This is a genomic window from Mesorhizobium sp. WSM4837 (assembly GCF_055811435.1).
The window spans coordinates 57,672-113,489 of the sequence record NZ_JBVVQE010000008.1 but is presented as its reverse complement, the minus strand read 5'-3'; the positions used below and the strand labels follow the sequence as shown (position 1 = coordinate 113,489).

Here is a 55,818-nt window from a genome sequence, read left to right as displayed (position 1 = left end):
CCTTCGGGTTGCCCTTCTTGACCAGCATTGCCTCGGCGTCGCACAGCACCGGCTCCGAATAAGCGACCGCCGCGCAGCGCTCCGGTTTCATGAACAGGCCGGCGGTGACGACGTCGAAACGGCCGGCCTGCAGGCCAGGGATCATCGCGCCATATTCCGAAATCGAGGCGACGATGTCGTTGACACCAAGACGCTTGAAGATTTCACGGGCCACATCGGGTGCCGCACCCGAAACCTTGCCGTCGGCCGCAACCGCCGTATAGGGCGGCTCGTTGGCGATGGCGACACGGGCGAAGCCCTGTGCCTTGAGTTCTTCGAGCTTGCTGTCGTCGGCCGATCCCGCGGTCGAAGCGGCCAGGATTGCGGTCAGCGCAACACCGGCGACGCCGGCCAGAATGCCAAGTTTCTTCATTGTTCCCAACTCCTTGTTTCTCTTTTGGTTTGGTCGTTCCACGGGACGGCTTCGCCGCCCTGGGAGGACGGCGCTGCCGCCCGGGGCATGGCAGTCAGACGCGATGTCCGGCCGCGATGATCTTCTTCAGGAAAGCTTGCGTACGCTCCTGCTTGGGGTTGCGGAAAATCTCGTCCGGCTTGCCTTCCTCGACGATCTTGCCGCGGTCGAAGAACAGAACCCGGTCGGCGAAATCATGGGCAAAACCCATTTCGTGGGTGACCAGCAGCATGGTCATGTCGGTCTCCGAGCACAGCCGCCACAACACGTTCAGCACCTCCTCGACCAGTTCCGGATCGAGCGCCGATGTCACCTCGTCGAACAGCATGATCCTGGGCTGCAGCGCCAAGGCGCGAGCGATGGCAACGCGCTGCTTCTGCCCGCCGGAAAGCTGCGCCGGCATCGCTTTGGCCTTGTCGGCCATGCCGACCATGTCGAGCAGTTCCATCGCCCGTTTTTCGGCGGCGGCGCGCGGCATGCCCTTGGTCAGGATCGGCGCCAGCGTGACGTTGTCGATGACGCTCTTGTGCGGAAACAGGTTGAACAGTTGGAAGACCATGCCGATCTTCTGGCGCATTCTTGCCAGATGCCGTTCGTCGGCGGGCAGCAACTGGCCGTTGCGCTCCATGTGGTAAAGCTGCTCGCCGTCGATCTGGATGTGGCCGCTGTCGATCCTCTCCAGCGTCATCAGGATGCGCAGGATCGTCGTCTTGCCGGAGCCGGATGGGCCGATCAGCGCCAGCTTCTCGCGCGGCATGACCTGCATCGACAGTCCGTCCAGCACCTTGAAGGTACCGAAGCTTTTCGAAATGGCGTCGATCTTGATGATGGGCGCGGACAAAGAATTCCCCCGTGCTGGAGAAGCTGTGCCTTAACGATGCTGAACGCGCCAAATCATGTCAATCAGGAAAATAAACTCATGACAATGTTTCTGACTCCGCAGAATTTCGCGGCAATGTCTGCCTAGATCGCCAGCAGCAGATGCTCCGGGTCGCCGAGCAGAAGCTTGGTGACAACACTGAGGCCGGCGCGCAGTTCCCCCTCGGTGGTCGAGCCCAGCGAGATGCGCACTGCCGGCTGCCAGGGCGCCGCCGAAATGCGAAACGATGTGCCTGGTGCGATCGCCACGCCCTGCAGGCGGGCCTGTGAGACGAAGCCCTCCTCGGCGCGGTCGCCGGGCAGTTCCAGCCACAGATGCAGCCCGTCACGATGGACGCGGTAGTCGACCCCGGCAAGCACCTGGGCGGCAATCTCCTGCCGCCGCCGCAGCGCCGACCGTTGCCAGCGGACGAGTTCCATCGCCGTGCCGTCGGTCACCCATTTTGTCGCGATCTCCGCCACCATCGGCGTCGCCATCCAGTTGGAGACGAGATGCCGGTTGGCGACGGCAGCGACATAGCGGTCGGGCGCCGCGAGATAACCGATGCGCAGGCCTGGCAGCACGATCTTGGTGAAGGAGGTGACGTAGAGCGTGCGCTCGGGCGCGAAGGCGGCGACCGGCGGCGGACGCCCCTCGACCAGCGGCCCGAGCACGTCGTTCTCGATGATGGCGATGTCGTGCCGGCGCGCCACCGCAGCGATCTGCTCGCGCCGCGCGGCATTCATCAATGTTGCAGTCGGATTGATCACCGAGGGCTGCACGAACACGGCGCGGATGTCGGAAAGCCGGCACGCCTCGTCGAGCGCCTCCGGGATCAGGCCGTTGTCGTCGATCGGCAGGCCCTCGAGGTTGAAGCCGAGATAGCGCGCCAGCGGGATCAGCGTGTGATGGCCGATCGCCTCGGTGGCGACGGTCGAACCCGGCGGCGCCACGCTCATCAGCGCCACCGTCATGCCGGCCGTGGCGCCGTTGGTCAGGCTGACATTCTGCGCCGACACGTCGAGACCGCACAGCCGCAGCCATTCGACCGCCACTGCACGGTGGCGCGGAAACACCATGTTCGGCCGGAACGACAGCGCCGAGGTCGACGGCAGGTTCTCGGCGAGCCAGCCCAGCGCCTGCTTCAGCCTCTCCAGATGCATCGGCTCGCAGACCGGCTTCAGGATCGACAGATCGATGACCTCGCCAAGGCGCTCCGGCAGATAGGGCGGCTCCGGCTCGCGTCGCTGCGTCTGCACGAAGCTGCCGCGGCCGATCTCGCCGGAGACCAGGCCCCGGCGGATCAGTTCCTCATAGGCGCGGCTGACTGTCTGCACCGAAAGCTTCAAATCGTCGGCCAGCCGGCGATGCGTCGGCAACCGCGCGCCGTTGGCCAGCCGTCCGTCATGAATGGCGCGCGCGAACTGGTCGGCGAGCGATTGATAGGCCGGCCGCCGGATAAGCGCGGGATCTGGACGCCACAATGTCATGACATATTAGAGATCGAAATCAGTGCAATTGACAATCGAAATAATGCGCCGTCATGGTGTAGCGGAAAAAAGTGGACGCTTATGGCCGCATTGAAACTGGATCAGATCGACCTGAAAATCCTCGACGCGGTTCAGCGCGACGGGCGCATCACCAAGCTGGCGCTCGCCGACAAGGTCGGCCTGTCGCCGACGCCGTGCTGGATGCGGTTGCGCAAGCTGGAAAAGGCCGGCATCGTCTCCGGCTATCACGCCAGGGTTGCAATGCGCGCCGTCGCGCCGGTCGCCACCGTCCTGATGGAGGTGACGCTGGCCAGCCACCGCCAGGCCGATTTCGACCGTTTCGAGCGCGTCATACGCGACGTCCCCGAAATCGTCGCCTGCTGGTCGGTGGGCGGCGGCGTCGACTATCTGCTGAAAGTGATGGCGCGCGACATCGACGCCTACCAGCGGCTGGTCGACGCCCTGCTCGAACGCGAGATCGGCATCGACCGCTACTTCACCTACATCGTCACCAAGACGGTGAAGGAGGAGGTCGCCTTGCCGGTGGCGGATCTGTTGCCGACGCCGTCGTGAGGTCTGAGCAAATCGCAAAGAGTCCCCTCATCCGGCCGCTTCGCGGCCACCTTCTCCCCGGCGGGGAGAAGAGAAAGGTGCCGGCGCTGCGATCTCCTCTCCCCTCGGGGGGAGAGGTCGGATTGCCCCGAATTGCCCTTTGCAATTCTTTTGGCAATCCGGGTGAGGGGGCACTTCCTCGATGAGATAGCCCAGCCTATAAGCTGAACAGATTGTCTGCCCGAGCAGCCCAATAGAGACAATCTCTCTACGCGTGCGCTCCGAAACAGCCTCTCTGTCTGCGCCGCGCGCATAGTCTCTCCGCATCACTCCGAAACCGGGAGACCTCGAACATGTCCGCGCATTTTGCCCGCCCACAACGCCACGAAGCGCTTGACCGGCTCGCCGACCGCCGGCTGCTGCGCCAACTCGCCTATGTCGACGGCCACTGGACGGCGAGTGAAGCCGCCGAGAGTTTTGGGGTGGCCGACCCTGCTACAGGCGCCACCGTTGCCTGGGTTGCCGCGCTCGATGCCAGGCAGACGAGCAAGGCGATCGACGCGGCGTCGCGCGCCTTTCCCGCCTGGCGGGCGGCTCTCCCACAGGAACGCGCAAGAATCCTGCGAAAATGGTTCGATCTGATCATCGCCGCCAAGGACGATCTGGCGCTGTTGATGACGCTCGAACAGGGCAAGCCTCTCAAGGAATCGCTTGGCGAGATCGACTACGCCGCCTCCTTCGTCGAATGGTACGCCGAGGAGGCAAAGCGCCTCAACGCCGAAAGCGTCACCAGCCATTTGCCAAACGCCGAGATGATGGTGCGGCGCGAACCGCTCGGCGTCGTCGGCGTCGTCACGCCGTGGAATTTTCCGGCGGCCATGCTGACCCGCAAGGCTGCGGCCGCGCTTGCCGCCGGCTGCACCATCGTCGCGCATCCTTCGTCGGAAACGCCGTTGTCGGCACTGGCGCTGGCCGAACTCGGCGAACGCGCCGGCCTGCCGGCTGGCGTCTTTAACGTACTCACCGGCAAGGCTTCGACCATCGTTGGGCTGATGTGTGAAGATCCGCGCGTCCGCGCCATGAGCTTCACCGGCTCGACCGAGATCGGCAGGCTGATCGCCGCGCAAAGTGCGCCGACGATGAAGCGGCTGGTCATGGAGCTTGGCGGCCATGCGCCGCTGATCGTGTTTGCCGACGCCGATTTCGACAAGGCGGTGACCATCGCCGTCGACGCCAAATTCGCCACTTCCGGCCAGGATTGCCTCGCCGCCAACCGCATCTATGTCCAGCGTCCGATCTACGATCGTTTCTGCGCCGCTTTCGCCAGGCGCATCGAGGCGCTGCGGATCGGCAATGGCCTGGCCGGAGACACCGACATCGGGCCGTTGATGCATGAGCGCGGTGTCAAGAAGGTCGAGGAGCAAGTCGCCGATGCGCTCGCCCATGGCGCGCGCTGCCTCACCGGCGGCGGCAGACATCCGGCCGGGCCGCTGTTCTACCGGCCGACCCTGCTCGCCGATGTCACCGACGATGCGCTGATCATGCGCGAGGAAACTTTTGGTCCGGTCGCCGCGGTGACGACCTTCGACAGCGAAGACGAGGTCATCGCCCGCGCCAACGCCACCGAATTCGGGCTCGTCGCCTATGTCGTCACCGAGAACGGCGGCCGCCAATTGCGCATGGGCCGCGCGCTCGACTACGGTATGGTCGCCATCAACCGCGTCAAGATCACCGGCGCGCCGATCCCGTTCGGCGGCGTCAAACAGTCCGGCATCGGTCGCGAGGGCTCGCGCCACGGGCTCGAAGCCTTTACCGATCTTAAATATCTCTGCCTGGACGTGGCGTAAGGTGTATCGACATTCAGGTGATGCCGGTCTGCAAATGGCGGCGTCCTGCGCTTCCGGTGCTCCGTATGAAAAGTACGCTCCGCTCCGGTTCTCGGAAGCCACTTCGACTCGGCCTAGCCTGAATCTCGACACACCTTAGGCCGCGTCGGGACCATCTTTCACCAAGGAATTAAAAAAATGCTCGACCAGTCCAACGAACTCGCCGCCTGGGACCGCGACCACTTCTTCCACCCCTCGACCCATATGGGCACGCATGCACGGGGTGAATCGCCGACCCGCGTCATCGCCGGCGGCGAAGGCGTCACCATCTGGGACAATAACGGCCGCAAGAGCATCGATGCCTTCGCCGGGCTCTATTGCGTCAATGTCGGCTATGGCCGCCAGAAGATATCAGACGCCATCGCCGCCCAGGCCAGGAACCTTGCCTATTACCACGCCTATGTCGGCCACGGCACCGAGGCGTCGATCACCCTTTCCAAGATGATCATCGACCGCGCCCCGCAAGGCATGTCGAGGGTCTATTTCGGCCTCTCCGGTTCCGACGCCAACGAAACCAACATCAAGCTGATCTGGTACTGCAACAACGTGCTCGGCCGTCCCGAGAAGAAGAAGATCATCTCACGCTGGCGCGGCTATCACGGCTCCGGAGTCATGACCGGATCGCTGACCGGGCTCGACCTGTTCCACAACGCCTTCGACCTGCCGCGCGCGCCGATCCTGCACACCGAAGCGCCCTACTATTTCCGCCGCGCCGACCGCTCGATGAACGAGGAACAGTTTTCCCAACACTGTGCCGACAAGCTCGAAGAGATGATCCTGGCCGAGGGCCCGGACACGGTCGCCGCCTTCATCGGCGAGCCGATCCTCGGCACCGGCGGCATCGTGCCGCCGCCCGCTCTGTACTGGGAAAAGATCCAGGCGGTTCTGAACAAATATGATGTGCTGCTGGTCGCCGACGAAGTGGTCACCGGCTTCGGCCGGCTGGGCACCATGTTCGGCTCCGACCATTACGGCATCAAACCCGACCTGATCACCATCGCCAAGGGCCTGACCTCGGCCTATGCGCCGCTGTCGGGCGTCATCGTCTCGGATAAGGTCTGGCAGGTGCTGGTCCAGGGCTCCGACAAACTCGGCAGCTTGGGCCATGGCTGGACCTATTCGGCGCATCCGATCTGCGTTGCCGCCGGTGTCGCCAACCTGGAACTGATCGACGAGATGGACCTGGTGACCAACGCCGGTGAGACCGGCGCCTATTTCCGCGCCGAACTGGCGAAAGCCGTCGGCGGCCACAAGAATGTCGGCGAGGTGCGCGGCGACGGCATGCTGGCGGCAATCGAATTCGTCGCCGACCGGGACGACCGCGTGTTCTTCGATGCCGCGCAAAAAATCGGGCCTCAGGTCGCGACCGCGCTTGCCGAGCTTGGCGTCATCGGCCGCGCCATGCCGCAAGGCGACATTCTCGGCTTTGCGCCGCCGCTATGCCTCACCCGCGAAGAGGCCGACATCGTCGTGTCGAAGACGGCCGATGCGGTGAATGGCGTGTTTGCCAGCATCTAATTATCGACCTTGGTGCCGCCGCTCATCCGCCTGCCGGCACCTTCTCCCCGTGAACGACGGGGAGAAGGGACAAGCTCCAGCGCTGGCGACCCCCCTCTCCCCGTTGTTCACGGGGAGAGGGTAAGGGTGAGGGGCAGCGCCAACCTGGAATATCTGGAAGCAACATCAATGACCTCCAAAGCGCTCCCCGCCACCATGGCCGCCGTGCTTCTGACCGGTCACGGCGGGCCGGAAAAGCTTGTCTATCGCACCGATGTGAAAGTGCCCTCTCCCGCCCCCGGCGAGGTTCTGGTCAAGGTCACGGCGTGCGGCATGAACAACACCGATGTCTGGGTGCGCCAGGGCGCCTACGGCACGGAAGAAGATGCTGCCGCCGTGTCGACCTGGCGGCGTCAGGGCAATACGCTGACCTTCCCGCGAATCCAGGGCACCGACACCGTCGGCAACATCGTTGCCGTCGGCGAGGGTGTTTCTTCGGCCCGCATCGGCGAGCGGGTGATGGTCGATTTCTCCATCTACAACCGCGACGATGATTCACTCGCCGACATCGACTATATGGGCCATGGCCGCGACGGCGGCTATGCCGAGTTCCAGACCGTGCCGGCCGAGAATGCCCATGTCGTCGCCACCGACCTGACCGACGTCGAGCTCGCCACCTTCTGCTGCGCTTACCTTACCGGCGAACAGATGCTCGAACGCGTCGCATTGAAGGCCGGCGAGCGCGTGCTGGTCACCGGCGCCTCGGGCGGCGTCGGCTCCGGTATCGTGCAGTTGGCGCGGGCGCGCGGCGCCATCCCCTATGCCGTCGTCGGCAAGGGCAAGGAACAGGCGGTGCTCGCCATCGGCGCCGAGGCGGTGATCACCCGTGGCGTCGCCGATCTGCCCGCCGCCGTCAACGACGCAACCGGCGGCCAGCCGATCGACGTGGTTGCCGACCTCGTCGGCGGTGCGATCTTCAACGACCTGTTGCGCATCCTTCGGCCCGAGGGTCGCTACACCACCGCCGGCGCGATTGCCGGCCCGGTCGTGCAACTCGATCTGCGCACCATGTACCTCAAGCAATTGCAGCTGCACGGCTCCAGCCAGGGTACGCGACACGATTTCCGTCGTATCGTCCGCTACATCGAGGAGAAGAAGATCCGGCCGCTGGTCGGCGGTGTCTACAAGCTGTCCGATTTCCACCGTGCCCAGGCGGATTTCATTGCCAAGGATTTTGTCGGCAAACTGGTGGTCGTTCCGGATGCCGTTGCGGATCGCCGATAAGATGAAGCACGTAGTCTCTGCATAGAGAATTTGGTTGTTTGACTGAGCCTGAAAAGGCCGTGGGTGGTCGCTGCCCGACCAGACTGCAGCCGATCTCCAACGCTGGCGATTGGCATAAGCCTTCGCATTCCAGCTAGTTTCCGTCCATAATGCTGCGGCTCAGAATAAAAGCGCTCTGTAGCGATCCTTCGCGCCCCCTCTGTCCTGCCGGACATCTCCCCCACTTGGGGGCAGATTGGCAGTTTCGCGGACAGCGTCCCTATTGCAAGGTTGATGGTTGGCGAAATCAGTGATCAAGGCCAATCTCCCTCCTTGTGGGGGAGATGTCCCGGCAGGACAGAGGGGGGCGCTGTCCCTCCACGATCAAAGCGTTCTGCACCGCAGCAGCGCTCCGAGGTAACGGAATGGGTCCCAGGGTCTGCGCGCAAAACCATTCTGATTTGGCCGCACGACGGCAACAAGGATTCCTGAACCTCTCCTGCGGCGTTATAAGTTTTTCGCAATTTTCTTATAACGCCGCTTGCGGTCGACCGTCTTCATGTCAGGCGGCTCCAGTTAGCGGCTCCAGTTATAAGAAAAATTCGGTTCTCTTATAACGGCATGATCTCGAGCGACGGGCGCCACTACAGGACCTGCTTGACCGCGGCTTCAAGCGATCTTTCAAACGCGTCGATCACCTCATCGACCTGGGGCTCGGTGATAATCAGCGGCGGGCAGAAGGCCAGTGCATCGCCCATGTTGCGCGAGATGACGCCGTTCTGCTGCATGAAACCGTTGACGAGCCCGCCCAGTGCGCCGGCCGTCTCCCACGGCGTCTTGTTCGCCTTGTCGCCGACCAGTTCGACCGCCGCGATCAGGCCGACGCCGCGCACCTCGCCGACAAGCGGGTGCGAAGCGAGCTTGCGCAGCCGCTTCTGCATATGCGCGCCGACCGTGCGCGCATTGCCGACGAGATCACGCTCCTCGATCAGCTTCAGGTTCTCCAGCGCGACCGCCGCCGCAACGGGATGGCCGCCGCCGGTGAAGCCGTGGCCGAAGGTGCCGATGCGATTGCTTTCGTCGGCAATCGGCTCGAAAACCTTCTCATTGATCAGCAAGGCCGAGATCGGCAGGTAGGACGAAGAGATCTGCTTCGACAGCACCATGATGTCGGGCCTGATGCCGAAGGTCTGCGAGCCGAACATTTCGCCGGTTCGGCCAAAGCCGCAGATCACCTCGTCGGCGACGAGCAGGATGTCGTATTTCGACAGCACCGCCTGGATCTTCTCCCAGTAGCCTGCCGGCGGCACGATGACGCCGCCGGCGCCCATGATCGGCTCGCCGAAGAAGGCAGCGACGGTTTCCGGTCCTTCGGCCAGGATCAGCTTTTCCAGATCGTCGGCAAGCCGGCTCGAAAACTCTCCTTCGCTCTCATTTGGCAGCGCCTCGCGCCAGTGGTGCGGCGTCGAGGTGTGCAGCACATTGGCGATCGGCAGGTCGAAGGAATTGTGGTTGTTGGGCAGCCCGGTCAGGCTCGCCGAGGCAATGGTGACGCCGTGATAGCCGCGAATGCGGCTGATGATCTTCTTGCGCGCCGGCTGGCCGAGCGCATTCGACCGGTACCAGATCATCTTCATGGCCGTATCGTTGGCCTCGGAGCCGGAATTGGTGAAATACGCCTTGCTCATCGGCACCGGCGCCATCTGCACCAGCTTCTCGGCGAGATCGATCAGCGGCGAATGCGATTTGGAGCCGAAGTCGTGATAGTAAGGCAACTTGGACATCTGGCGCACCGCAGCGTCGACCAGCCGCTTCTCGGAGAAGCCGACCGCGACGCTCCAAAGCCCGGCCATCGCCTCGATATAGCGGTTGCCGGCGAGATCCTCGACATAGATGCCGTCGCCCTTCTCGATGACCAGTGGCCCTGCTTCCTCGTGCTTGCGGGCATTGGTATAGCCGTGCATGTGGTAGCTGATGTCGCGGGCTTCGGGAGAATTCGGTCGAGCGTCCATGATGGCTCCTGTCCTGCATGCCGGGACGTGCGTCCTGCCGCCGTTCGGCGCGCGCATCGGCCTCTGGATTAATGCTGTTTGCTGCATCCGTTTCTTGTAAGGGTGTCAAGCCCTTTTGGAAGGGCAGGCGGATGGACGGAAGACATGCAGAATTTCAGCTTCGAGGCTGCTGAACGCGAGAACCTGCGCCAAGCCGGCGGTGCGCGTGGCCAAGACTTGATTCCCGAACAGGTCACCAGCAGGCACAACAACAAGGCTGAGGTGGCCTGATCGTGGACCATGTCGACTGCATCGTCGCCGGCGCCGGCGTCATCGGCCTCGCGATCGCGCGAGAGACGGCGCGGCGCGGCATGGACACCCTGATCCTCGAGGCCGAGAACGCGATCGGCACCGGGACCAGTTCGCGCAATTCCGAGGTCATCCATGCCGGCATCTACTATCCGGCCGGATCGCTGAAGGCCCGGCTCTGCGTGGCAGGCCGCGAAAGGCTCTACCGTTATTGCGAGGAGCGGGCGGTGCCGCATGCGCGCTGCGGCAAGCTCATCGTCGCCACAAATGCCGAACAGGAGCCGGTGCTCGCTTCGATCCTGGCCAACGCCGCTGCTTGCGGCGCGGGCGATTTGACGTCCTTGACCGCAGCAGAGGCGCGCAGGCTGGAACCCAAGCTGCGCGGCACGGCCGCGCTGCTGTCACCCGCCACCGGCATCATCGACAGCCATGCGCTGATGCTTGCACTGCTGGGCGACGCCGAGGAGCACGGGGCGGCGCTCAGCCTCAACACCCGCATCGTCTCGGGCCGCATCGAGGGCGAGCGCATCGTGCTCGACACGGTCGACAGCACCAGCGGCGAGCGCTTTGAAATCGCCACCAAGCGCTTCATCAACGCCGCCGGGCTTGGCGCCGCGGCACTTGCCGGCTCGCTTGACGGGCTCGACCGGCAATTCGTGCCAGAACTTCGCTACGCCAAGGGCAATTACTTTTCGGTCGCCGGCCGGGCGCCGTTCTCGCGGCTGGTCTATCCCGTGCCCGAACCCGGCGGGCTCGGCGTCCATCTGACGCTCGACCTCGACGGCGTCGCCCGCTTCGGGCCTGACGTCGAATGGACCGATCAACTCGACTATCGCGTCGATCCAATACGTGGCGAGCGCTTCTACGACGAGATCCGCAAATACTGGCCGGACCTGGCCGATGGCAGCCTGCGGCCGGCCTATAGCGGCATCCGGCCGAAGCTCTCCGGTCCCGGCGAAGCCAATGCCGACTTCGTCATCCAGGACGCGGCGGTGCATGGCGTGGAGGGCCTGGTCAATCTGTTCGGCATCGAGAGCCCCGGCCTGACCTCAAGCCTGGCGATCGCCGACCATGTCGCCCAGCGCCTCGCGCCGAAGGCGGCTAGCCGAGGGCGACCCGCGCGAGCGCGCCCGCTGCCAAAGGCATAATCCAAACGCCCGTAAGCCATCCATAAGCCGGGATCGCGGAACCTCGGTCCGACGATCACCGGGACCATCGATATGAAGATCCGTTTCGAAGCCATACCGAACCCAAGCTGCCGGTTCGAGATCTGGGACAATGAGACCGGCGAGCCCGTCGTCCATCACGATCGGCTGCTGACTTTCGCCTCGGCGAAGTCGGCGGCAAGGATCGCCGACTTCCTCAACGACAGCCGCAGCCACCGGCGCCGCGCCCGCACCGCCGAATGGCGCGTTGCGGATCGCGATCTCGGCTGGGGAGGATGATCGCCAGGCTGCTCCACCTTGCGATCAGCATGGCGGAGCTTGCGGCTCGTCTTCCAACGAAACTTGGCGCAGGATCGAACGCTTTGCTACCGAGCGTCGGAGGAGTTTCGCCATGACCGATGAAGCAAGCCGCGAGCCGGCGCGTGATCCCCAGGATCTGGAGCGTCTGCTGATCTCCCGGCAGTGGGTGGGAGACATCGACGGCATGGCCGCGCTTTTTGAGCCGCATGCCGTCGTCGACAGCGGTGACGGGCGACTGACGCGTGGCCGCGAAGCGATCCGGGCACTCTTCGCCGACATCACCGCAACGGGCCGAAAATATGCCGCCGGAAATCAGGCTCCGGCTGTTGTCAGCGGAGATTTGGCACTGACGTCAACCCATCTTCCCGATGGCACCGTAACCGCCGAGGTCGCCCGCCGCCAGGGCGACGGGACATGGCTGTGGGTCATCGATCGATTCTCCGTAGCGTAGCGTCGGCCCGGATGATCCCGGAAATCGATTTTCGCTGGGAATCATGCGCAAACCAAGTGCTCGCGCGTCCGGGCGTGCGGCCCTGTAGCGCAAAGGAGTGACTCCAGTACGGTTGTGGATTCGAAGTTCCTGAACGCCGATGCCGTCGATCGAGCAGGAACTTCAAATCTGTTTATGATGCATCAGTGCGCCGTCTGAGAATGGTCGCCGCCCGGCTGCGAAATGCCGCCCAGCGCTTCGCCGGCCCAGGCGGGCTCGCCGTTCGTGGCGAGGTCGCCGAGCGAGACAATGCCAACCAACCGCCGGTCGCGGCTGATCACCGGCATTCGCCGCAGTTTGAGATCGCGCATATTCTGAAGGACATCGCCGACTTCCTGGTCGTCAAAGCAGCACTGTACCTCCGCGCTCATCACATCCCTGATCTTGGTGTCGGGACCTCTACCCTCCGCGATGCCACGGACGGCAATGTCGCGGTCCGTGATCATGCCGACCAGCCGCTCATTCTCACCCACGGGCAGAACACCGGCGTCAAGATCGGCCATGGCTCGTGCGGCATCCCGCAAGGACTGGTCCGGACTGGCGACCTGAACTTTCCGTGTCATGCACTCGCTGATTCTCATGGCTTTCTCCTTGAGCTGCAGCGCCCCGCCGATCCTGTGATGAAGGTGTGATCAGGGGAGAATGAACGCCTGTCGGAATCGTTCTATCTTTCGACCGCTCGCGCCAGGATAGGCTCCGCCATGGCCATATCCGTGACGGACGGGAACCATAATCCGGGACAATGGTTGTGTGGTCACCAGGTGATCCTCCTCGAGCAAAACGGAAAACGGAAGGAACGATCATGCGCATATTGACGACAATTGCCGCCCTTTCGGGATTGGCCCTGGCGCAGCCGATCCACGCGCAATCCACCGACCCGCAGCTTCCCCAAATCGCACCCCCGGCTCCGGAAGCCCTGCCCGATCCAAGCTTGCCCAACCAAACGCCTGACCAGGCCCTGCCTGACCAAGCCCTGCCGGATCAAGGTTTCACCGACCAGAATTTTACTGGCATTGCCATTGTCGCCCTCGAGGATTTGCCGCCGGAACTCAAGACGCAAGCCGAGGCCGTGATCACCCAGACCAGCGTTGAAGATCTGCTTACTCTGCAGAGCTCGATCGATGCCTCGCCACAGGCAGCATCGGTGCTGGCGGCGAACGGGCTGGATTCGTCGCAGGTTGTTGCCGCCAACATCGACGGCGACGGCATGCTGACTCTGATCATCCAGACAACCACGTGATTGGCGGGCACGTGATTGGCGGGCACCTGATCGGTGGTCCGGGCGTGGCGGGCCGGAGCACTGGGCTTCGGCCCTGAAACCCGGTACAGCGGAGCAGCGTCATGGTCGAAGCCGCAGTTCGCAACTTCACCATCAACTTCGGACCGCAGCATCCCTCTGCTCACGGCGTGCTGCGCCTGGTGCTCGAACTGGACGGCGAGGTCGTCGATCGCGCCGATCCCCATATCGGCCTGCTCCACCGCGGCACCGAAAAACTGATCGAGTACAAGAACTATCTGCAGGCTCTGCCCTATTTCGACCGGCTCGACTATGTCGCGCCGATGAACCAGGAGCATGCGTTCTGCATCGCCGCCGAGAAGTTGTTGGAAATCTCGGTCCCGAAGCGAGGACAGCTCATCCGTGTTCTGTTTTGCGAAATCGGCCGGCTCTTGTCGCATCTCCTCAACGTCACGACACAGGCCATGGATATCGGCGCGCTGACGCCCCCGCTCTGGGGTTTTGCCGAGCGCGAGAAGCTGATGGTGTTTTACGAGCGCGCCTCCGGCGCCCGCATGCATGCGAATTATTTCAGGGTCGGTGGCGTGCACCAGGACCTGCCTCCGAAGCTCCTGGACGACATCTGGGCTTTCTGCGATCCGTTCCTCAAGGTTTGCGGCAACCTCGACGAGTTGCTCACCGAAAACCGTATCTTCAAGCAGCGCAACGTCGATGTCGGCGTGATCGGCCTCGACGACGCCTGGGCCTGGGGCTTCTCCGGCCCCATGGTGCGCGGGTCGGGCGCGGCGTGGGACTTGCGCAAGGCACAGCCATATGAATGCTACCCCGAGATGGATTTCGACATTCCCATCGGCAAGAACGGCGACTGTTACGACCGCTATCTCGTCCGCATGGAGGAAATGCGCCAGTCGGTGCGGATCATGAGGCAATGCCTGGAGAAATTGCGATCGCCCGAAGGCCAAGGGCCGGTGGCAATTCCGAACCAAAAGATCACGCCGCCGCCGCGGGCGACGATGAAACGCTCGATGGAAGCGACCATCCACCATTTCAAACTCTACACGGAGGGTATTCGCGTGCCCGCCGGAGAAGTCTACGCCGCGGTGGAGGCGCCGAAGGGCGAGTTCGGCGTCTATCTGGTTTCGAACGGCGGCAATACTCCCTATCGGTGCAAGATCCGCGCGCCGTCCTTTGCCCATCTGCAGGCGATGGATTTTCTGTCGCGCGGGCACATGCTCGCCGATGTCGCCGCGATCATCGGCTCGCTCGATATCGTGTTCGGCGAGATTGATCGCTGACGAGGCGCGGGGTGTTTCAGATTTCGAGCAGGGCGTAGGGACGGCCGGTCGGCTTCGCCACGTGCATGGCGACGTTGTAGACCGGGGCACCGCCGGGCGTGCGACCTTCATAGATGCCGCGATGCGCGTGGCCATGCACCACGGCGCTGACCTTGAACCGATCGATCGTCTCCGCCAGCCGCGACGAGCCCAGGAACGGAAAAATCTCCAATGGCTCGCCAGCGACCGTCTCGACCACCGGAGCGTAGTGCAGGACGACAAGCGTACGATTGGTGCGAACCTGCCGCATTGCGTTTTCGAGCCGCATCGATTCGCTGACGCTTTCGGCGACCATCGCCTTGATCGCCGGCTCGCCGAAGGAGCCGAGCATGCGTGATCCAAAACCGCCAATGAACCCCTTCACGCCGACAAAGCCGACGTCCTTGATTTCCGTGGTCTGGCCGTCAAGAAGATGGACGCCCGCCTGCCGAAGGATGTGGGCGACGTCCTCGACCGCGCCGGATTCATAGTCATGGTTGCCGAGCACGGCGACGACCGGGATTGCGCAGGCGCGCAAATCCTCCGCAAGGATTTCGGCCTCACGCGGCTTGCCGAGATTGGTGAGGTCGCCAGTGAGCACGAGGACGTCCGCTTCGCGCGAAACTTCGCCGAAGAGATCACGGCAGGAGGCCTGGGCGTCTTCCCGCACATGCAGGTCGCCGATAGCCGCAATCCTCACGGTGCCGCCGTTCCCAACCCTTGCCGTAGCAGCCTCGTTCCTCTCAGCCATCACGAAATTCTCCTGTTCCGCCGACGCCGGCAAAACCCCACTCCTTGACGTCGATCTCGTAGTCGGTCGGCGAAAGCAGGCGCCCGCGGCAGATTTTCATTCGGGGCGTAGGCAACTCCCGCTGCTTGGCGAGCCGGTCAAGCAATTCGTCGAGCAGCCAGGCGGGAACGTGATCGCGCTCGCTCGGATAAATCCAGCGGAAATTGAGAAGCTGCATCAGCAGCACCTCCCAGTGGACTTCGAGGTAGGAAAGCAGCCGGCGCCAATCGATCTGATCCTGCGCCTTGAGGATGGTATGAGCGATGTCGGCGCCGTCGTGGCGGCTTCTGTCCTGGATGAAGCATTTGGACCAGATAAGCTCGGTCGGACCGACGATCCGCACCTGACTGCCCAGCAGCTCGATTTGCCGCGCATGCTCCAGCCACTGATCGCCGACCGGCATGGTGCCGTTCGCCGATGCGAATATGACGTCAAAAAAATGCGTGCTCTTGAAGACCTTTCCAAGCCACCGGTCGTCCACGATCTCGACCGCATAGCCGGCTTGCTTGAAATGCGCCAGAATGCGCGCGTAGTCGCCGGCCTTGCAGAAAATGTCGAGGTCTTTGGTCTGGCGCGTGACGCCCGTATAGGCGCTCACCGCGTAGGTGCCGGCGACAAGAAAGGGGATGTCCGTTGCGGCGAGTTCGCGGATCGCCTCTGTATAAAAGACCTCGGCCTCGGCGTGTTGAAGCGTCGGCGCCGCTTTCGGATCGATCGTCGGAACGGATGCCGGGATGGCGCCTCCCGTTGGAGAATCGTTGGTCATGAAATCGTGGCTCCGAGGCCCAGCAACCTGCAGCTGTCCGTCTTTTAAACAAAGCCGCCGCCGCATGGTTCCGTTGCCGTCATAAAGCGTAAAATGTGATGGCGGAGCCTTTCTCGCCGCTGGTGAGTTGAAGGTGTGAACAAACCAACTGCACGGAGGCGACCATGGAGGACGGGCGCAAGGCGGTACGCGTCAGACTGAGGGGAAGGGTGCAAGGCGTCTCGTTTCGCGTGTGGACACGGACCGAGGCCGAGAGGCTCGGTCTGTCCGGGTGGGTTCGCAATGAGGAGGATGGATCCGTAACGGCACTGATCGTCGGAGCCGAAGGCGCGGTTTCGACCATGTTGGACCGGTTGTGGAAAGGGCCGACCGGAGCGTCGGTCTCCAGCGTGACATCCCAGGACGTCGATGCCGGCCAGGAGCCGAACGGATTCAGGATCATCGGCTAGGAGTGTGTACCGGCTTGAAGGCCAAGCCTCCGCGACGTTGCCTTGCGCGGGAGCAATCGACAGCCAGCGGTTCCGCAACAGGTCAAGGAAAAGGCGCTTGCGGAGGCAGCGGCTGTCATCGAGGATGACGATAGCTCGATCCTCATGGAAAGCCGCGCCGCCATTGCGGAAGCAGTCCATCGTCGCTACACGGCGCCCGCCGACTGAAATCCGCGCATCCCTGTGGTATCGAGCCTATGGTTCGAGCTTCGCCGATGGCGGATCGCCGTCGAAACGGCCTATCCGCTCATCAACGACCGCTGATGCGAGGCGTGGAAATCACTTCGCCGCCCCATCACCCGAACATGCCGGCCCCCAACATAAATGCCGGCAGCGTCAATGCCCGTAGCGTCAGTGCCCGAAGCGTCAGTGCATGAATATTCCTCGCAGCCAGGCGAAGAAACCAAACCTTTCGGACATTGCCGAACGGACGCGAGAGGCAGCCCATCGCGCTCGTATCGAGGCGCCGACATGGCAATGGCAGACGATTTCGTGCAGCTGCCAGTCGGTCAGTTCGAAGAAGCGCTTGGCTTCACCGTAGGTGTCATCTCTCAAGCCTTGCGCGCGAAAGATCGGGTCCTCGAAGGCAACCGTGAGAGGCGAGTCGTTGTAACGCATTTTCTCGCGTATCTCAGGGGACTTGTATTCGGTGCCGGTCAACGCTTCGAGACGTCGATCGGGGTTTTTCTCCAGCAGTTTCGCCCAACGTTCGAGACGCTGGCTTCGAGTCGCTACGAGGTCTGTTGCTTCAGCGTGAACGTCGGCAACGGTATGCAGTTGGTCAAGTGTTTGGTGCTTCACGGCCGCCTCCTATTCAGCAGGTGAGTTCGTCCCACCCTGAAATGGAAATTATGGCGCTCCACGACGCCGGCAAGGCCCTCATGCGCGGACCAATCGATCACTTTTCTGACGGCCCCGTCCGGCCACGAATGCCGATGCCTGCGGGATCATCGGAGGCTCGCGTCGGAACCATAGGCATGCGTGGTCGTTCTGCGTGCGTCAGCCCGAGCGAAAACCGATCGAAACGGGTGGCTTCAAAAATCCCAGCCGACGTCGGTGACCCGCCAAGGCAGAGTGCGAGCGGAAGGAAATCACACCATGGCCATTCTTCCCACTCCCGAACCAACGCCCACTCCCGCGCCCACACCGCCGCCGTTTCCTGAACCGAAGCCGGTGCGTGAGCCGGACCCGGACAGACTTCCCGACGAAGCTCCTGTCCCCAATCCGGATGAGAATGATGCGCCGCTGAAAATCAGTCCCAAAGTTCCCGGGAGTTGACGGAGCGGAGACGCTCGTTCCAGATCGCCCAGATCCCCGCATGGATCCGAGATGGCGTCGGCGCGTTGGCTCACTGAGCGGCCAGCATGCGGGCTGCGTCGCCGTCGTCTCGGTCCTGTCAGTGGTGATCAGGCGCGGAAAATGACGACGGAAATGCTCATCGTCGCGGACATAGCAGGCATCAGATCGAGCGCTGCGGCGAAGCGAACTCGGATGCCTGCCTTAGATGCTGGCGCAGCAGCGCCTCGGCCCATTCGATCTCGCCCGCCTCGACGGCATCGAGGATGGCCAGATGTTCCCGGCAGGACTGCTCGATGCGTTCCGCCGGCAGTTCCTCGAAACCCGCCGACTCCTGCAACCGGCGCAGATTGTTCTGCTGGCGCACCGCATCCGCCAGGAACCGGTTGCCGGAACAGGCCGCAAGCCCTTCGTGAAAGGATGCGTTGATCCGGAACCATTCGTCGCCGCCGATCAGCGTCTTGCCCGTCGACACGATCGCCAGGATGCGCTGGTGAGCGCGGCGGACCGGCGCCAGTTGCTGAGGATCCGCATTGAACATGGGTGACCGCAGCGCCGCGCATTCGACGGCCGTCCGGAATTCATAGCTTTCCCGGTAGGCGTCCTCGCCGACCAGTGTGTCGGCGAAACGCCAGCCATGCCCCGGCAGGCGCTGCACCAGCCCTTCGGCGGCAAAGCGGAGCAAAAGCTTGCGCACGACGCCGCGCGACACCTGATAGCGCGGCATCAGTTCCGCCTCGGACACCTCTTGCGGCAGCTGGCCGAGCGCGCGCTCACGCATCATCCTGCGGTAAAGCTCCTCGAGCGGTGAACTGGGCAGGATATCCTCAGGGTCGAGGTCGGCGACCTCGCGCGCCAATTGCAGCCCCCTCGTCTCGAACGGGCTCAAGATGCCCTGGGCGACCAGCAGCTCCAACGCCGCGCTGATCGGAGAACGCGAGACGCCGAAGGTGCGGGCAAGGTCGGGCACCGAGACGCGGGTTCCAACCGTCCAGCCCGAATCCCTGATCCGCTCCAGGATCCGCCGCGCCAGATCGATCTGCAGCGGACTGGCCGTCTCGCCGCGTGCCGGCCGGTCGATGATCGTTTCATTCATAGGCACTTCCTCAGGCGTTCGCATCTTCGCATTATAGATATGCGCCACGCAGTTCGAACTGGCAATCTATCGAATTTTCCTGCTTTTCATTCAATCAAAATGCATTAGTATCCGAACTCAACGAGTTGAGGCTTCCCTTGATGACAACAGTCGCACCTTTTCCGCTTGTCGAGATCGAAGGAGCGCCGAAAGCGCGCGGCATGGCCTATGGCGAACAGGCGCGCGGTCGCATCGGCGCTTCGGTGGCGCTCTACGCAGGGCAGCTCGACCGGTTCGGCTTCGGGCGGGACGATGTCGCGCGGTTTTCCGAAATCTTCCTGCCTCGCTTGCGGCAACGGGCGCCCGATCTCGTCGAGGAAATGGAAGGGATCGCGTCAGGCGCCAATCTCGACCTGTCGTCGATCGTCCTGGTCAACGCGCGTACCGAAATCCTGCAGCTCGCCCGGCGCGAGAAAGGCATTTCCGACGACGAGCCCGACGGCTGCACGGGCGCTGTGATCTTGCCGGAGGCGACCCGCAACGGCAGGCTCATCCATGGCCAGAACTGGGACTGGAAGGCCGAATGCGCCGAGACCTCGGTGGTGCTGCGCATCCGGCGAACGGACGGGCCGGACCTCCTCACCTTCACCGAAGCCGGCGGACTGGCGCGCAGCGGCTTCAACGCGGCCGGCATCGGCATCACCGCGAACTATCTCGAATCGGACCGCGACTATCGCGAGATCGGAATTCCGCTGCCCTTCATCCGGCGCCGGGCGCTTGAAGCGCAGCATTTCGCGGACGCCATCAAGGTGGTGGCGACGACACCGAAATCCGGCTCCAACAACATGATCCTGAGCACCGCCGAGGGCTTCGCGGTCGATTTCGAATGCGCGCCGGACGAGGCCTTCGCCATCTATCCGGACGACGACATGATCGTCCACGCCAATCACTGGCAGAGCCCGGTGGCGTTGTCGAAGCTGCGCGAAACCGGGCTTCGCGACGTGCCGGACAGTCTCTATCGCGACCAGCGCGTGCGCCGTCGCCTGTCGGCGCGGCATGGGGACGTCACGATCGACGATTTGAAGGAAGCCCTCTTCGACGATTTCGCTTCGCCGTTCAGCGTCTGTCGTCCGCGGATCAGGAAGAAAGGCGGCAATCTCTCGGCGACGGTGGCGATGATCGTCTTCGAACCAGCCGCCGGCGTCATGGAGATCGCACCGTTGCCGGCCGAGAACCGCGAATTCACCCGCTACGAACTTACCCTCGACGACGAGGTCCGCGAGCGCGCCGAGAAGGCGATGCTGGCACGGGGGCGACCTTCGATATCAGCACAGGAGAAACGATGGTCCGCTTTGTCCTGACCCGCATCGCCAGCGCCATACCGACCCTGATCCTGGTGTCGGTTGCGGTCTTCGTGATGATGCGCTTCATCCCGGGTGATCCTGCGACGCTGATGCTGGGAGACCTCGCACAGCCCGGACAGGTCGAAGCCATGCGGCATCAGATGGGGCTCGACCAGCCCGTGGTGGTGCAATATCTGATCTGGGCCGGCAACGTCCTTACAGGCGATTTCGGGCGCTCGATCGGCAGCGGGCAAGAGGTGCTGCCGCTGATCCTCGACCGTTTTGCCGTCTCCTCGATCATCGTCCTCCTGGCCGTGCTTGTCGCCTCCGTCATCGCCGTGCCGGCCGGCATGCTGGCCGCCTGGAGACAGGACAGTCTTGGCGACATCACCGTCGTCGCCACCTCGACCATCCTGCTCTCGATCCCCAGTTTCTGGCTGGGGTTGATGCTGATGCTGATCTTCGGCCTCTATCTCGGCTGGCTGCCGATCGTCGGCTACGTGCCCTTCAGCCGCGACTTCGCGCAAGCCGCTCTCTATGTGATCCTGCCCGTGGTCACCCTGGTGCTCGTCGAGTCCGGCCCGATCGCGCGCATGGCCAGGGCCAGCACGATCGAGGTGGCGCGGCTGGAATACATCACCCATGCGCGGGCAAAGGGACTTTCCGAAAGCGCTGTGATGTGGCGCCATGCTTTCAAGAACGCCTTCGCGCCCACCTTGACCCTGATCGGCTTGGTGCTCGGCAGCCTGCTTTCCAGCATCGTCGTCATCGAGACCGTCTTCACCATTCCCGGCCTCGGCCGGCTGCTGGTCGACGCCATCTATGCCCGCGACTATCCGGTGATTCAGGGAACGATGCTGTTCATCGCCTTCATCTATGTCGTGGTCAACCTTCTCGTCGACCTCGTCTATCCGCTGCTCGATCCGAGGGTCGCCGCATGATCGCCCGTGCGCTCGGCCGGCCCGGCCTGAAATTCAATGCGATCTTCGGGATCGCCGTCACCGGGGCATTGATCCTTCTGGCTGTGTTCGGTCCATGGATCGCCCCCTACGATCCGCTCAAGCTTGATCTGCCGTCGCGCCTCAGCGGGCCGTCGCCCCAGCACCTGCTCGGTGCCGACGAGTTCGGGCGCGACGTGCTCAGCCGCCTCGCCAGCGGCGCGCGGACCAGCGCCTGGATCGCTTTTGCGACAGTCGCCTTCGCCTTGATCCTCGGCATCGTGTTCGGCGTTCTCGCCGGTTTCCTGCGCGGCTGGGTCGATCGCGTCGTCATGATGGTCAACGACGCCTTCCTCGCCTTCCCCGGCCTGCTTCTGGCGCTCGGCCTGATGGCGGTGATCGGCGCCAGCCGCGAGGGTATCATCGTTGCGCTCGGCCTTGCCTACATGCCGATCGTGGTGCGCGTGGTGCGGGCCTCGGTGATGTCCATTCGCGAGCGGGAATATGTCGAGGCCTCGCGGGTGATGGGCAACAGCGAGATCATCACCATGGCGCGGCACGTGCTGCCCAACTGCGTCGCCCCGATCATCGTGCTCGCCACCACCATGTTCGGCTGGATCATCCTGTCGGAAAGCGCGCTGAGCTTTCTTGGACTGGGCGTCCCGCCTCCAGCGCCGAGCTGGGGCAACATGCTGTCGACGGCTCGGCCCTATATCGGCCAGGCGCCGCATCTGATCATCCTGCCGGGTCTCTGCATCTCGATCACGCTGCTCGGCATCAACATGCTGGGCGACGCGGTGCGCGACTGGCTCGACCCGAAAATGTAGGTCCTGGAAACATGCTCGTGCCGACCGCGGACAACAACACGATGCTTTCAGTGCGCAATCTGTCGATCTCGGTCGGGCCATCGGGAAAGCGGATCGTCGACGGGCTGAATTTCGACCTCGCCCCCAGTGACATGCTGGCGCTGGTCGGCGAATCCGGTTCGGGCAAGACGATGGCGGCCCGCTCGATCGTGAGCTTGCTCCCTGCCCCGCTGGTCACGACGCCGGACAGCGGCATCCACTTCGAAGGACAAGAGCTCACCGGCCTCGCTCCAAAGGCGCTGCGCCAGATACGCGGTGCGCGGATCGGCATGGTTTTCCAGGAGCCGATGGTCTCGCTCAATCCCGCCGTCACCATCGGCGAGCAGATGGCGGAGGGTCTGCGCCTGCATAGCGCCATGTCGCGCGCCGAGATAAAGGACCGCTCGCTGGCAATGCTGGAGAGGATCCAGATCAAGGATCCCGGCAAATGCCTTGCGGCCTATCCGCACGAATTCTCCGGCGGCATGCGCCAACGCATCATGCTCGCATCGGTCATGCTGCTCAAGCCGCGCCTGCTGATCGCCGACGAGCCGACCACCGCGCTCGACACGCTGGTGCAGCGCGACGTGCTTGACCTGATGGTCGAGCTGACGCGGGAGAACGGAACCGCCGTCCTGCTGATCAGCCACGACCTCGGCATGGTGTCGCACTATGTGAACAACGTGACGGTGATGTGCGAAGGCAAGGCGGTCGAACAGGGAAGCAGCACCCAAGTGCTTCACGCACCGCAGCACGATTACACGAAGCGGTTGGTGGATGCGCTTCCCAAGCGCAGCGCCGGTGGATCGAGAAAAACCGTCGACGGCCCGCCCCTCGTCGAGATCAGCAATGTCGTCATCGACTATCCGGGCCGTCCCAGGCTGTTTGGGCGCGCGCAGCCGAAGCGCGCCGTCGACGGCGTCGACCTGACCATCCGGCGCGGCGAGACCCTGGCGCTGGTCGGCGCGTCGGGCTCCGGCAAGACGACCCTCGGGCGCGCCATTGTCGGTCTCGTCAGGCCGGCCAGTGGTACGATCTCGTTTCTTGGCACCGCGATTGCAAACGATCGATCCGCTGACGCGCGTGCGCAGCGTCGTGACATGCAGATCGTCTTCCAGGACCCCTATTCGTCGCTCGACCCTCGCCAGTCGATTGCCGAGATCATCACCGAGCCGCTGAAGCTCGACACCGAATTGGACCGCAAGCGGCGGACCGCGCGCATGAATGAGGTCATCGAGGAAGTGGGGCTGACGCGCGACCTTCTCGAGCGTTTCCCGCATCAGCTTTCGGGTGGCCAGCGCCAGCGCGTCGCGATCGCCCGGGCGATCGTCAGGCGACCGGCCTTCGTCGTCGCCGACGAGCCGGTCTCGGCGCTCGACATGACGGTGCAGAAACAAATCCTGCTTCTGATCCGGTCGTTGCAGGAACGCTACGGGTTCGCCTGCCTGTTCGTCTCGCATGATCTGGGTGCGGTGGAGCAGGTTGCCGATCGGGTCGCCGTCATGCAGGACGGAAGGATTGTCGAGATCGGCGACCGCGACGACGTCTTCGATCGACCGCGCCACGCCTACACACGCGCCCTTCTCGATGCGGCGATGCTGATCGATCGCCATTTCGCCGATGGCGCGGGCGCACGCAAGGCAGTGGCTCGATGAGGACGGCATGGCTCGTCGCCGCATCATGACAGCGTTTGGCCGTATCACGGAGATCTGGCGATACCCCATCAGTTCGATGGGCGGCGAACGGCTGGACGGGACCGAGCTTGCGGAGGGCGGGATTCCGGGCGATCGGATCTGGGGCATCATCGACCGGCGCGACGGCGCTGTTGCCGCGCCGGAGAAGCGAAAATACTGGCGACCGCTGCCCAACCTTGTTGCAAGGCTGAAGGGTGACCGGCCGGAAATCGGCTTGGACGGCTCCTGGATCGATGCCGGCTCCAGCCTCGCAGGCGAGCTGGTTTCGGCCTTCCTCGACTTCCCGGCGGCGCTGCACCCACATGTCCCCTTCGGCTCGGAAGCCCAGGATCATATCGCGCCACGCTATCAGCGCGCCGACATCCACATCGTCACGTCAGCCTCGATGAACAGGCTTGCCGGCCTGCTTGAGGATCCTTCGCAAGTGGATTCCAGGCGGTTCCGGCCCAACATCGTGATCGAAACCGACGCTTCGCGGGAAGGTTTCGTCGAGCAGCAGATCATCGGGAAAGTGCTGGCGATCGGCAAGGCGCGGATCGTGATCTCGGAACCGTGCGCGCGCTGCACCTTCACAGCGCTGGCGCAAGGCGATCTCGCCTTCGAGCCGGCAGTGCTGCAAACCATAGCGCGCCATGGCGAGGGCGGCTTCGGCGCGCTCTGCCAAATCATCGAACCGGGCAAGATCAGGCTGGGCGACCAGGTCACCTTGAACGAAGCCTGACCTTTGTCCAGCTTTCGACGCCGGACGGCGGCACGTCGTGACGCTGGTGGTGAACATCCAACGCTTGGCGCCGGGGGCGAATACAGCTCACGATCACTTTTCTCCCCTTCCGCGGGAGAGTCCGAAGGGGAAGTGGTGACCCAAACCGGTCCTTGCTGGGCCGATTTGGCGGCTCGTAAGCGGACGTTGCCCGGAACCAGCGACTTTGCACCGTTCCTGCCGTTCCAATTGAAATCAGCTACGGCGCTAGGTGACCCGGCTCCATTCATTCCCAAAGCCGTCGGCTTCTTCAAGCCGCCGATCAGCGGCATGGAAGTGGCATGTTACTCAGCCCGCTTGGGCGCGGTGAACGTCCATAGGGGGCGATGCTGACGTCGCGACTTTGCCAAGCTGGAAGACCTCCGTCGCCTCGCCGCGGCCGCGCAGCCGGTGCTTGCCCGCCGGGATCCTTTCGAACCTTTCGTCGAGCCGCGACGCGGTCTCGCCGGAAATGGCGATTGCGGCGGTGGCGCCCGGTTCGAGCTGCTTGCCGAGGTCCTGCAGCCGCTGGCTGACGTTCACTGTGTCGCCGACGATCGTATAGTTGACGCGGTCGGATGCCCCGATATTGCCGACGATCACGGAGCCCGTGTGGATGCCGATGCGGACATGAAGCGGAGGCCGGCCTTCGCCAGCCGCTTCCAGGTTGTCCTTGTCCAGCTCCTCGCGGATGGCCGCGGCTGCGCGGACGGCCGCGGCGGCATGGCCCTTCAGACGATCCGGCGCGCCGAAGAACGCCAGCATGCCGTCGCCCAGGAACTTGTCGACAGTACCGCCATGTGCATCGACCGCGCCGCACAGGATCGCGAAGTGGTGGTTCAGCAGCCTGGCCGCGGCGGCGGCGTCCATCTGCTCCGACAGCGTGGTGAAGCCGGCGATGTCGGTGAACATGACGGTGACGACCGCTTCGCGCGGTTCGGCGATGCCGATCTCTCCGGTGCGCACCAGCTTGGCCACCAGCGAGCGCGGAATATAGGTCGAGAATGCACGCAGACCGATCAGCATGGCATTGAAGGCCGAAGCCTGGTTGTCCAACTCCAGCACCCTGCTGCGCGGCAGGGGGGTCACGCCGTCGAGATCGAAATCGGCGACCCGCGTGGCCTGGCCGGCAATCGCCTGGATCGGGCGCGACAGGCGCTTGCCGAGAAGAATCGCGACGATGACCGCCACCGCCATCGCGCCAAGTCCAAGTATGGCCGATCCCATGACGCGCTCGATTTCGTCACCGATCTGACTGGTCTTGAAATATGCGCCGAGCGTCCAGGGCCGGTCGCCATAGCCGGTGATCTCACGGGTAATAGCGACGTAAGTGTTCTCTCCGTCCCATGACGTCGAACCGTCCTTGTCGTCAAGCTGGATTTCGGCAACCTCGACATCGCGGGTACGCTGCGTGCTGAACTCCGCTTCCGGTTTGCGCGCCTCATATCCGGCGAGAACCGGATCGCCGAAATTGGCGAGCGGCGTCAGCGGCAGGATGCCGTTCTTCAGCGCATCCGGGGAAGCCAGCCGCTGGTCCGCCAGGATGGATCCGTCGCCATCCAGAATGAAGGCATGCGTGCCGAAGCGCGACGACAGTTCCTGCGTGATTTTGGACAAGTTCTGCAGTTCCACCGCGGCGATCACCCAGGCCTTCGTGGCGCCATCGCGTGACAGCGGCGCCGAGACGTTGGCGAACAAGCCATATTCGTTGGCCACGAAGGCGCCCCACCGGCGTCCATCGACCTGCTGGCGCTCTTCAAGAACGGCGCGCACTTGCGGCGATTTCTCGGTCTCGGCGGGGAGTTTCCGGATCGTTCCGGCAGGATATTTGACGTCGTTGTCCCCGGTCACCGCCGCCCCCCTGCAAATCAGGTCGGGTGTGCAGATCAACATTGCGTTCACCCCCGGCGCGGCCGCCAGCGCACTGGCAAGTGCCGCCGACATCGCCTCGTCGTCGATCTGGAACTCGCCCTGCTTGTAGAGCTGCGCGACGCCGTCGACGGCGCTCTCGGCGCGCCCCATCTCGGCGCGCAGCAAATCCTCCATCGCATCGATCAGGAGCGTCGACTGGGCGCCGAGCAGGTCGAAAGTGTTGCGAAGGTTGGCGCCGACCGACAATGCGAGCACGCCGCCGACCGACAGGAACACGAGGCTGCCGAAACTCATCGCCATGATGACTGCAATGGGGATGCGACGCCGCTTCTTTTCGGGGCGGACCAGACGCACTGGTTGTGCGGACGTGCTCATGCAGCCAACGTCATAATGCGCCACCGCATTGCAAGCCCGGTGACGGCTTTAAAGAGAGGACGCGCCGAAGCATTCGCACCAATGTGGCGCCGATGTTCCCAGCGCCGATGATTCCGATCCTCATAGGGGTGTTCCTTTCGTAAATATGGAAGAGCGCCCGCCTCAGTCGCGGACGCGGGCGCCTCGAAGATGCGCCCCTTTCTCGCGCAGTGTCGAGAGTGTCAACTCCCGGAAAGGCGCATGCACGACACGATCGTCGCCGCCATGCAGGAGAACCGGGCGATCATCAAGTCGCATATCGAGCGAATGGTGACGATCTTTGAGCCGATCATTCGCGAGGGGACCGAGGCGGGCGAACTCAAGGTCGAGGACCGGCAGAAGCGGCCCGTGCGGTCAACACCGCGTTCACGCCGTTCTTCCACCCGATTCTGATCGAGCACTGCGTTCAACACGGCGAAGACACCGACGCGGCCCTGCGTGAGCAGATTCGGTTTATCCTGAAAAGCTCTCGGCAAGTCGGCCTAAGGCGCAGCGTGCCATATATGCAGGCACTGTGGTTCCGGAGAAGGGCGCGCGAACACAAAATTTGCGTCGAAGGCCAACTCATCTTCAAAACCACGGCGCAAACGTTGCACGCGGCGCTGGCCGAACAGGGAATAACCTATGTGCAGGAAGAGATGGCAAAACCCTACCTCGTGCATATGATCTGACCAGGCGGATCCGGGCAGCCATACCGTCCGAGAGTCGGCTCAGGATCGCCGGCAGCTGTAGCGCGAACGTCAGGTTTGGAGGAGGGCTACGAATGACTGGAATTGGCGCTGGTTGCTCGTTCTAATTGCGAACGTGAACGCAAAATCCTACCCAGAGAGGTCTTCCACGACGGGTACCAACCGTCAGGTTTTCACCACCAGGTACCTTCAAACGAAAGATCGGAGGGCAACACGCCTCCGATCTTTCGGCGACAGGAGAACCGCCGGCCTATTCGCTTTTCCAGACACCCCATACATGGGGGTTTGCCGCGGGCCATACCGAATAGCCCTTTACTTTCGGCGACACGGCATCGAGGGACGGCTCGTAATAGAGGCCAAGGATCGGCACATCCTTTGCCATGAGTGCATGGAGTTGCTTGAACAGTGCCTTGCGTTGCCCGGCGTCGGTCGTGGCCATCGACTTCGTGTAGAGATCGAGGGCCTCCTTGCTGTCCCACTGCGCCGTCGGGTCGGTCGCTTTGTCGCCAAGGATGACGCCATACATCAGCGACGGATCGAGACGAGCCGAATAGCCAAAGGACTGGATCTGGAATTTGCCGACAAGGTAGTTGTCGAGCTGTGCCGCCCAATCCAGCACTTCGAGCTGGGCGTTGAAGCCCGCAGCCGTCAGCATCGCCTGCAGCAGCACGGCGTTCTCGTACATGCCCTGGTAGCGGGTGTTGGTCTGGATCTTGATCGGCTCGCCCTTGTAACCGGCTTCGTCCAGCAGGGCCTTGGCCTTGGCCGGGTCGTATTCCGGCCATTTGAGGAAGTCGTCGTCGAAGAACGAGCTCGCCTGGGCGACGGCCGAGGGACCTCCCGTGGCGGCACCGCTGGTGCTGGCGGCGGCGATCTGGTTGATGTCGGCGGCATGCGCCAGCGCCTCGCGTATTTTGACGTTCGACAGCAGCGGGTCCTTGGTCTGCAGCAGGATCACCGTCCACGACAGGCCCTGCGTCGACAGCACCGTCATGCCGCGCGACTTGGCTTCCTCGGCACGCGATGATTCAAGATCGGGCAGGACATCGAGTTCGCCGGCAAACAGCGCGGTTTCCGCCGCCGCCGTGTCGGGGATGACCATGAAGCGCACCTCGTCGACATAGGCCTCACGGCTGCCGGCAAAGCCGCTCGGCGCCTCCTTCACCGGCTTGTAGTCGGCAAAGCGCTCGAGAGCCAAATACTGGCCCTTGACCCATTCCTTCAGCGTGAACGGGCCGCTGCCGATGGCGGAATCGGCGATCCACTTGCCGTCGGCGCCGACATTCTTCGGGCTGGCGACCCAGCCATTGCATTGAACACTGGCGAGTTGCGCCAGAAAGAGCGCATTCGGCGTCTTGAGCGTGAAGACCACGGTGCGTGGATCAGGCGTCGCCACTTGCTCGACCTTGAGGCCCTGGCTGCCGTCGAAGAACGGAATGCAGAACCACTGATTGGCCGGGTCCATGCGGCGGTCCCAGTTCCATTTGACGTCGGACGAGGTCACGGCGTCGCCATTGTGGAAAACCGCGCCGTCGCGCAACGTGAAGGCATAGGTCTTGCCGTCGTCCGATACTGTCCAGGATTCGGCCAATGCCGGGCCCACCGTGAGATCGGCGCGATAAGCCACCAGCGTCTCAAAGATATGGTGCAGCACAGTGTCGGTGTTTGCGTCGCGATTAAGACCGTCGGTGGCGCGGATGTCTGCGTTGATGCGGACATTGAGCGTGCCGCCGGTTTTCGGCTGCTCCTGCGCCATCGCCGGCAGTGCACAAATCATCACCGCGATTGTCGCCAGCACCTGGAACAATCGTCTTCCCATCATCAATCGTGTTCCCATTTTTTATCTCCAGTTTGACCGCAGTTTTTCAGGCGGGCGCCGCATTCAATGTCCGCGCAAAGAACTCCTTGACCTTGGCGATGAGCGCGCCGTCGTTGTGAGCGATGCCAGGCACGACATCCAACTGCACCTCGACGCCATGTCTCTCCAGGCTGCGCTTCAACGATCTGATCCGGTCGTTGCGGGTCGCGCCGGCGAGATCGGCGCCGGGCATCCACCAGTCATCCTCCGGCTTGATGGTGATCTCCCAGGTTTGGAGGTCGTCGCCACCGATCACCATCTGCACGGCGACCTTGCGCATGGCGTCGAGGTCGATGGCCTTGCCGAACACTTTCTCGAAGTCGCGCACCCCGACCCAGAAATCGTGATCGAAGTCGAGCAGGGTCACGACGCCCGGCGCACCGATCGATGCCGCCAGCAGACGTTCGGGATGGAGGAACAGGAAACGATGGGTGAAATGGCCGCCGCCGGAGAAGCCGTACATCAGCACGCGGTCGCCGCGGATGCGATAGCGCTCGCGCATCTCCTCGACCATGTCGAGCAGCACGGCATCGTAATGGAGGTCGCCCTGGCGCAACATCTTGTAAGAGGAAAGATCGCCCGGAAAATAGATATTCGCCGGGAACAGCGGGGCGAGCACGATCACGCCGTTCTGTTCGGCGAAGTCGGCGAAGGCGTCCCGGTAGGCGAGCATGCCGCGCTCGGTGCCATGCACGATCACCGCCAGCGGATAGGTCTTGTTGCCGTCCTCGTCATAGTCGTCGGGGACATAGGCGCAATAGGGGAAGCGCTGGTCGAAGCGGGAGGCGTACACCGTCGTGTGCCCGAAATCGTAATAGGACAGGCGCTTGCCATGTCCGCTGACGTTGCGCATCGAATTTTCCCCGATCTCAATTTCATTGTTTCATCATTTTGTGTGACTGAAAAGCATTTGTTTATCCACATCGTCAGGAAAGTACGTATTTTACATCGCGTAATGCCTGACATCATCGGGCAAGCATGAGCAGCTATCCGGGCCGTCGCGCATCAAGTCCAGCCGAGCGGCACGACCAACGACATCGTGAAGTTGTGCAGGTTGACTCGGTTGTCTGCTCGCCTAACTTCGCGGTCACATGATATTTTCCCGCATCCGCAAGCTTGTCCCTCTTGTTCTCCTGGCCGGCAGTTCGATCGTGTCCTCCTGCGTCGCGCCTGACGACACGTCGAACCTCCCGAAGGAAGACGCCACAACGGCGGCGGCCCGCAAGGAGATGGTCGGTCTCAGCGAGGCGGACGTTCGAATGTGCGCCGGCTTTCCGACTGCCACCGCTGATGCGGGGGGAAGCCAGATCTGGACCTATCAGCGTACCGTTCAACGCGGCAATCTCAACGTGGTGATTCCAACCTTGGCCGTGGGTGCGATCCCGACGGTTGGAGGATCGCTCAATGTCGATCCTGGCGGCTATTGCAACACGCAAATCCGAATGGTCGATGGCCGTGTTGCCGAGGTTGCCTACGCTGGCGACAACAACACGCCGAACCACCGCGATGCGCTCTGCGTCAGCACGGTAGACGGCTGCGTGGCCTATGCCCGCCAGCGCCATCAAGTCAGGACAAGAGCCAGCCCCAGGTAACCGGCCAGCTAATCGGGTTCCAGGTGATCGGGCTGGCTGGCGCAACCCAGGCCCTGCAGCATTCGTTCCTGTTTCAGGCCGACGTTCCATATCCGAACCGTTGCCAAGAGACGACCGCCGGCTCCCTGCCGATCGGCCTTGCGAAAAGCGGTCGGCCGGAACCATTCTTGGGGTCGGGAGTACAAGAGGTCGAAAGGACAGGGATGGCAGACGATGATCATCACCCGCAGGACATTCGTGAAGGCTGCCGCCGCTTCCGGAGCGGCTCTGGTGTTGCCGGCAGCCGCACCCGGCGCGCCGCCTGCGCCGGCGATGCGCGCTGTCCCCTCCTCGGGAGAAATGCTTCCTGCTGTCGGCCTGGGCACCTGGATCACCTTCAATGTTGGCGACGATCCGGTGCTGCGCGACGAGTGCGCCGAGGTGATGGCGGCCTTCTTCGAGGCAGGCGGCCGCATGATCGATTCCTCGCCGATGTACGGCTCCTCGCAGCCCGTGATCGGCTATGGCCTCGAGAAGCTCGGCCGGCCCGAATCGCTGTTTTCCGCCGAGAAGGTCTGGACCTCCTCCGCCGCCGACGGACCCGCGCAGATCGAGCAGTCGCGCCGCTTCTGGGGTGTGCCGCGCTTCGATCTCGTGCAGGTCCACAACCTCGTCGCCTGGGAGACGCATCTCGAAACCCTGTTCGCCATGAAGGCGGACGGGCGGATCCGCCATGTCGGCATCACGACGTCCGAAGGACGGCGGCACGATTTGTTCGAACAGATCATGCGCGCGCATCCGCTCGACTTCGTGCAGCTCACCTATAACGTCGTCGACCGTGAAGCGGAGCAACGGCTGCTGCCGCTGGCGGCCGAGCGCGGCATGGGTGTCATCGTCAACCGGCCGTTTCGGCAAGGCGCGCTGACGCGTCAGCTCCAGGGCGAGACGCTACCGGACTGGGCGGCCGGGATCGGTGCCGCGACTTGGGCACAGTTCATACTGAAATTCATCGTTTCGCATCCCGCCGTCACCGTCGCGATCCCCGCCACCACCCGCGTCGACCACGTGCGCGAGAACCTGTTGGCAGCGACCGGACCCCTCCCCGACGCGGCCATGCGCGAGCGGATGGCGGCCTACGTCCGGGACCTCTAAGCAGGTATCCGTGGGCTGGCCCACGAATACCTGCCTGGATTTTGTTGTTTGTCGCCGGTTCTTATCGCAGAACCGTGGGACACTTTTTGCGGACCTGCTTGGATGTCGGAATGGTGGACCTACCGGCTGGAGGATTTCCTGCTCTTCTCGCCGCGCGTCTATTGGCGCATGTTCGAATTGGCCAATGCCGCGTTCTGGCCGCTGCATCTCCTGACGCTCGCCGCCGGCCTCGCCATTGTCCTGCTCGTGCTTAGGCGGCCGCGTCGCCATGGTCTGTGGATAGCGCTCGTCCTCGCGGCGCTCTTTGCCTTCGTCGGCTGGTCCTTGCTGTGGAGCCGCTATGCCGCGATCAACTGGGCGATCGCCTATGTCGCGCCGGCCTTCGGCCTGCAGGCGCTGCTGCTGGTGATCGGCGGTGCGCGCGGCGGCCTCGCCTTTGACCGGCGGGACCTCGCAGAGCGGCTCGGGCTGCTGATCGCGGTCGCTGGCCTCGTCGTCTATCCCCTGCTGCCGCCGCTCTTCGGGCGGCCATGGGCGAGCGCCGAGGTCTTCGGCATCGCGCCGGACCCGACGGCGATCGCAGCGCTCGGCGTCCTGCTTGCCGCGAGCGGCGGGCTTGTGCCGCTGCTGTTGGCGATCCCGCTGCTGTGGCTGCTGCTCAGCGGCCTGACGCTGCGTGCCATGGGCGATCCGCAAGCCTGGCTGCCGCTTCTGGCAGCGGCCAGCACTGTCGCTGCCTTGACCCTGCGCCGTATCGCTCGGTGATGCCGGCACGATCGAGAAAGTCAGCCGGCTCCGGCCAAATAATACAAGTTTCAGATGTAACCGAATTTTCTCCTTCTGAAATCGTAGCGTAACGCCGCACCGCCAGATTCGCACTTCAGCAGACCGCAGCCACACGCTCGCCGCGTGGATTGTCACAAGCCAGCCGGTTGCGCCAGCCGGTTGCAGTCGTGACTTGCTATGAAAGAGGAGGTGATCATGGCCAGTCAACTTTCGCGGACAGCGCCTCAGGCCAAAGATGCAACCGTCCAACCGATTGCCGCCACGCCGGAACTTCCTTCCGCCGTCCCGCTGATGGCGCTTTCGACCGGTTTCTGGGCCTTCAAGACTCTGGCCGCTGCGCATGAGTTGGACCTCTTCAGCCGCCTTGCGGGCGGCGCCGGCACCACGGTTGCGGAGCTGGCGGAAGCGCTCAGCCTGCATCAACGCCCGGCCGAGATGCTGTTGACCGGCTGCGCTGCACTCGGGCTCCTGGAGAAAACCGGCGGCCGCTATCGCAACACGCCGTTAAGCGAAACCTATCTCGTGCGCGGAAAACCGTATTACTTCGGCGGCTTCGTGCAGATGCTCGACAAGCGGCTCTATCCCGGCTGGGGCAGGCTTACCGAGGCGCTGCGCACGAACCGGCCGACCACGTGGGACCCGGCTGTGCGATCCTCGGCGTTCGACGGCGAAGATCCGATGATGCTGGCGCTGTTCTGGGAGGCGATGCATTCGGTCTCCACGATGACCGCGCGCAAGCTCGGCGAAGCGATGGATTTCGGACATTCCGCCGCCTCCTGGACATCGGCGGCGGATCGGGGGCGTACGACATCGAGCTTTGCAAACAGTATGGGGCGCTGCGTGCGACCGTGTTCGACTTGCCGCATGTCGCCGCGTTCGCCGCGGGAAAGATTGCCGAGGCCGGTTTGACCGACCGGATCGAGACCGCAGGCGGCAACTTCTTCGAGCAGCTTCCCGGGGATCACGATTTGCATCTCCTGTCGATGATCCTGCACGATTGGGACGAGGCGAAGAACCGCGCCCTGCTGCGCCGGTCGTTCGGGGCTTTGCCGAGCGGCGGCGCAGTCGTCATCAGCGAGCTTCTCGTCAATGACGAAAAGACCGGACCGGCGCCGGCGGCGCTGATGAGCCTCAACAACCTGATCGAGACGGAAGGACGAAACTACACGCAGGCCGAATATTCGGCGTGGCTCGAGGAAGCCGGATTCCGGCACATCGAGACGGTCTGGTTCGAGGCACCCGGCGCGAACGGCGCCGTGATCGGCCGCAAGCCGTAAGGCGCAGTGGAACAGGCGCCCCGCAGTTCAACCCTGCGCGACAATGATGATGGAGGCCGAAATGGCTCACACGCAAACCCGCGTCGATCGTCACCGTCTGCTTGGACTTGTGCTGAAAACCACAGCAACCGCAATCGCGGCGCTCAAGACCTGGCAACAGACCGTCTCAAGACGTCGGGCAATTGCTGGTTTGACCCCCGAGCGGTTGCGGGACATCGGTCATGCCGAGGCACCCGCGCCTGTGCTTGAGGTCAAGGCAGGTCTGGTCACGAACCTGATGTCGATGAGGTAAGTGAATTCGGCCGTCATCGCAGGTACACGGCCAGCGGCCGTCATGCATTTTTGCTCCTTCTCACAAGCTCAAGCAACTGGGCGCCTTGCCAGCAGCAGCCCGCATCCAAGCATGATCATGGCACCGCCCGAGCCTTCACGAAGACGGCGAACGAGATTCCCACGCGACGCCGCGCCATCGCGAAGTCTTCCGGCTGCAAACGCCACGACAATATCGGCGAGCGTGTTGAGGGCAACCGAGATGGCGCCGAGGATCAGGAACTGCAGAACGACGTGATCCGACGATGTATCGACAAACTGGGGAATGAAGGCGAGGAAGAATGCGGCCGTCTTCGGGTTCATCACTTCGACAAGAACGCCATCCCTGAAGGCCCGCATCGTGCCGACGGGCGGCTCCGAATGACCCAGCGACTTGTAGTCGAGCCTGGCATGGCGAATGGTTCGGTATCCCATCCAGACCAGATAGAGCGCGCCGACCACCTTGAGCGCCGTGAACAATTCGGCGCTTGCCAGCACGATCGCCGAGACGCCAAGGCTGCCGGCCACGACATGAAACCGCCCGCCGAGACCATTGCCAAGGCTCGAAGCGATTCCTTCCGAGCGACCGCCGGAAAGGGTTCGGGCGGCGACATAAAAAATCCCCGGACCCGGAGTAATCGCCAGCAGGAATGCCGTGAACAGGTAGACGGTGAAGGCGTTGGATTCCAGCATGGAAATGTCCTGATTAAGACTGTCTATCGAGCTTGCATACAACCAGCGGAGAAAACCGCATCGAGATGGTCGAGAGCGGCGGCGACGCGCTGCCGTGCCTGGTCCTTCAGCGGGAGGACAGGGCGTGGCGGATCGACGTCGCACAGGTTCAGAAGCCTGGCGACGACATACATCACCCTAAAACTGCCGAATTCCTTGAACAGCGCCCAAAGCGGTCCGAATGCGGCGTCGAGTCGCTCGACGGTCGCAGCGTCCCCGGCTTGCGCCGCTCGCGTCAGGGCCAGGGCCTGTGACGGCAGAAGTCCTGCGACGACGGAATACCAGGCGTCGCTCCCGGCGAGCAGCGCAGGCGCGCCGCCCCAGTCGCCGCTGTAGCCGATCCTGAATGCCGACCCGGTCGCAGACCGGAGGGAGGCAAGTTCGGACGTGAAGTCACCACCGGACGGCAAAGGCATCTTCACGGCTTCGATGTTCGCCACCTTCGACAAGCGGGAAATGAGGTCCAGGCTGAAGGTGAACCTGGTCGTGCCGGGATTGTTGTAGATGCAAAGCGGGAGTTGCCCCGCGTCGGCGACTGTGGCGAAGTGTTCGAAGACCTCGTCGTCGACGAGCGGCGTATAGGAAACCGGAGCGAGGAGCAGGCCATCGGCGCCCGCAGCCTTCGCGTCACGGGCAAGGTCCACGGCATCGCTGGTCCGGATCGCTCCGACGCCGACAATAACCGGGATTTTGCCGCCGACCGTGTCCATTGCCGTTTCGACCGCCCGTCGACGCTCTTGTCGCGTGAGGAAAGCATAGGCGCCGGTACTGCCGAGCAGTCCGATGGAGTCCGCTCTCGCCTCCTCGATGTTCCTCAGAAGGCGCGCGAGGGCGACGGGGTCGAGCCTGCCGGAAGCGTCCGCCGGGGTGATCGGGAATGCTGAAAGGCCTTGGAAGAGTGACATGAAGGAACCTTTTCAGATGCGGGTCAGGAGAAGCTTTAACCCGGCAAATCCGAAGAATACCGCCAGCGTGCCTTCGATCCAGCGCCGCGCCCGCCGATACAGGGCGACCATGGGAGCGGTCGAAAAGACGATCGCGTAGCCGCAGAAGATGGTGACGCTCAGCACCGCGCAGCCCGCGAGGATCACCAGAACCGTATGCGACGACGACCCGGGCCCGAGTCCCAGCGTCATCAGCGCGATCCATGCCAGGATCGATTTCGGATTGGTGAGATGCATCAGCAGTCCGCGCTGGTAGAGAGTGGCCGCCGTCGCCTTCCGTTCGTTGGTCGGGCGAAGCTGATCCTTGTCTGAAGAAAGCGCAGCCTTGCCCGCTTTGAAGGCGAGATAGAGAAGATACAGGCCTCCAACCAGCTGCAGGACCACGAGTGCCTGCGCGTATCGGCTGAGGATCGCCGAGACACCTGTCGCTGCCATCAGGCCCCAAAAGATCGAGCCACTGACGACGCCGGACGCGATTGCCAGTGCGGCCCCGCGGCCGTCGTTCATGGCGACGGCCATGATGCGCATATTGCTCGGCCCGGGACTGCCGGCAGCGATGACGTAGGCGGTAAAGACGATGATGAATTGGTGGAACTCGGCCAGCATTTTACTTCCCAGGAGGTGCAATCTGGCGTCATCAATACAAGCATAACTGGCCCTGACCTAGAACCAGTTTTGAATAAAAAGCGCTGGTCCAGTTGGCCTCAGGCCTTTGCCTGGCTGATTTTCCCGGTAATGTCTGGATCAACGAAACGTCTTCATTTGGGTAATCGCGAATGGTCCAGTCCAGCAAGCAGAATTCGTCGTCGGGAAGTTCGTCGTCGGGATTGGGCGCGCGCGGGATCTATGAGAACCTGCGGGAACAGATCGTGGCGGAGGTCTACGGCCGCGGAGACGTGCTTCCGTCGGCTCGTGCACTGGCGGTCGAGCTTGGCGTCTCGCGAACGACTGTGACGTCCGCTTACGAACAGCTCGCCGCCGAGGGGTTCGTGGTCATTCGACATGGCGCTCGGCCACGGGTGGCCATCAAGGTCGCGCACAGCGAGCCGGGAGACCTCGTTGATACAGCCGCAGAGCCACACAGCCTCTCCGCTTTCGCAGAAAGGCTTCGATCCCGAGCCATCCCGATGCGGGTTGCGTCGGAGAAGCTCGTCGCCGACTTCCGCTACGGCGACATGTCGGCCTCTGACTTCCCGACCCTTGCCTGGCGAAAGGCCATGAACGATGCTGCGCTGGGACGGCCGCTCAAGCTGTCCTATGGCGACCCCTGTGGCTTGATCCGCCTGCGTGCCGCCCTGCAGGGCTATCTATGGCGAGCGCGCAGCATCCGGTGCGAGGTGAGCGAGATCGTCGTCGTCAACGGCTCTCAGCAGGGACTGGATCTCTGCGCCCGCCTGCTTCTCGATGAGGGCGACGGCTTCGCCATCGAAGAGCCCTGCTACCCGATGGCACGGAGCGTCTTCGAGATGACAGGAGCCATCGCCGCCCCGGTGGAGGTCGACGCCGAAGGCATCAGGGCGGACTTGCTGGCGGATGTTGACGCGCGGCTGGCTTACGTCACGCCTTCACATCAGTTTCCCCTCGGAAGCGTAATGTCGATGGGTCGACGCCAGCAACTGCTAGGATGGGCGAAAGAGAAGAGGGCCTACATCGTCGAGGACGACTACGACAGCGAATATCGTTTCGACATGAACCCGATACCGCCGCTTCGCGCGCTGGGAGGCGCGTCGAACGTCATCTATATCGGTACGGTCTCGAAGACATTGTCGCCGTTGCTGCGGATCGGCTACGTCGTCGTTCCGCGTGAGTTGCAGGAGGTTTTTGCCCATGCCAAGCGGCTGACGGACAGGCATGCCCCCAGCCTCGAACAGGAGGCGCTTGCGACCCTGATGGAAACCGGCGCCTACGAAAGCCACGTGCGCAAGGCCCGGCGTCAAAATGCCCGCCGACGTGCAGCGCTCCTGGACGCTCTGCAGGCGGAATTCCGCGATCTCATTCGGGTCGAAGGCGCAGAGGCCGGTCTGCACGTCGTCGTCTGGTTTCACGACACGCCGCCCTCCATGGCGGCATCGTTCATCGATAAAGCCGCCGCGCTCGGAGTTGGCATCTATTCGATATCGTCGCATTACTTCGACCAGACATTGGATTTCGAACAGACATTGGATCGCAGCTGCCTCGGCCTGGTGATGGGATACGCAAGTCTGACCGAGGGCCAGATCCACAGAGGACTAAAGCTCCTTCGACGTGCTTACGAGGAGGCAACAGGCTGCGGCGATGTATCGTAGGTGCTTTACGGCCTGCTGAGGGAACAGGCGCGCGCGACGCCGAAGGCAGCCTCGGCACCGCGCGGGTGGTGATCTGCCGCTAGAGCGCTTTGCGTTTTGGTGGACCAAAACCGCGCTCTAACTCCTTGTTTTACGCATTTTGTTGGACGCCAAACCAAGATTTTTGGCTGCAAAATGCTCTAGAACCACCGCCGTTCAGGCTCGGACCTCTTTGCAATCACAATTCCCAAGAGAACGCCGAGCACGCCGCCAAGCATCATCGCCGTAGAGATCGTGCCTGGGTTCTGCTGGACGGTTTCGGTCACGGTGTGTGCCTGGCTACGCAATTGCCGGGCTGCGCGCGAGGCCCGTTCGGCGGCGCTCTCGTACCAGCCCTGTGCCTCCTCGGCACGGTCGGAAAGGGTCCGATTTATTTTGGCGATTTCGCGACGAAGCTCGGCGATCTGTTTCTTCATCGCTTCCTGCGCGTCGTTTGCCGCCTTTGAGGTGCCTGCCATATTGGTGGTCTCCGCCATTGGATTTCTCCCTTTGGTAATCATATCCCCCATGGTCATCAGATAGGGGAAACGGTCGCGGACGCGCAGGGTTCCTTGCCCCGAAAACGCGCCGCTGACTGCGTTATCAAGCATCCCCTCGCACCCGCGCGTGGCGGGCAATGATGCTCTCCTCGTCGGTCGCGACGACGCGTATTTCGACCTTGCTGTCAGGTCGGCTTATGATCCCGGCATGGGCGGCATTGGATGGCTCGTCGATCGCCACGCCAAGCCAATCAAGCCTTTCGCATATTGCCTTGCGGACCGGCGCCGAGCGCTCGCCGATGCCGGCGGTGAACACCAGGCATTCGAGGCCGCCCAGCGTGTTGGCGAGCGCGGCAGCTTCCCGTGCCGCCCTGAAGGCAAAAAGCTCTACCGCTTCGCGGGCGTGGGGGTCGTCGCTCGCTTCCAGCGTGCGCATGTCGCCCGAGATGCCGGATATTCCAAGCAGCCCGGATTGCTCATAGAGCATATGCTGCAGAGCCTCTCCGGCGATGCCTCGTTCCAGGACGAGGTACAAAAGCACGCCCGGATCGATGGCGCCGCAACGCGTGCCCATGACCAGCCCGTCGAGCGCGGAAAAGCCCATCGTCGTGTCGAAGCTTCTCCCGTCGCGCATGGCGCACAGGCTCGCCCCGTTGCCGAGATGGGCGACGATCGTCCGCTTCGCTGCAAGCGCCGGCGATATCGCCTTGAGCCGCCCGGCGATGTACTCGTAGGAAAGACCATGAAACCCGTAGCGGCGGATTCCGTCCGCATCGTATTTGCGCGGCAGCGCGAAGCGGCTGACGATCGGGTCGATCGCCTGATGGAAGGCGGTGTCGAAGCAGCCGACCTGCGGCAGATCCGGCCGCAGCGCCGCAAGTGTGCGGATCGGCGCGAGACTGCGGGGCTGGTGCAGCGGCGCAAGCGGCGTCAGCCTGTCCAGGGCCTCGATCACGACCGGCGTCAGGCGGACGGGTTCGACGAACTCGCGCCCGCCATGCACGATGCGGTGACCGGCGCAGACCAGTTTCCTGCCGCCAAGTTCGCTCTCGATCCAGCGGAGCAAATCGCCGATGCCCGTATCGCGTGCGTCTCCGGCAAGCCGCCGATCACATTGCGCTGTTCCGTCGGCCGCTTTCGCGCTGAGCCTCGGCGCATCGCCCAGATCCAGCGTGCCACGCGAGACAAGTTGCAGTTCGGCGGACGGCTCAAGATCGTATAGTCCGAACTTGATGCTGGAGGAGCCGGCGTTCAGTGCAAGAATTGCCTGTCGCATCAATCGCCAGCCTTCGTCGCGCTGTTCTCGGGCCAGTTCCACTCCTGGATCTCGGGCATGTCTTCGCCATGCTCGCGGACGTAAGCCTTGTGTTCGGCAAGCTTCCCGTGAAGTTCGGCGGCAAGGTCTTTCGCCCGTTCGGCGAGCCCAGGCACGCGTTCGACCGCCGCGAGCGCCAGGTGGTAGCGGTCGATCTCATTGAGCACGACCATGTCGAACGGCGTCGTCGTGGTGCCTTCCTCGCGAAAGCCGTGCACGTGCATGTTGTCATGGTTGGCGCGCCGGTAGGTCAGGCGGTGGATGAGATAGGGATAGCCGTGATAGGCGAAGATGACCGGCCTGGCCTTCGTGAACAGCGCGTCGAAATCCTCGTCCGCCAGGCCATGCGGATGCTCTGAATTCGACTGCAGCGTCATCAGGTCGACCACGTTGACGACGCGTACCTTCAGGTCGGGAAGCGCCGAACGCAGAATGTCGGCGGCCGCGAGCGTCTCCAGTGTCGGCACGTCGCCGGCGCAGGCCATGACCACATCCGGATCCTCGCCCTTGGCAACCGTCCCGGCCCACTCCCAGATCCCCGCCCCCGCCCTGCAATGCACTTCCGCGGCTTCGACAGACAGAAATTGCGGCGCCGGCTGCTTGCCGGCGGTGATGACGTTGATGCGGTTATAGGTTCTCAGGCAATGGTCGGTGATCCACAGCAGCGTGTTGGCATCCGGCGGGAAATAGAGCCTGACCGTGTCGGCCTTCTTGTTGGCGACGAAATCGGCAAAGCCCGGATCCTGGTGGCTGAAGCCGTTGTGATCCTGCCGCCAGACATGCGAGGTCAGCAGGTAGTTGAGGGAAGCGATCGGCTCGCGCCAGGCAAGTTCGCGGGATGTCTTCAGCCATTTCGCATGCTGGTTGACCATGGAATCGACGATGTGGATGAACGCCTCGTAACAGGAGAACAGGCCATGGCGGCCGGTCAGCAGATAGCCCTCCAGCCATCCCTGGCAGAGATGCTCGCTGAGCACTTCCATGACGCGGCCGTCCCGGGAGAGTTTTACGTCATAGGGCTCTATCCGCTGCATCCAGACCCGGTCGGTAACCTCGAATACCTCGTCAAGCCGGTTGGAGGATGTCTCGTCCGGCCCCATCAGCCGGAAATTCCCGGCCTGCGCATTCAGGCTCATGACGTCGCGAAGATAGCCCCCGAGAACCCGCGTCGCCTCGGCCTTGGCGCCACCCGGACGCGGCACATCGAGCGCCAGGTTTTTCCAATCGGGAAGCACGAGGTCGCGCTTCAGCAGTCCGCCATTGGCATAGGGGGTTGCGCCCATGCGCTTGGATCCGGTTGGCGCAAGCGCCGCCAGCTCTGGAAGAAGATGCCCGCTGTCGTCGAACAGCTTTTCCGGTTCGTAGCTCCGCATCCAGTCTTCAAGGATCTTGCGGTGTCCCGCATTGCTGCGGGCGTTCGACACCGGCACTTGATGCGAGCGCCAGAAATCCTCGACCTTCTCGCCATCGACCTCCTTCGGGCCGGTCCACCCCTTCGGGCTGCGCAGCACGATCATCGGCCACAGCGGACGCTCTCCTTGCCAGAACGGCGTACGGACGCGCTTCTGGATCGAGCGGATTCTGTCGAGCACGGTGTCCAGCTTGATGGCCATCAACCGATGCATGGGAACCGGCTCGTGACCTTCGACGAAAAAAGGTTCGTAGCCATAGCCGGCGAACAGGGCTCGCAATTCCACGTCATCCATGCGGGCAAGGATCGTCGGGTTGGCGATCTTGTAGCCGTTGAGATGCAGGATCGGCAGGACAGCGCCGTCGGATGCCGGGTTGAGGAACTTGTTGGAGTGCCATGCCGCCGCGAGCGGACCGGTTTCCGCTTCGCCGTCGCCGACGACGCAGGCGACCACCAGATCGGGATTGTCGAAGGCCGCGCCGAAAGCATGGACCAGCGCATATCCCAGTTCTCCGCCTTCATGGATCGAGCCGGGCGTTTCCGGAGCAGCGTGGCTCGGCACTCCGCCGGGGAACGAGAATTGCCGAAAAAGTTTCCTCAGGCCGTCTTCGCCCTGGCCGATTTCGGGATAGATTTCGCTGTAGCTGCCCTCGAGCCAGGTGTTCGCCACCATCGCCGGGCCGCCATGACCCGGGCCGCAGATAAACAGAACGTCGAGACCGCGTTGACGGATGACGCGGTTCAGGTGGACGTAGATGAAGTTGAGGCCAGGCGTCGTGCCCCAATGGCCAAGCAGCCGCGGCTTGACGTGTTCGGCTTTCAGCGGCTCGCGCAGCAGCGGATTGTCCATCAGATAGATCTGGCCAACCGAAATGTAGTTCGCGGCCCGCCAATAGCGGTCCATGAGATCGACCTGATAAAGGCCCGTTGTGGTCGCAGCTTTCTGAGCCTCGTCGTTCATCGAAAATTCTCCAGAATGCGTTCGCCCGTCGATATCTGGAGTGACATCGCTCTGGAGAAAGGATTTTCACGGAAATAAGTTCGGCTGGAGCCGCCATTTGCGCCCGCCAATCGCTCTTTTGCAGGAACCTGAAAGCTCGCCAATGGTTAAGGAGACTAGCCGCCGGCCATGAGTTGCCGAGGCCGAGCGCATACCCGATGAGCCGTCGGGCACGATTAGGGGACAATCGGGGGCTGTCTGCTCGCAAGAGGAGCAAAAAGATGCTCGATCTTTCCCACGCACGCAACCGAATGGTCGAAGTCCATCTCAGCCGCCGTGGCATCCATGACCGCGAAGTGCTGGAAGCGATGCGCGAGGCTCCGCGCGAGGCTTTCGTCGCTCCCGGCTTTGAAGAATTCGCCTACGAGGACGGGCCGTTGCCGATCGCCGAGGGTCAGACGATATCGCAGCCCTACATCGTCGCCTTGATGATCGAGATGGCGGAAATCGGAACGGGCGACCATGTCCTCGAGGTTGGCACCGGTTCGGGCTACGCGGCTGCCGTGATGAGCCGGATCGTCGAACGCGTCTACACGATCGAGCGCCACGCCGGGTTGGCCGAAACGGCGAGACAGCGGTTCCAAGAGCTTGGCTACGACAATATCGAAGTCCGCACCGGCGATGGCACCAAAGGCTGGCCCGACGCAGCGCCCTTCGACGCCATTCTGGTCGCCGCCGGCGGACCCGGTGCGCCGCTCGCGCTTCAGGAACAGCTCGACGTCGGTGGCAGGCTCGTCATCCCGGTCGGCGACGATCCGCATGATCAGCGCCTTCTCAAGGTCACCCGAACCGGCGCTGCAACTTACAGCGAGGAGGATTTCGGCGGCGTGCGGTTTGTCCCGCTCATTGGCGAGCAGGGCTGGCCCGAGAACGGCAATCGTATCGCGAATGATCGCCCGTCCGGACGCGCACGCACGCGCAGCCTGCCGGAGATGATCGCGGCGGCGGCCGAACCACTGCCGGATTTCGACGATCCGGCGTTCGGCGAATTGTTCGATCGGTTTGGCGACCGGCGCGTCGTCCTGCTCGGTGAAGCGAGCCACGGCACGTCGGAGTTCTACCGGGCCCGCGCCGCGATCACCCGCAGGCTCATCGAGAAGCACGGCTTCACCATTGTCGCTGTCGAGGCCGACTGGCCTGATGCAGCGGCGATCGACCGCTACGTCCGCCATCGGCCGCCACGCGCCAACGCCGATCCGCCGTTCCAGCGGTTTCCCACCTGGATGTGGCGCAACACCGACGTTGCGGCGTTCGTCGACTGGATGCGACATCACGACGAGCGCATCAGGCTATCGTCCCGGCTAGCCGGGTTCTATGGCCTCGACATCTACAATATGAGCGGATCGATCGCCGCGGTTCTGCAATATCTCGACCGGGTCGATCCGCAGGCAGCAAAGATCGCGCGTGAACGCTATGGCTGCCTGACGCCTTGGCAACATGAACCATCCACCTACGGCCGTGTCGCGCTCACCTCCGGCTACGAGAAATGCGAGCAGGCCGTGCTCGAACAATGCCGCGAACTGCTTGCCAGGCAACTCGACTATGCCCAGCAGGACGGCGTCGATTTCATGGATGCCACCCAGAATGCCCGGCTGATCGCTTCCGCGGAACGCTACTACCGGATCATGTACTATGGCGGCGCGCAGTCCTGGAATTTACGCGATACCCATATGTTCGAGACGCTCGAGCATCTGCTGGAAGCTCGCGGCCCCAACGCCAAGGCAGTCGTGTGGGCGCATAATTCCCATATCGGCGATGCCCGCTACACCGAAATGGGGATTGTCAGGGACGAAGTGAACATCGGCCAGTTCTGCCGCCAGCGCTTCGGCGACGAGGCAGCCTTGATCGGGCTCAGCACGCATTCCGGGACAGTCGCCGCGGCCTCCGACTGGGACAGCGAGATGGAGATCAAGCGGGTGCGGCCTTCCCATAGCGATAGCTACGAGCGGCTTTGCCATGATAGCGGCGTCTCGCGTTTCCTGCTCGACATCAAGCGCGACGATACGTTGCGCGAGCGGCTTCTGGAGCGTCGGCTGGAGCGCTTCATCGGCGTGATCTATCGGCCGGAAACCGAACTGCGCAGCCATTACGCGAATGCCTCTCTTGCCCAGCAGTTTGACGCGTTCGTCTGGTTTGACGAAACCGTCGCGGTGACGCCGCTTGGGCCAGAGCATGTCGGAACCGGCGTTCCCGACACCTATCCGTTCGGGCTCTAATGCATGTCGCGCAAAAGCATGCCCTCGGGCCTGACCCGAGGGTGCGCAGTGGTTTTGCGATAACGACATGCATAAAACAACAATCTAAAGCGCGTCGCGTGAGGCCGGCCAAATGCGACGCGCTTTAGCCGCCTCGCGGACAAGGCCCCATCAAGGTGAGTTTCGGCGGAACATTCATCGCGCCCTGCTGTTTCTAGAACAGGACCCTTTTCGAAGGAGTTGTGCCATGAGCGGAACCAAACATCCAAAGTGGAAAAAGCCGAGCGATGCCGATCTGAGGAACAATCCCGGCATCGGCAGCTCCAAGGGCACGATCAAGGAAGGCGACGAACTCTTGCTCGAAGGCGAAAACACCATCGAGGGCGATGTCGAGAACGACACCAACGCCCTTGGCGGGATCAATCCAAGGCAAAAGATGCGGACGAACAAGTAGCGTCGCTGCGCATCCCACGCGCTATTCACTCCCAGCATAAAATGTCGCGGCGACAGCAATCGAGATCAGGCTCAGCATCGCCAGGCCTGCCTTGGCGACGTGCGAGGCTTCCCAAACATCGCGCAAGTCTTTCCAGTCGCCGCTTTGCTTCCGGCGGAGCAGTGAAAAAAACGTCGCGGCTGGTTTCGACACTGCGACGTCCTGCACCCAGAAATTGTTGACGGGATGTGTTACCAGCCAATAGGTCGCATGTTCCGCCACCAGGAAGACAAGGGCCGCCAAAGTCCACCAGAATCGACCGCCTGGATAGGGCGTGAGGTAAAGCAGGATGGCGAGTGCAATGATGCCGCCGATCTCGGCAAACCCGCCGATCGTGAAGCCGGGATAGTAGATCTCCTGCACAGATTTGTAGGTGGCCTCCTTGAGGCGCAACTTGCCGGGCAACTCCAACGCGTGTGCGAGCGACAGCGCCATTGCGATTGCGACCAGAAGAAGGGTGACAATCATGAACGCGCGCATGCTGTTCCTCCCTGAAGCGTCTTGGCAATACGCGGCGTACATAGCGTGCTCGCCGACACGGTAAAGGCGACTAAGGTGGAGCCGCCGCTCCATTATTCAACGCCGCTGGCATTGAGCCCCACCGCCAAGGCATGGAACCATCGTTCGGCGCGATGGTTGTCACCCTGGATGATCCTCCTCCGAGGAAACGGAAGGAGACACATGCCGCTGTGAACGACCCACGTCTAGGCCGGGGTCGACAGCGAGAACGAGCTATTCATTGGCGCCGGAGCTGTTGAGTGGAAACACATTGGCGCCGAGGAGATGTGAAGCAAGCTTCGGGGAGTCTCCGATGACCGATCCTGATCCAGACCCGAACAATCCCGTGCCGATACCGGATAATCCCAATCCTGAGCCGGCCCGGCCGCCTGCTCCGCCGGAGACTCCGCCTGGTGAGCCTCCGGGCGTTCCTCCGCCTTCGCCTGATCCCGTTCCCAGCCCCGAAAGGCAGCCCGTCGAAATTCCTCCCGATATACCACCGGAGATCCCCACGGAACCGACCTTCCCGGGTCCGACGGCCAGGGCATTGGACCCGGGGCATTGGACCCAGGAGTAAAAACCCGGCTGTAGAACGACGCCGTCGCCGGCCATTCCGGTTTTGGTCATTCCCCGATTTGGCTGGTCGAACGTTCGTTGAGCGTCGCGCCGGTTTGCGCATCGATCGCCGCCAGGCTGACCTCATAGCCCCACAGGGTCCGGATATGGCGCAGCGTCGCGTCGCGACCGGCCTCCTCCAGCATGATGCCGTTCTTCACCTTGTGCTCCAGTCGCAACTGCCGGTCGCCGAGCAGATCGACATCCACAACCTGGATATCCGGCCGGCTCGCGCCGATGTCGTAGCTCTGGGCGAGCCCGGCGCGTATCTTTTCGTAGCCACGCTCATTGTGTATCGACGCGACTTCGTAATGCGGCTCGCTGGCGGCGTCGGCGAGGACAAAGAACCGCCATTTCCGCATCAGGGCGGGGCTCAGATACTGGCGGATGAAAGATTCGTCGCGATGGTTCGCCCACGCGTCGAGCAGGGTTTCGCGCCAATTGCCGTTGCCGGCGATATCGGGGAACCAGTCACGATCCTCGGCGGTCGGCTCGGTCGCTATGCGCTGGATGTCCTGCATCATGTCGAGGCCCAACGCATAAGGATTGATACCGGAAAACCGCGGGTCGTCGAAGCCTGGCTGAAAGATCACGTTCGAATGGTTGCGCAGGATTTCCAGCATCGCGCCTTCGCTGATCAGGCCACGATCGAACAGCATGTTCATCAGCGTGTAGTGCACGAAGGTGGCGCAGCCTTCGTTCATCACCTGTGTTTGCCGCTGCGGATAAAAGTATTGCGCGACGACGCGGACGATCCTGACGATTTCACGCTGCCAAGGCTCCAGGACCAAGCTGTTTTTTTCCAGGAAGTAAAGCAGGTTCTCCTCGGGCAGCTTGAGCGTTTTCTTTCGCTCCGCGATGTTGGAATCCTTTGCCCCAACATTGTCTCCGCCCTTCGAAGGCGGCAGCGTGCGCCACAGATCGTTGTAAGAACGCTCTTCGTACTCCAGGCGCTCACGAACGCCTACACGCTGCCGCTCCGACGACAGCTTCGGCGGCCGGCGATATCTGAAGACCCCCTGTTCCATCAGCGCGTGGGCCGCATCGAGGATCGCCTCCACCGCGGCAACGCCGTGCCGCTCCTCGCAACGGGCAATGTAACCCTTGGCAAAGTCCAGATAGCTCAGGATCGCGCTGGCGTCCGTCCATTGCCGGAACAGATGATTGTTCTTGAAAAAATGATTATGGCCAAGCGCTGCATGAGCTGTCACCAGGGCCTGCAGGGCCATTGTGTTTTCCTCCATCAGGTAGACGATGCAAGGATTGGAATTGATCACCAGCTCATAGGCGAGCCCCCGCCCGCCTTTGCGATAGAGCAATTCCTGGTAGAGGAAATGCTTGCCGAAGGACCAGTGGCGATACATCAGCGGCATGCCGACCGAGGAATAGGCGTCGAGCATCTGCTGGGACGAGATGATCTCCATCTGCACCGGATAGATGTCGAGGTGAAGCTCTTCGATCGCGATCGCCTCGATCGCGTCGTAGGCGCGCGACAGTGTCTTGAAATCCCAGTCGGACCCCGAAAAGAGCAAACCTGATCTGCTGGTTTGGCCTGGTTTGCTGGTTGGGCCTGATTTGCTGGTTTGGCCCGACTTGCTGGTCTGGCCCGACGTGCTGGTCTGGTTCGCCATCGGCTCCCCTCAAGCGCTTTTCTGCAGGACCGGCTGCCTGGCAAAGAGCTGGCGAAAGACCGGATAGATGTCGGCTGCGTTGGCGATACGGCTCATCTGGAAATTCGGCCATCGCTGGTTGACTACGCTGTAGGCGCGCCAGAGCGAGGTCCCATTGTCGGTGGTGCCGAAAATATGGCTCTCACGTTCGTCGATGATCTCGACATAGGCGAAATACTGGCACAGGCGCATGATCTGGCCGTCCATCAGGCCGATGCAGCGCTCGGAATCGGTGACGAAATTGTCGCCGTCCGACGCCTGGGCGGCATAGATGTTCCACTCGTTGCTGGGATAGCGTTGCGCGATGATGCGGTGCATTTCCTCGAGTGCCGTGGAAACAACCGTGCCGCCGCTTTGCGTATTGTAGAAGAAGGTTTCCTCGTCCACCTCCTGCGCCTCGTGCGTATGGCGGATGAAGACGATTTCGGTGCGGTCGTAGCGCCGTTTCAGGAACAGGTGCAGCAGCACGAAGAAGCGCTTGGCCAGATCCTTCTCGCGTTCGCCCATCGAGCCGGATACGTCCATGAGACAGAACATGACCGCATTGGCATTCGGCACGGGCTGGGCGTCGAAACGGTTGAAGCGGATGTCGACGGGATCGACATAGGCGATCCGCTTGCGGCGGCGCTCAAGTCGCTCAAGCTCCTCCCGCAACGCTGCAATGCGCTGGCGTGCCGGCGCCGCGCTCTGCGGCTCGGCCTCCAGGAGTGCGAGTTGCTCCGCAATCGCATCGAGTTCCTCCTGCTTGGGGCGCCTTAGCGCAATCCGGCGACCATGGCTGTTTCGCATCGTGCGCCCGACATTGATGTTGGTCGGCGAACCGGTCGCAGCGAACCCGGCGCGGCGCGGTTTGAAGGATAGTATCTCCTTGAGGTTGAGCTTGACCATGTCGGGAAGTTCGAGATCCTCGAAAAAGAGGTCGAGCACCTCCTCGCGCGAGAGCACGAAACGAAAATCGTCCTCCGAGACCGTTTTCCCGGGAGACGAGCCGCCGCCGCCCTGGCCGGGCTTGGGAACCCGGTCGCCAGGGGCGAAATGCTTGTTGCCCGGCAGGATGTGCTGTCGCCTGCCGCTGTCCTTGGCATCGCTGAAGCTCGGCTCTGCTGTGCCCCTCGCCGGCATCGAGACGGTGTGCTCGCTGTCGACATCGGCGATCTTGCCGGTACGGATCCGATCCCGGATGGTTCGCTTCAGCTCTTCGCGCGCACGCTTCAAGAAGCGCTGGCGGTTGCCGAGGCTCTTGTCCTTTGGGTTCAGTCGGCGATCGACAAAGATCGGCATGGAACCATCCCGGCCGGACTCAGCCCGCCTTGTTCACCCGCATGTACCAGTCCACCAGCCGGCGGACCTGGCGTTCGGTGTAACCGCGTCCGACCATCCGATGCACGAACTCGGTATGCCGCTTCTCCGTTACGCTGTCCTGCTTGGAGCCGAAGCTGATCACCGGGAGCAGATCCTCGACCTGGCCGAACATCCGCTTCTCGATGACTTCGCGCAGCTTTTCATAGCTCGTCCACGACGGGTTGCGGCCATGGTTCCTCGCCCTTGCGCGCAACGTGAACTTCACGACCTCGTTGCGGAAGTCCTTGGGGTTGGCAATGCCGGCCGGCTTTTCGACTTGCGACAGTTCGTTGTCCAGCACCTCGCGATTGAGGATCTGGCCGGTATCGGGGTCTTTGTAGTCCTGGTCCTCGATCCAGGCATCGGCATAGGCGATGTAGCGGTCGAACAGGTTTTGGCCGTATTCGCTGTAGGACTCCAGATAGGCCTTCTGAATTTCATGGCCGATGAACTCGGCATAGCGCGTGGCCAGTTCCGACTTTATGAAGTCGAGATAGGCGGCTTCCGTTTCCTTGGGGAACTGCTCGCGCTTGATCGCCTCCTCCAGAATGTACATCAGGTGCACGGGATCGGCGGCCACTTCCTTGGTGTCGTAGTTGAAGGTCTGCGACAGGATCTTGAAGGCAAAGCGCGTGCTGACGCCGGTCATGCCTTCATCGACCCCGGCGGCATCGCGGTATTCCTGAACCGACTTCGCCTTGGGATCTATGTCCTTGAGGTTCTCGCCGTCATAAACGCGCATCTTGGTGTAGAGCGGCGAATTGTCATGCTCGGCCAGACGGGTCGAGACGGTGAACCGGCTGAGAATGTCGAGAACCTCCGGTGCACAGGAACTGGAGGCCAATTCGCTTTCGCGCAGCAGCTTTTCGTAGATCTGCCTTTCTTCGGTGACCCGCAGGCAATACGGCACCTTGACCACCAGGATACGGTCGAGGAATGCCTCGTTGTTCTTGTTGTTCTTGAACTGCAGCCATTCCGATTCGTTGGAGTGGGCTACGACGATGCCCTGATACGGGAAAGATCCGAAGTTTTCCGTACCGTTGTAGCTGCCTTCCTGGGTAGCGGTCAGCAACGGATGCAGGACCTTGATCGGCGCTTTGAACATCTCGACGAACTCGAGCAGCCCCTGCGTGGTCCGGTTCAGGCCGCCGCTGTAGGAATAGGCGTCCGGATCGGATTGGCTGAAATGCTCGAGCTGTCTTATGTCGACCTTGCCGACCAGGGCCGAAACGTCCTGGTTGTTCTCATCGCCTGGCTCGGTCTTGGAGATGCCGATCTGGCGTAGCCGCGAAGGCATCAGCTTGACGACGCTGAACTTGGAGATGTCGCCGGACAGTTCGTCGAGGCGCTTGGCCGCCCATGGCGAAATAAGACCGTTCAGCCGGCGCCGCGCGATGCCGTATTTGTCCTCCAAAAGGTCGCCCATGCGGTCAGGATTGAAAAGCCCGAGCGGCGATTCGAAAACCGGACTGATCTGGCCGCCGACCTTCAGCGTATAGATCGGACGCTCCTCCATCAGCTTCTTCAGCCGTTCGGCGAGCGAGGACTTGCCGCCGCCGACAGGGCCAAGCAGATAGAGAATCTGCTTGCGCTCCTCGAGCCCCTGAGAGGCATAGCGGAAATAGCCGGCTATGCGCTCGATCGTGTCCTCCATGCCATAGAACTCGGCGAAGGTGGGATAGACCTTGATTGTCCTGTTCGAGAAAATGCGGCCGAGCCGCTCATCCATGCTGGTGTCGATCAGGGTGGGCTCGCCGATCGCCTCGACCATCCGCTCGGGCGCCGAAGCATACATCGATTTATCCTCGCGGCAGGCAAGGAGATATTGCTGGATGCTTATCTCCTCCTGCGCCGCATTGGTGTAAATCTCCGAAAACAGATCGAAGACGTCGGAGTGGTTCTCGCGCATGGTATTCCTCGCCCCGGCCGGTCTGGTTGCTGTCGCCTCTTCACTCAACTGTCGGAAAGCCTTTGTGGTTCCCTATTACACGTAGTGCGTCCGCGACCGGATGTTAGGGGTCCAGACAGATATCGTGAACGCCTGGAAGTCAGCCAGCGAATGGCTCGCACAATGGAACGTTTCCGAGGGAAGTCCATTCTTCCACCAGCGCTTGCCGAGCGCAACAGCCCGCTGGGTACAAGTTGCCTTTCTGAGGGAATAAACCGCCCAGCAGTTGCCCGCGTTCAGCAGTTGCCCGCGTTCAGCAGTTGCCCGCGTTCAGCAGTTGCCCGCGTTAAGCAGTTGAATGGCGAATCACTGGCCATTCGGCGAAGAGAGTTGCACTGCGGTGTCCAACCCTGCACCGGGAGCAACGGTTTCGCTCCTGCTCGGTAACGAAACGAGGGAAAGGAGATGTTCCATGTTCGAGAACACCATGTGGTTGATCGTCGTTGCTGGCGGCCCGCTACTGCTGGCAATCGTGCTCGCCTACGCACTCCTTACGTGGCGACGCCGTGGGCCTGCAGAGCGCAGAGAAAGCGATCGGGCCACCGAGCGACTGTATCGCGAGGAAAACGATCGCCCGGGCGGAGGCAGTTGAGAACCGCATCGGCAGGCCCGACTTTGGTCTTGCTGCTAGACTCCAACACTTTCGGGCCAAAGCGCCCGGATCTGCTTCGGCAACGCGTCCCGCACCTTGGCCGACTGGCCGAGGTCGACATGCCTGGCGAGTACCTTGAACACGGATCTCGTCGCATCCTCGGGATTCACCGGTCGAGTGGATTTCATCTCCTCGGCCACCCGCTGCAAAAAATCCTCCAGCGAACGGCTGCTCGTCGGCAGATCACGCGGCCGATACCGATCATAGTAGGCTCCGCGCACAAGAAGCGGCAGTTCAGCCCCCAAATTGGCAGCCAGTTCGATCTGCAGCCAATCCCGCAAGGTGCGTAGAACGGCTCCCAGCATATGCCAGGCCACGCGCCTGTCGGGCCCGTGATCGGCCATGATCTCGTCCAGCCAGATGTTTGTCGTCTGCAGGGTTTTGTCAAAAACTTCCAAGCCGGTTGCGCTCATCGTCGCCTCCTCTGGGCAATCCAACACCCGCCCAAATCACCCGCCCAAAATACCCGCCATGACGCGCAAACGGCGATCGAGCGCAATTGTTTCGTCACTCGTTGAAAATTGTCCAAGAGCTCTTTACGCGTACAGTTACGAACGGGCACCCCTAGGAGGCCGCCATGAAGAGCGATACCGAATATCTACGTCTCGCCGTGGAGATCGCCACCGAGAGCCGGGCGAGTGGCAATCATCCTTTTGGGGCGCTCCTGGTCGGGCCGGAAGGCGACGTGCTGCTTTCGTCGGGCAACACCTACGCCCGGGATCGCGGCGTTGGCCACGCAGAGGCAAACGTGGCCCGCGCGGCCGCGCAGCAATACGACCCGACCTTTCTCGAGCGATGCACTCTGGTGACCTCGGTCGAGCCGTGCTGCATGTGCGCCGGGGCCTGTTACTGGGCTGGCATCGGCACCGTGGTCTACGGACTCAGCGAAAGGCGGCTGGCCGAGCTGACCGGAGACAATTCGGAGAATCTGACCCTCGATCTGAGTTGTCACCAAGTGTTCGCCGCCGGACGGCGCCATGTAGCAATCCGTGGCCCATTCCCTGAACTCGAAGAAGAGATCGTAACCGACCACAAGGATTTCTGGTGACCGAACCAAAAAGGACTGCTGTGAAGAATCCGTAGCCTCTGCGGCGCCACGAGCTCCGGCCACTTCCGGCCCAAAGGTTTGACACGCGAGGCCCGCGTGTTGTTGCAGAAAGCCATCGACGCGTTCATCGCAAATCCCGGTGCGCATCTCAAGACTCGCGCGCAAAACCGCCGACACGCAAAACCGCCGACTGGAACCTACATTCGGACTCGACCGACACGTTCATTCCACCAGTTGGAAAGCTCAGTTGCCCGGAACCTTCCTCCCCTCTCGCCGGTTTACCGCGGAGGGGTTGCAAATGGGTCGATATTTCAGCCTGTCAGCTGCGTCATTGTTGCTCGCGAGCGGCTCTGCCGGCGCCCAGTCGAGCACTCAGTCGGCACTTGAGCCCGCGGGAGCGGAAGCGCAGCAGATAGAAATGCTGTTTTGGGTCATGCTAAGCGGCGGCGCCGTCATTTGGCTGGGCGTGGTCGGCCTGCTTCTTCATGCAGCCCTGGTCAATCGCCGCAGGCTGGCCGAAAAATCTGCCAGCAGCATCATCCTTTGGGGCGGCGTAGTCTTCCCCTCGGTCACGCTTTGTGCGCTGCTCGCCTATGCGCTGTGGCTGATGCCTGGCCTTCGGCCCTTCGCCCAGGCGAGCCCCGCCGCCCTGCGGATCGAAGTCACCGGCAGGCAGTTCTGGTGGGAAGTTGTCTATCACCCTCCTCAGGGACCGCCGGTCACTTCCGCCAACGAGATCAGGCTGCCGGTCGGCGAGCGGGTCGAATTGACCCTGAAAAGCGCCGATGTGATCCATTCCTTCTGGGTCCCACCGCTCGGCGGCAAGATGGACATGATCCCCGGCCGCACCAACAGGCTTTCGATCATGGCCACCAAAGCTGGTATATTCCGCGGTCCGTGCGCGGAATATTGCGGCACGTCTCACGCGCTGATGGCGTTCTCGGCCGTCGCCATGGCGCCCGAAGCCTTCCGGTCCTGGCTTGCCGCCCAGGCAATTCCCGCGGAAGGGGCCGGCGCGAGCGGCGGCGCGCTGTTCCTGCGCCATGGCTGCGGGTCCTGCCATTTCGTCGCGGGCACCGATGCGCGCGGCCTGATCGGCCCGGATCTTTCGCATATCGGTTCCCGCGCCACCGTCGCAGCCGGAATCCTGCCCAACACCGAAGACGCCGTCACCCGCTTCATCGCCCGGCCCGACCTGATCAAGCCTGGCTCCGGGATGCCGGCCTTCGACATGTTGCCGCCGGACGATATTCGCGCCATAGCCGCCTGGCTGAGGGGCCTGCGATGAGCGCTGCGGTCAAGGAGCGTTCGCCGGAAGAATACAAGGTGCAGGAACAGCGGCTGCGCGCTGTGTGGGCCAATCCGACCGGTTGGCGCTACTGGACCTCGGTGAACAATTACCAGATCGGCCTCTGGTACGGCTCTGCGGCCTTCGCCTTCATGCTGTTTGCCGGCGTGCTCGCGCTCTTGATGCGGATGCAGCTCGCTGTGCCAGACAACGATTTTCTCTCGGCCGACTTCTTCAACCAGGCTTTCACCCTGCACGGCACGGTGATGATGTTCCTGTTCGCGGTACCGATCTTCGAGGCGGTCGCGATCTTCCTCCTGCCGCCGATGCTGGGCGCCCGCGAAATGCCGTTTCCACGCCTCGGAGCGTTCAGTTTCTGGAGCTTTTTGCTCGGCGGCATCTTCGTCTGCGGCTCGATCTTCTTCAATGCGGCGCCGTCGGCAGGCTGGTTCATGTATCCGCCGCTCGCCACCGACAAGGAGTTCTCCGGCATTGGCGCCGACATCTGGCTGCTCGGTCTTTCCTTCATCGAAGTCGCCTCGATCGCGGCCGCCGTCGAGCTCATCGTCGGCATCATGAAATGCCGCGCGCCGGGCATGCGCATCAACCTGATGCCGCTCTTCGCCTGGTACCTGCTGATCGTCGCCGGAATGATCCTGTTCGCCTTCCCGCCGCTGATCGCCGGCGATCTCCTGTTCGAGATGGAACGGATGTTCGATTGGCCGTTCTTCGATGCGGCGCGCGGCGGCGACCCGCTCCTGTGGCAGCATCTGTTCTGGATATTCGGCCATCCAGAGGTCTACATCATCTTCCTGCCGGCCATCGCGCTGATGGCCATGATCGTGCCGACTTTTTCGCAGCGTCCGATCGTTGGTTATTCCTGGATCGTGCTCGCGGCAGTCGGGACGGGGTTCCTCTCCTTCGGCCTGTGGGTGCACCATATGTTTGTGACAGGCCTGCCGCAGATCTCGCTGGCCTTCTTCTCGGCGGCCTCCGAGGCGGTGGCGATACCGACCGGCGTGCAGATCTTCGTCTTCATCGCCACCATGCTGGCCGGCCGGGTGATCTTCTCGACCCCGATGCTGTTCGGCACCGGAGGGCTTGCCATCTTCGTCATCGGCGGACTGACAGGCGTCATGGTGGCGCTCGCACCCTTCGA

55 protein-coding genes and 1 pseudogene (2 of these 56 running past the window's edge) are annotated in these 55,818 nt (G+C 62.7%); 33 read left to right on the top strand and 23 right to left on the bottom strand.

Annotated elements, in window-relative coordinates; genetic code table 11:
• From ehuB to ehuR, 3 genes are all read right to left on the bottom strand, one after another.
• On the bottom strand, positions 1-412 hold the start of the coding sequence (gene ehuB / locus AC0L3D_RS06910; RefSeq protein ID WP_023797848.1) for an ectoine/hydroxyectoine ABC transporter substrate-binding protein EhuB. It extends 440 nt beyond the left edge of the window; the window shows 412 of its 852 coding nt (coding positions 1-412); the start codon lies at positions 410-412; its stop codon lies off the left edge, out of view.
• A gap of 94 nt (positions 413-506) precedes the next feature.
• Positions 507-1,292 (bottom strand): ectoine/hydroxyectoine ABC transporter ATP-binding protein EhuA, encoded by a 786-nt coding sequence (ehuA, locus tag AC0L3D_RS06905; protein ID WP_023797847.1) that lies wholly within the window; start codon positions 1,290-1,292, stop codon positions 507-509.
• Positions 1,293-1,414: 122 nt separating this feature from the next.
• Positions 1,415-2,800: a MocR-like ectoine utilization transcription factor EhuR gene (gene ehuR, locus AC0L3D_RS06900; RefSeq protein ID WP_023797845.1), complete on the bottom strand. Its 1,386-nt coding sequence runs from the start codon at positions 2,798-2,800 to the stop codon at positions 1,415-1,417.
• 90 nt (positions 2,801-2,890) lie between these two features.
• On the opposite strand from ehuR, the gene AC0L3D_RS06895 reads away from it, so the two are divergent.
• The 4 genes from AC0L3D_RS06895 to AC0L3D_RS06880 all read left to right on the top strand — a co-directional run bounded on the left by AC0L3D_RS06895 (position 2,891) and on the right by AC0L3D_RS06880 (position 8,019).
• The gene (locus AC0L3D_RS06895; RefSeq protein WP_236391383.1) at positions 2,891-3,373 is read left to right on the top strand and encodes an Lrp/AsnC family transcriptional regulator; all 483 of its coding nucleotides are present in this window, start codon (positions 2,891-2,893) and stop codon (positions 3,371-3,373) included.
• 332 nt (positions 3,374-3,705) lie between these two features.
• Complete coding sequence (locus AC0L3D_RS06890; RefSeq protein WP_473537007.1) at positions 3,706-5,199, top strand: NAD-dependent succinate-semialdehyde dehydrogenase; 1,494 nt, start codon at positions 3,706-3,708, stop codon at positions 5,197-5,199.
• A 177-nt stretch (positions 5,200-5,376) separates the two neighbouring features.
• Complete coding sequence (locus AC0L3D_RS06885; RefSeq protein WP_473643614.1) at positions 5,377-6,756, top strand: aminotransferase; 1,380 nt, start codon at positions 5,377-5,379, stop codon at positions 6,754-6,756.
• A 168-nt stretch (positions 6,757-6,924) separates the two neighbouring features.
• Positions 6,925-8,019 carry an alcohol dehydrogenase family protein gene (locus tag AC0L3D_RS06880; protein WP_473537009.1) on the top strand — a complete coding sequence of 365 codons (1,095 nt, stop codon included), beginning with the start codon at positions 6,925-6,927 and terminating at the stop codon, positions 8,017-8,019.
• A 623-nt stretch (positions 8,020-8,642) separates the two neighbouring features.
• Here the strand turns inward: AC0L3D_RS06880 and AC0L3D_RS06875 are convergent.
• On the bottom strand, positions 8,643-10,010 hold the full coding sequence (locus tag AC0L3D_RS06875; RefSeq protein ID WP_473643612.1) for an aspartate aminotransferase family protein: 1,368 nt from the start codon (positions 10,008-10,010) through the stop codon (positions 8,643-8,645).
• A 144-nt stretch (positions 10,011-10,154) separates the two neighbouring features.
• On the opposite strand from AC0L3D_RS06875, the gene AC0L3D_RS06870 reads away from it, so the two are divergent.
• The 4 genes from AC0L3D_RS06870 (at position 10,155) to AC0L3D_RS06855 (ending at position 12,215) form a co-directional block, all read left to right on the top strand.
• Complete coding sequence (locus tag AC0L3D_RS06870; protein ID WP_287249441.1) at positions 10,155-10,280, top strand: hypothetical protein; 126 nt, start codon at positions 10,155-10,157, stop codon at positions 10,278-10,280.
• A gap of 2 nt (positions 10,281-10,282) precedes the next feature.
• Complete coding sequence (locus AC0L3D_RS06865; protein WP_473614688.1) at positions 10,283-11,446, top strand: NAD(P)/FAD-dependent oxidoreductase; 1,164 nt, start codon at positions 10,283-10,285, stop codon at positions 11,444-11,446.
• Between the two features lie 72 nt (positions 11,447-11,518).
• Entirely contained in the window at positions 11,519-11,743 is a 225-nt protein-coding gene (locus tag AC0L3D_RS06860) for a hypothetical protein (protein ID WP_023797836.1), read from the top strand.
• A gap of 112 nt (positions 11,744-11,855) precedes the next feature.
• On the top strand, positions 11,856-12,215 hold the full coding sequence (locus AC0L3D_RS06855; protein WP_128173110.1) for a YybH family protein: 360 nt from the start codon (positions 11,856-11,858) through the stop codon (positions 12,213-12,215).
• Positions 12,216-12,397: 182 nt separating this feature from the next.
• Here the strand turns inward: AC0L3D_RS06855 and AC0L3D_RS06850 are convergent, their stop codons facing one another.
• On the bottom strand, positions 12,398-12,835 hold the full coding sequence (locus AC0L3D_RS06850) for a CBS domain-containing protein (protein WP_023797834.1): 438 nt from the start codon (positions 12,833-12,835) through the stop codon (positions 12,398-12,400).
• 221 nt (positions 12,836-13,056) lie between these two features.
• On the opposite strand from AC0L3D_RS06850, the gene AC0L3D_RS06845 reads away from it, so the two are divergent.
• A complete protein-coding gene (locus AC0L3D_RS06845; protein ID WP_023797833.1) occupies positions 13,057-13,494 on the top strand; it encodes a hypothetical protein in 438 nt (145 codons plus the stop codon).
• Between the two features lie 101 nt (positions 13,495-13,595).
• Positions 13,596-14,786 carry an NADH-quinone oxidoreductase subunit D gene (locus tag AC0L3D_RS06840; RefSeq protein WP_473643610.1) on the top strand — a complete coding sequence of 397 codons (1,191 nt, stop codon included), beginning with the start codon at positions 13,596-13,598 and terminating at the stop codon, positions 14,784-14,786.
• Between the two features lie 16 nt (positions 14,787-14,802).
• Here AC0L3D_RS06840 and AC0L3D_RS06835 read toward each other — a convergent pair whose 3' ends face one another.
• Positions 14,803-15,555 (bottom strand): metallophosphoesterase family protein, encoded by a 753-nt coding sequence (locus AC0L3D_RS06835; RefSeq protein WP_023797831.1) that lies wholly within the window; start codon positions 15,553-15,555, stop codon positions 14,803-14,805.
• Complete coding sequence (locus tag AC0L3D_RS06830) at positions 15,548-16,360, bottom strand: nucleotidyltransferase family protein (RefSeq protein ID WP_023797830.1); 813 nt, start codon at positions 16,358-16,360, stop codon at positions 15,548-15,550. Before AC0L3D_RS06830 ends, AC0L3D_RS06835 begins: the two co-directional genes overlap by 8 nt.
• Before the next feature lie 164 nt (positions 16,361-16,524).
• Between AC0L3D_RS06830 and AC0L3D_RS06825 the strand changes: the two genes are divergently transcribed.
• The gene (locus tag AC0L3D_RS06825) at positions 16,525-16,809 is read left to right on the top strand and encodes an acylphosphatase (protein WP_023797829.1); all 285 of its coding nucleotides are present in this window, start codon (positions 16,525-16,527) and stop codon (positions 16,807-16,809) included.
• Positions 16,810-16,851: 42 nt separating this feature from the next.
• Positions 16,852-17,016 carry a hypothetical protein gene (locus AC0L3D_RS06820; RefSeq protein ID WP_023797828.1) on the top strand — a complete coding sequence of 55 codons (165 nt, stop codon included), beginning with the start codon at positions 16,852-16,854 and terminating at the stop codon, positions 17,014-17,016.
• Between the two features lie 198 nt (positions 17,017-17,214).
• Here the strand turns inward: AC0L3D_RS06820 and AC0L3D_RS06815 are convergent, their stop codons facing one another.
• A complete protein-coding gene (locus tag AC0L3D_RS06815; RefSeq protein WP_084646611.1) occupies positions 17,215-17,649 on the bottom strand; it encodes a hypothetical protein in 435 nt (144 codons plus the stop codon).
• Between the two features lie 297 nt (positions 17,650-17,946).
• Here AC0L3D_RS06815 and AC0L3D_RS06810 point away from each other — a divergent pair, with 297 nt between their 5' ends.
• Complete coding sequence (locus AC0L3D_RS06810; protein WP_084833640.1) at positions 17,947-18,126, top strand: hypothetical protein; 180 nt, start codon at positions 17,947-17,949, stop codon at positions 18,124-18,126.
• 181 nt (positions 18,127-18,307) lie between these two features.
• Here AC0L3D_RS06810 and AC0L3D_RS06805 read toward each other — a convergent pair whose 3' ends face one another.
• Complete coding sequence (locus AC0L3D_RS06805; RefSeq protein WP_023797826.1) at positions 18,308-19,240, bottom strand: GntR family transcriptional regulator; 933 nt, start codon at positions 19,238-19,240, stop codon at positions 18,308-18,310.
• 140 nt (positions 19,241-19,380) lie between these two features.
• Between AC0L3D_RS06805 and AC0L3D_RS06800 the strand changes: the two genes are divergently transcribed.
• From AC0L3D_RS06800 to AC0L3D_RS06780, 5 genes are read left to right on the top strand one after another with little or no spacing between them, the layout of a single operon-like run.
• Positions 19,381-20,580 (top strand): C45 family autoproteolytic acyltransferase/hydolase, encoded by a 1,200-nt coding sequence (locus AC0L3D_RS06800; protein WP_023797825.1) that lies wholly within the window; start codon positions 19,381-19,383, stop codon positions 20,578-20,580.
• The gene (locus tag AC0L3D_RS06795; RefSeq protein WP_023797824.1) at positions 20,562-21,503 is read left to right on the top strand and encodes an ABC transporter permease; all 942 of its coding nucleotides are present in this window, start codon (positions 20,562-20,564) and stop codon (positions 21,501-21,503) included. The genes AC0L3D_RS06800 and AC0L3D_RS06795 overlap by 19 nt, the downstream gene beginning before the upstream one ends.
• Positions 21,500-22,327 (top strand): ABC transporter permease, encoded by an 828-nt coding sequence (locus tag AC0L3D_RS06790; protein WP_128173112.1) that lies wholly within the window; start codon positions 21,500-21,502, stop codon positions 22,325-22,327. The genes AC0L3D_RS06795 and AC0L3D_RS06790 overlap by 4 nt, the downstream gene beginning before the upstream one ends.
• A 41-nt stretch (positions 22,328-22,368) precedes the next feature.
• A complete protein-coding gene (locus AC0L3D_RS06785) occupies positions 22,369-24,000 on the top strand; it encodes an ABC transporter ATP-binding protein (RefSeq protein WP_473643626.1) in 1,632 nt (543 codons plus the stop codon).
• Between the two features lie 7 nt (positions 24,001-24,007).
• Positions 24,008-24,760, top strand: coding sequence for an MOSC domain-containing protein (locus AC0L3D_RS06780; protein ID WP_473643609.1), 753 nt, complete (start codon positions 24,008-24,010; stop codon positions 24,758-24,760).
• Between the two features lie 327 nt (positions 24,761-25,087).
• Here AC0L3D_RS06780 and AC0L3D_RS06775 read toward each other — a convergent pair whose 3' ends face one another.
• The gene (locus AC0L3D_RS06775; RefSeq protein WP_473643607.1) at positions 25,088-27,025 is read right to left on the bottom strand and encodes an adenylate/guanylate cyclase domain-containing protein; all 1,938 of its coding nucleotides are present in this window, start codon (positions 27,023-27,025) and stop codon (positions 25,088-25,090) included.
• Positions 27,026-27,265: 240 nt separating this feature from the next.
• Here AC0L3D_RS06775 and AC0L3D_RS06770 point away from each other — a divergent pair, with 240 nt between their 5' ends.
• Positions 27,266-27,457 (top strand): hypothetical protein, encoded by a 192-nt coding sequence (locus tag AC0L3D_RS06770; protein ID WP_419694033.1) that lies wholly within the window; start codon positions 27,266-27,268, stop codon positions 27,455-27,457.
• A 110-nt stretch (positions 27,458-27,567) separates the two neighbouring features.
• Positions 27,568-27,735, top strand: coding sequence for a hypothetical protein (locus AC0L3D_RS06765; RefSeq protein ID WP_473643605.1), 168 nt, complete (start codon positions 27,568-27,570; stop codon positions 27,733-27,735).
• Between the two features lie 268 nt (positions 27,736-28,003).
• Here the strand turns inward: AC0L3D_RS06765 and AC0L3D_RS06760 are convergent, their stop codons facing one another.
• Together AC0L3D_RS06760 and AC0L3D_RS06755 are read right to left on the bottom strand one after the other, a co-directional pair.
• Positions 28,004-29,590, bottom strand: a complete 1,587-nt coding sequence (locus tag AC0L3D_RS06760; protein WP_473643603.1) for an ABC transporter substrate-binding protein — start codon at positions 29,588-29,590, stop codon at positions 28,004-28,006.
• A 28-nt stretch (positions 29,591-29,618) separates the two neighbouring features.
• Entirely contained in the window at positions 29,619-30,464 is an 846-nt protein-coding gene (locus AC0L3D_RS06755; protein ID WP_473643601.1) for an alpha/beta hydrolase, read from the bottom strand.
• Positions 30,465-30,702: 238 nt separating this feature from the next.
• Between AC0L3D_RS06755 and AC0L3D_RS06750 the strand changes: the two genes are divergently transcribed.
• The 6 genes and pseudogenes from AC0L3D_RS06750 (at position 30,703) to AC0L3D_RS06725 (ending at position 34,689) form a co-directional block, all read left to right on the top strand.
• Positions 30,703-31,203: a hypothetical protein gene (locus tag AC0L3D_RS06750; protein ID WP_128183963.1), complete on the top strand. Its 501-nt coding sequence runs from the start codon at positions 30,703-30,705 to the stop codon at positions 31,201-31,203.
• Between the two features lie 312 nt (positions 31,204-31,515).
• The gene (locus tag AC0L3D_RS06745; protein WP_473643625.1) at positions 31,516-32,334 is read left to right on the top strand and encodes an aldo/keto reductase; all 819 of its coding nucleotides are present in this window, start codon (positions 31,516-31,518) and stop codon (positions 32,332-32,334) included.
• Between the two features lie 102 nt (positions 32,335-32,436).
• Entirely contained in the window at positions 32,437-33,099 is a 663-nt protein-coding gene (locus AC0L3D_RS06740) for a DUF6064 family protein (RefSeq protein WP_473643599.1), read from the top strand.
• Between the two features lie 198 nt (positions 33,100-33,297).
• A pseudogene (locus AC0L3D_RS06735) lies at positions 33,298-33,585 on the top strand (methyltransferase family protein); the annotation flags it as partial.
• Between the two features lie 167 nt (positions 33,586-33,752).
• Positions 33,753-34,397: a methyltransferase gene (locus tag AC0L3D_RS06730; RefSeq protein WP_473643597.1), complete on the top strand. Its 645-nt coding sequence runs from the start codon at positions 33,753-33,755 to the stop codon at positions 34,395-34,397.
• A gap of 61 nt (positions 34,398-34,458) precedes the next feature.
• Positions 34,459-34,689, top strand: coding sequence for a hypothetical protein (locus AC0L3D_RS06725; protein ID WP_128246182.1), 231 nt, complete (start codon positions 34,459-34,461; stop codon positions 34,687-34,689).
• Between the two features lie 68 nt (positions 34,690-34,757).
• Here the strand turns inward: AC0L3D_RS06725 and AC0L3D_RS06720 are convergent, their stop codons facing one another.
• Genes AC0L3D_RS06720 through AC0L3D_RS06710 form a run of 3 tightly spaced genes read right to left on the bottom strand, consistent with a single transcriptional unit; the run spans position 34,758 to position 36,988 of the window.
• Positions 34,758-35,399: a LysE family translocator gene (locus AC0L3D_RS06720; RefSeq protein WP_473643596.1), complete on the bottom strand. Its 642-nt coding sequence runs from the start codon at positions 35,397-35,399 to the stop codon at positions 34,758-34,760.
• Between the two features lie 23 nt (positions 35,400-35,422).
• Entirely contained in the window at positions 35,423-36,343 is a 921-nt protein-coding gene (locus AC0L3D_RS06715; RefSeq protein WP_128246184.1) for a dihydrodipicolinate synthase family protein, read from the bottom strand.
• A gap of 12 nt (positions 36,344-36,355) precedes the next feature.
• Positions 36,356-36,988, bottom strand: coding sequence for a LysE family translocator (locus AC0L3D_RS06710; protein WP_473643594.1), 633 nt, complete (start codon positions 36,986-36,988; stop codon positions 36,356-36,358).
• Positions 36,989-37,158: 170 nt separating this feature from the next.
• Here AC0L3D_RS06710 and pdxR point away from each other — a divergent pair, with 170 nt between their 5' ends.
• Complete coding sequence (gene pdxR, locus AC0L3D_RS06705; protein WP_473643592.1) at positions 37,159-38,667, top strand: MocR-like pyridoxine biosynthesis transcription factor PdxR; 1,509 nt, start codon at positions 37,159-37,161, stop codon at positions 38,665-38,667.
• Positions 38,668-38,846: 179 nt separating this feature from the next.
• On the opposite strand, the gene AC0L3D_RS06700 is transcribed toward pdxR, so the two are convergent.
• From AC0L3D_RS06700 to AC0L3D_RS06690, 3 genes are read right to left on the bottom strand one after another with little or no spacing between them, the layout of a single operon-like run.
• Complete coding sequence (locus AC0L3D_RS06700; protein ID WP_473643590.1) at positions 38,847-39,323, bottom strand: hypothetical protein; 477 nt, start codon at positions 39,321-39,323, stop codon at positions 38,847-38,849.
• The gene (locus tag AC0L3D_RS06695) at positions 39,289-40,461 is read right to left on the bottom strand and encodes an acetate/propionate family kinase (protein WP_287180479.1); all 1,173 of its coding nucleotides are present in this window, start codon (positions 40,459-40,461) and stop codon (positions 39,289-39,291) included. Before AC0L3D_RS06695 ends, AC0L3D_RS06700 begins: the two co-directional genes overlap by 35 nt.
• Positions 40,461-42,872 (bottom strand): phosphoketolase family protein, encoded by a 2,412-nt coding sequence (locus tag AC0L3D_RS06690; RefSeq protein WP_473643588.1) that lies wholly within the window; start codon positions 42,870-42,872, stop codon positions 40,461-40,463. Before AC0L3D_RS06690 ends, AC0L3D_RS06695 begins: the two co-directional genes overlap by 1 nt.
• Before the next feature lie 260 nt (positions 42,873-43,132).
• Here AC0L3D_RS06690 and AC0L3D_RS06685 point away from each other — a divergent pair, with 260 nt between their 5' ends.
• Together AC0L3D_RS06685 and AC0L3D_RS06680 are read left to right on the top strand one after the other, a co-directional pair.
• Complete coding sequence (locus tag AC0L3D_RS06685) at positions 43,133-45,127, top strand: protein-L-isoaspartate(D-aspartate) O-methyltransferase (RefSeq protein ID WP_473643586.1); 1,995 nt, start codon at positions 43,133-43,135, stop codon at positions 45,125-45,127.
• 226 nt (positions 45,128-45,353) lie between these two features.
• Entirely contained in the window at positions 45,354-45,560 is a 207-nt protein-coding gene (locus AC0L3D_RS06680) for a hypothetical protein (RefSeq protein WP_023797798.1), read from the top strand.
• Between the two features lie 21 nt (positions 45,561-45,581).
• Here the strand turns inward: AC0L3D_RS06680 and AC0L3D_RS06675 are convergent, their stop codons facing one another.
• The 4 genes from AC0L3D_RS06675 to AC0L3D_RS06660 form a co-directional block, all read right to left on the bottom strand.
• Positions 45,582-46,172: a DUF1772 domain-containing protein gene (locus tag AC0L3D_RS06675; RefSeq protein WP_473643584.1), complete on the bottom strand. Its 591-nt coding sequence runs from the start codon at positions 46,170-46,172 to the stop codon at positions 45,582-45,584.
• Between the two features lie 548 nt (positions 46,173-46,720).
• The gene (locus tag AC0L3D_RS06670) at positions 46,721-48,343 is read right to left on the bottom strand and encodes a SpoVR family protein (RefSeq protein WP_128166565.1); all 1,623 of its coding nucleotides are present in this window, start codon (positions 48,341-48,343) and stop codon (positions 46,721-46,723) included.
• Between the two features lie 9 nt (positions 48,344-48,352).
• Positions 48,353-49,663, bottom strand: coding sequence for a YeaH/YhbH family protein (locus AC0L3D_RS06665; protein ID WP_473643582.1), 1,311 nt, complete (start codon positions 49,661-49,663; stop codon positions 48,353-48,355).
• Between the two features lie 19 nt (positions 49,664-49,682).
• Positions 49,683-51,632, bottom strand: a complete 1,950-nt coding sequence (locus AC0L3D_RS06660; RefSeq protein ID WP_023797794.1) for a PrkA family serine protein kinase — start codon at positions 51,630-51,632, stop codon at positions 49,683-49,685.
• Between the two features lie 451 nt (positions 51,633-52,083).
• Here AC0L3D_RS06660 and AC0L3D_RS06655 point away from each other — a divergent pair, with 451 nt between their 5' ends.
• On the top strand, positions 52,084-52,263 hold the full coding sequence (locus AC0L3D_RS06655; protein WP_473643580.1) for a hypothetical protein: 180 nt from the start codon (positions 52,084-52,086) through the stop codon (positions 52,261-52,263).
• A 35-nt stretch (positions 52,264-52,298) separates the two neighbouring features.
• Here AC0L3D_RS06655 and AC0L3D_RS06650 read toward each other — a convergent pair whose 3' ends face one another.
• Positions 52,299-52,736 carry a DUF2267 domain-containing protein gene (locus tag AC0L3D_RS06650; protein ID WP_091596603.1) on the bottom strand — a complete coding sequence of 146 codons (438 nt, stop codon included), beginning with the start codon at positions 52,734-52,736 and terminating at the stop codon, positions 52,299-52,301.
• A 164-nt stretch (positions 52,737-52,900) separates the two neighbouring features.
• On the opposite strand from AC0L3D_RS06650, the gene AC0L3D_RS06645 reads away from it, so the two are divergent.
• The 3 genes from AC0L3D_RS06645 to ctaD all read left to right on the top strand — a co-directional run.
• Positions 52,901-53,371: a nucleoside deaminase gene (locus AC0L3D_RS06645; protein ID WP_023797791.1), complete on the top strand. Its 471-nt coding sequence runs from the start codon at positions 52,901-52,903 to the stop codon at positions 53,369-53,371.
• A gap of 298 nt (positions 53,372-53,669) precedes the next feature.
• On the top strand, positions 53,670-54,659 hold the full coding sequence (gene coxB, locus AC0L3D_RS06640) for a cytochrome c oxidase subunit II (RefSeq protein ID WP_473629086.1): 990 nt from the start codon (positions 53,670-53,672) through the stop codon (positions 54,657-54,659).
• Positions 54,656-55,818, top strand: the beginning of a protein-coding gene (gene ctaD, locus AC0L3D_RS06635; protein ID WP_473643579.1) for a cytochrome c oxidase subunit I. The gene runs 1,354 nt beyond the window's last position; the window shows 1,163 of its 2,517 coding nt (coding positions 1-1,163); it begins with the start codon at positions 54,656-54,658; its stop codon lies off the right edge, out of view. The genes coxB and ctaD overlap by 4 nt, the downstream gene beginning before the upstream one ends.

Coding starts and splice junctions, on each gene's coding strand:
- AC0L3D_RS06715 (WP_128246184.1), bottom strand. CDS start 36,343: ATGTCACTCTTCCAAGGCCTTTCAGCATTCCCGATCACCCCGGCGGAC.
- AC0L3D_RS06810 (WP_084833640.1), top strand. CDS start 17,947: ATGGCCATTCTTCCCACTCCCGAACCAACGCCCACTCCCGCGCCCACA.
- AC0L3D_RS06755 (WP_473643601.1), bottom strand. CDS start 30,464: ATGCGCAACGTCAGCGGACATGGCAAGCGCCTGTCCTATTACGATTTC.
- AC0L3D_RS06675 (WP_473643584.1), bottom strand. CDS start 46,172: ATGGAGCGGCGGCTCCACCTTAGTCGCCTTTACCGTGTCGGCGAGCAC.
- AC0L3D_RS06740 (WP_473643599.1), top strand. CDS start 32,437: ATGTCGGAATGGTGGACCTACCGGCTGGAGGATTTCCTGCTCTTCTCG.
- AC0L3D_RS06690 (WP_473643588.1), bottom strand. CDS start 42,872: ATGAACGACGAGGCTCAGAAAGCTGCGACCACAACGGGCCTTTATCAG.
- AC0L3D_RS06845 (WP_023797833.1), top strand. CDS start 13,057: ATGCGCATATTGACGACAATTGCCGCCCTTTCGGGATTGGCCCTGGCG.
- AC0L3D_RS06645 (WP_023797791.1), top strand. CDS start 52,901: ATGAAGAGCGATACCGAATATCTACGTCTCGCCGTGGAGATCGCCACC.
- AC0L3D_RS06800 (WP_023797825.1), top strand. CDS start 19,381: ATGACAACAGTCGCACCTTTTCCGCTTGTCGAGATCGAAGGAGCGCCG.
- AC0L3D_RS06665 (WP_473643582.1), bottom strand. CDS start 49,663: ATGCCGATCTTTGTCGATCGCCGACTGAACCCAAAGGACAAGAGCCTC.
- AC0L3D_RS06840 (WP_473643610.1), top strand. CDS start 13,596: ATGGTCGAAGCCGCAGTTCGCAACTTCACCATCAACTTCGGACCGCAG.
- AC0L3D_RS06650 (WP_091596603.1), bottom strand. CDS start 52,736: ATGAGCGCAACCGGCTTGGAAGTTTTTGACAAAACCCTGCAGACGACA.
- AC0L3D_RS06760 (WP_473643603.1), bottom strand. CDS start 29,590: ATGGGAACACGATTGATGATGGGAAGACGATTGTTCCAGGTGCTGGCG.
- AC0L3D_RS06785 (WP_473643626.1), top strand. CDS start 22,369: ATGCTTTCAGTGCGCAATCTGTCGATCTCGGTCGGGCCATCGGGAAAG.
- AC0L3D_RS06685 (WP_473643586.1), top strand. CDS start 43,133: ATGCTCGATCTTTCCCACGCACGCAACCGAATGGTCGAAGTCCATCTC.
- AC0L3D_RS06805 (WP_023797826.1), bottom strand. CDS start 19,240: ATGAATGAAACGATCATCGACCGGCCGGCACGCGGCGAGACGGCCAGT.
- AC0L3D_RS06830 (WP_023797830.1), bottom strand. CDS start 16,360: ATGACCAACGATTCTCCAACGGGAGGCGCCATCCCGGCATCCGTTCCG.
- AC0L3D_RS06885 (WP_473643614.1), top strand. CDS start 5,377: ATGCTCGACCAGTCCAACGAACTCGCCGCCTGGGACCGCGACCACTTC.
- AC0L3D_RS06720 (WP_473643596.1), bottom strand. CDS start 35,399: ATGCTGGAATCCAACGCCTTCACCGTCTACCTGTTCACGGCATTCCTG.
- AC0L3D_RS06855 (WP_128173110.1), top strand. CDS start 11,856: ATGACCGATGAAGCAAGCCGCGAGCCGGCGCGTGATCCCCAGGATCTG.
- AC0L3D_RS06790 (WP_128173112.1), top strand. CDS start 21,500: ATGATCGCCCGTGCGCTCGGCCGGCCCGGCCTGAAATTCAATGCGATC.
- AC0L3D_RS06825 (WP_023797829.1), top strand. CDS start 16,525: ATGGAGGACGGGCGCAAGGCGGTACGCGTCAGACTGAGGGGAAGGGTG.
- AC0L3D_RS06835 (WP_023797831.1), bottom strand. CDS start 15,555: ATGGCTGAGAGGAACGAGGCTGCTACGGCAAGGGTTGGGAACGGCGGC.
- AC0L3D_RS06695 (WP_287180479.1), bottom strand. CDS start 40,461: ATGCGACAGGCAATTCTTGCACTGAACGCCGGCTCCTCCAGCATCAAG.
- AC0L3D_RS06850 (WP_023797834.1), bottom strand. CDS start 12,835: ATGAGAATCAGCGAGTGCATGACACGGAAAGTTCAGGTCGCCAGTCCG.
- AC0L3D_RS06765 (WP_473643605.1), top strand. CDS start 27,568: ATGCAGGCACTGTGGTTCCGGAGAAGGGCGCGCGAACACAAAATTTGC.
- AC0L3D_RS06710 (WP_473643594.1), bottom strand. CDS start 36,988: ATGCTGGCCGAGTTCCACCAATTCATCATCGTCTTTACCGCCTACGTC.
- AC0L3D_RS06775 (WP_473643607.1), bottom strand. CDS start 27,025: ATGAGCACGTCCGCACAACCAGTGCGTCTGGTCCGCCCCGAAAAGAAG.
- AC0L3D_RS06750 (WP_128183963.1), top strand. CDS start 30,703: ATGATATTTTCCCGCATCCGCAAGCTTGTCCCTCTTGTTCTCCTGGCC.
- AC0L3D_RS06680 (WP_023797798.1), top strand. CDS start 45,354: ATGAGCGGAACCAAACATCCAAAGTGGAAAAAGCCGAGCGATGCCGAT.
- AC0L3D_RS06890 (WP_473537007.1), top strand. CDS start 3,706: ATGTCCGCGCATTTTGCCCGCCCACAACGCCACGAAGCGCTTGACCGG.
- ehuR (WP_023797845.1), bottom strand. CDS start 2,800: ATGACATTGTGGCGTCCAGATCCCGCGCTTATCCGGCGGCCGGCCTAT.
- AC0L3D_RS06875 (WP_473643612.1), bottom strand. CDS start 10,010: ATGGACGCTCGACCGAATTCTCCCGAAGCCCGCGACATCAGCTACCAC.
- AC0L3D_RS06745 (WP_473643625.1), top strand. CDS start 31,516: ATGCGCGCTGTCCCCTCCTCGGGAGAAATGCTTCCTGCTGTCGGCCTG.
- AC0L3D_RS06670 (WP_128166565.1), bottom strand. CDS start 48,343: ATGGCGAACCAGACCAGCACGTCGGGCCAGACCAGCAAGTCGGGCCAA.
- AC0L3D_RS06880 (WP_473537009.1), top strand. CDS start 6,925: ATGACCTCCAAAGCGCTCCCCGCCACCATGGCCGCCGTGCTTCTGACC.
- AC0L3D_RS06725 (WP_128246182.1), top strand. CDS start 34,459: ATGGCTCACACGCAAACCCGCGTCGATCGTCACCGTCTGCTTGGACTT.
- AC0L3D_RS06660 (WP_023797794.1), bottom strand. CDS start 51,632: ATGCGCGAGAACCACTCCGACGTCTTCGATCTGTTTTCGGAGATTTAC.
- AC0L3D_RS06770 (WP_419694033.1), top strand. CDS start 27,266: ATGCACGACACGATCGTCGCCGCCATGCAGGAGAACCGGGCGATCATC.
- AC0L3D_RS06780 (WP_473643609.1), top strand. CDS start 24,008: ATGGCTCGTCGCCGCATCATGACAGCGTTTGGCCGTATCACGGAGATC.
- coxB (WP_473629086.1), top strand. CDS start 53,670: ATGGGTCGATATTTCAGCCTGTCAGCTGCGTCATTGTTGCTCGCGAGC.
- AC0L3D_RS06860 (WP_023797836.1), top strand. CDS start 11,519: ATGAAGATCCGTTTCGAAGCCATACCGAACCCAAGCTGCCGGTTCGAG.
- AC0L3D_RS06655 (WP_473643580.1), top strand. CDS start 52,084: ATGTTCGAGAACACCATGTGGTTGATCGTCGTTGCTGGCGGCCCGCTA.
- pdxR (WP_473643592.1), top strand. CDS start 37,159: ATGGTCCAGTCCAGCAAGCAGAATTCGTCGTCGGGAAGTTCGTCGTCG.
- AC0L3D_RS06795 (WP_023797824.1), top strand. CDS start 20,562: ATGGTCCGCTTTGTCCTGACCCGCATCGCCAGCGCCATACCGACCCTG.
- AC0L3D_RS06870 (WP_287249441.1), top strand. CDS start 10,155: ATGCAGAATTTCAGCTTCGAGGCTGCTGAACGCGAGAACCTGCGCCAA.